The following is a 44,900-nucleotide window of genomic DNA, read 5'->3' as shown; positions in this document are numbered from 1 at the left end:
CGCCGGATAGATGAAAGCAAGCCAAACACGCATCAAAAACAGTATTGCAGAAAAGGGGGTAACCATAGATGTAGGAGCGAGGCTTGCCCGCGAAGGCGGTAGATCAGGCGCCACGTGAGACCCAGGCTAGCCGCAATCGCCCATTCGCCGTAGCATCGCGCCATTGTTTAGCCGAGGTGCCTTATGCTGATTCCCCACGACCAACTTGAAGTCGACACGCTGACCCGCCTGATCGAGGATTTCGTGACCCGCGACGGCACGGACAACGGCGATGACACACCGCTGGAAACCCGCGTGCTGCGCGTTCGTCAGGCATTGACCAAGGGCCAGGCGTTGATCGTCTTCGATCCGGAAAGCGAACAATGCCAATTGATGCTCAAGCACGACGTGCCCAAGCATCTGTTCGACTGAGACCTTTAACGGGCTTTGGCTTTGGCCTGTTTGATCTGGATGCGCTCATAGACTTCGGCGCGATGTACGTTGACCTCCTGCGGCGCTTCGACACCGAAGCGCACGCTGCTTCCGTTGACGGCGAGAACCCGCACGGAAATGTTGTCACCAATGGAAATCAACTCGCCCACAACGCGACTCAGTACAAGCATGGCCTTCATCCTTCAGGGTTACCGGCCCTTGAAGATGCCCGGCGCACAGCGGGTCTTCAATGCAACGGCAGCAAAACAGTCTTGCCCTACAACCCAAAAGGCTTTGCCCTGACGGACGTGTCTGACAACTGGTTGAATGAAGGGCTGATTCTTCAGGAAGCGGAAAAGCGCGGGCCAAACAGAATGACGCCCGCCCCCATCACACACAACGCCATGCCAATCCAGTCCGAGCCCAGCGGACGAATCCGCTCGACCACCGCCAGCCAACCGATTGACGCAATGATGTAGATGCCACCGTAGGCGGCGTAGGCGCGGCCGGCGTAGCTTGCTTCGACCCGGGTCAGCAGCACCGCGAACAGGATCAGGCTGACCAGCGCCGGGACGATCCATAAAGCGCTTTTACCCTGGCGCAACCACATCCAGAAGGCGAAGCAGCCGGCGATTTCGAACAGCGCGGCGAGGAAAAACCACAGGTAATTGAGCATGCAAATGTCTCGTGAGGATGACCGGTTGCGGCCACCCTAACGACGGTCTTGCGCACGGGCAAGTTCAGCCTGCGGATTGTTTGGCCTTGGCGCGCATTTTGTCAGCCATGACGGTCATTTCGTTGTAGAGCAATTGCGGATCTTTCTGTTTGATCGCCCAGGCCATGCGGCCCTGCTCGTGAGGCAGAATCAGGAATTGGCCGACGGCGACTTGCTGATAGATGTAATCGGCAATATCGGCAGCGGTGATCGGCGAGCTTTCCAGCAACTTGCCGACCTGGGCTTTCATGGCTGGAGTCGGGCCGCGAAAAGAGTCCAGCAAGTTGGTCTGGAAGAATGACGGGCAGACCACATGCACGCTGACTTGCTCATGGGCCAGTTCGATCAACAGACTTTCGGACAACGCCACCACACCCGCCTTGGCCACGTTGTAGTTGCTCATGGCCGGGCCTTGCATCAGTGCGGCCATCGAGGCGATGTTGATGATCTTGCCTTTGCTCTTCTCCAGCAGTGGCAGGAAGGCCTTGCAACCCTTGACCACACCCATCAGGTTGATTGCGATCTGCCAGTCCCAGTCTTCCAGCGACAATTCACTGAAGAAACCGCCAGAGGCTACGCCGGCGTTGTTAACGATGACATCGATGCCGCCGAACTTCTCTTCACAGGCTTGGGCGAATGCCGTCAGTTGGCTGTAGTCGCGCACATCACAACGCTGAATGAAACCATCACCGCCGGCTTCGCGAACCCGCTTCAGGGTTTCTTGCAGGCCGGGTTCACTGACATCCGACAAGGCCAGCTGCCAGCCTTCACGCGCCCAGCGCAGCGCGATTTCGCGACCCAGGCCTGAGCCCGCGCCAGTGATCATCATGCGATTTTGCATAGCAAACAGCCTTGTTGTTCCGGGGAAGATGCACCGAGTGTAGCGAAGGATAATGCGCGACCCACGCTCCATCAGATTGCTGAATGGCCAGCGATGAACCACGGCGCGGTCCGGTTGTTTCAACTTTGAGACGCAATAAAAGAAATAAACGTACTTGCCAAATACATTAAAAAAACCTGGAATTTTTCTTCATATCCATGAGTCGGATTTTGTAAGCAGCTAGGATTAATACAAGTCCTGCTGATGGCTCAAACGCCAGGTCAAATCCACAACCAACAAGGAAATAGACATGGGCACAATTCTTATCATTATTCTTATCCTGTTGCTGTTAGGTGGTCTGCCGGTCTTCCCATACTCCAGAAGTTGGGGTTACGGCCCGTCCGGTATCATCGGCGTGGTGTTGGTGGTGCTATTGATCCTGCTGCTGCTTGGCAAGATATAAAGGTTTTGCCGGCAAAAAAAAGAGGCCCTGCGAAGGGCCTCTTTTTTATTGCACCGAAACTTAATCCGGCTTGCCGTCAACGACACCGGCGGTGTTATCAATCAGGCTTTTGGTAGCCGTCTGGATGAACGACTCGAGCTTTTGCTTGAGCGCCGCTTCGTCAGCCGATGCCGGGATCACTTCACCTTTGGGATTGGCGCCCAGTTCATATTGATACAACTTCGGCGGCATTTCCTTGGGCAATACCAGCACACGATCCCCGGTGAGCAATGCAACCGTCTGATCGCTGCCCGACGGCTTGATCACGCCAAAACCCTTGTCGTCTTCCGGCAGGTTCAACAAGTCTCGACCCCAGCATTGATGAGCCACCTCTCCACCAATACGGCCCATGATGGTCGGCACGATGTCGATCTGGGTGCCGACGGTGTGGTCGACCTGGCCGAATTTTTCCTGGACGCCCGGTCCGATCAGCAACATTGGAACGTTGAAGCGACCCAAGTCCATTTCAGTGATCTGCTGTTCGTTGCCAAAACCGTGGTCGCCGACCACTACAAACAGGGTTTCCTTGAAATACGGCTCTTTGCGGGCCTGTTCGAAGAATTGACCCAACGCCCAGTCGGAGTAGCGCATGGCGGTCAAGTGGTCGTTGAGGCTGCCGCGATCGGTCACAGGCTTCACCGGCAATGGCGTCGGCAAAGCGTACGGCGTGTGGTTGGACAGCGTTTGCAGCAAGGCATAGAACGGTTTCTTGTCCTTGCCATCACGGGCCTTCAACTCTTCCAGGCCACGGTTGAACATGTCCTGGTCGGACACGCCCCAGGTTGCATCGGAAAACACCGGGTTGACGAAGTCATTACGCCCGATGAAGGTGGTCATGCCCTGGTTGCTGAAGAAGCCCGACTGGTTGTCCCAGGCGAAGTCGCCGTTGTAGACGTACACATCATCGTAGTCCCGGGCGCTGAGCAATTGCGGCAGGCCGGACAGTTTGTGACTGCCTTCGGGTGTCTGCATCAGGTATTCGAAACCCGGCAAGTTCGGGAAGCAGGCCATGGTGGCGAACATGCCCTGGTGGGTATGGGTGCCGTTGGAGAAGAAACGATCGAACAACAGGCCTTCTTTCGACAGTTTGTCGAAGTACGGCGTGATGTCACCCGGACGACCCAGGGCGCCCACCGAGTGACCGGCGAAGCTTTCCATCAGGATCACCACGACGTTCTTGATCGGCAGTGTCTTGTTGGTGTCGGGGCTGAAATTGCGACGCACCGCGGCGGTCTCGGTATCGATCAGCTTGTCACTTGGGGTCAACAACAAATCGCGCACAGTCTGCTGGGCCTGAGGCTGTGGCAATGTGGCCTTCCAGACATTGTCGCGATGTTCGGACAGCCGGCTTTTGGCCGCTGCAATCAACGACAGCGTGCCATTGAGGCCCAACTGATTGGCGAAGTTCGAATCGGTGGTGTAAACGTCACCCCAACGCATTGGCGGCCCTTGACGCAGGGTGCCACGCGCAGCGACCACGCAAATCAGCAGGCAGACCAGGAACACCGCGCCACGCGTATACCACGGAGCAACCTGTCGCGTACTGATGCTGCCACCGCTGAACGGCCCGCGAGGACGCGTGGCACGGTCGGCGCCCTTGAACGCAAGCGTCAGAATCAAGGTGCCCACGCCCCACGCCAGCAGGTAGCGAACCACCGGAAAACCGTACCAGAGCATGCTCATCACGGTTTTCGGGTCTTCCTTCACGTACTGGAAGACCAGACCGTTGAGGCGCTGGTGGAACTCGCGGTAAAAGTCCATCTCCATCAGGCCGAGGAACAGCGCGATGCTTGAGACAACGGTCAGCCACAGCCGGAAAAACCCGCGGGCGGCCATCGCCCTGGCGCTGAACAATGCCAGCAGCAGCGGAATGCTGAGGTAAACCACCAGACGCAAGTCGAAACGCAGGCCGTTGGCGAACGCTTCCAGAAAGGTCGAAGCCGGTGTATCGAGGATCATCGAGCTGTTGTAGACCAGCAGCGCCACGCGCAGCAGGCTCAACATGACCATCATGATCACCGCACACATTAGCGTGTAGGCCAGATGCGATTTGACGGTCGGTTGCAGCAGGCGACTAGAAGCTCGCTGCTGACTCAGGGCGTCCGGGTTTGCCATGTCGTTTCAGGACCCATTGGAAGTTGAAGTTTCAAAAAATACAGCGGCGCCTTGCCTGAGGCTGGTCGGTTAACTGGGATTGCGTTTAACTGACCGGCACCCGCTGTCTTGCCCTCTGTTGGCCACCTTCGGCCCCGGGGCTTGCGCGGTGCGCAAATGTTGCACGATCAACCGCGGATTACCATGGATTACTGGCCCACGGCCCCCGAGTGTCGCTTGCAGCGTTGTGGGACAAGAGGCGTGGCGTAAAGTTGCGCAGGCTTACGGGTTGGCCGCGGGCGAATTGTCTTGGAGGCTTTGTGAAAATTTCGTTCAACGCATATCCAGAAACAAAATAAAGCCCCCGCCAGTCCCTATGAAAAGAGTACGCAGTTACTTCTCGGCGCGTTCTTTCAGGGCTTTGAGGGTATTGAACGGCGCGTCGACCACAAACTTGTTGGCCAACCACGACGGCACGCTGCCACCGGGTTCGGTATGGGCCTGATAAGTCACTTCGACTTGATCGCCTTTAGGCACGAGCTTCCACAACCCTTTGACCTGAGCGACCCGAACAAAACCTTTTTCTTGCGCAAAGTACTGGGGCTGCCCTTCCAGCTCACGGGTCAGACTGCCATCGGCGCCTTCAACGGTGGTGATATGCAACACGGAGTCGCGAGGGGTGACCGGCCAAGGGGTATTGAACTGGGTGTAGGTCCAGCTCTGGTTACCTTCATGTTTAAGCAACTTCTGAGTCTTGCACTCGTGAATCCATGCACAGGCACCCGGCACGTCTTCCTGCAATGCACGCAGTTTGGCCATGGTGGTCTTCATGACGGTCACGCCACGGTATGCCTTGTATTGGGAACCGGCCACTTCACTCAACGATACCTTGATGCCCTGTTCTTCCTTGGCGGTTTTCCATTCTTCGGCCTGGGCCGTGGAGGCCAGTAGAACCGTCAAACCACACAGCACAGCCATACGATGCAGCGAACCCATAGTCTTTTCCTTATTGTTGAAGTTCCATTCGTCTAACACATCACGCGGCCGTCATTTGCTCCCACCAGCCCAGCAACTTGATCGCTTCGTCGCTGCTGCTTCCGCAGACTTCGACATCGGCTTCAAATGCCGAACACACCGCAGGACGCTCCGGCTTGCCGAAAATGCTGCACAGGTTATCGGCAGACAGCTGGACGCAACGTTCTCCGGCGGCTTTGCCATTGGGCATGCCGGGGATCGGCGAACTGATGGAAGGGGCAATGCAACAGGCGCCACAGCCTTCACGGCATCTCATGACGACAAGCTCCTCGCGACGGGTAAAGGGACGTGGCACAGAGTAACGGCTAAAACGGCTGTTTAAAATTACCTGAGCCCGGGTTTTTTCATTCAAACGAAGGTGACCGACCAGTCTCCGACAAAGCGTCTGGTCCACGGGTCACGATGGGGAGGAAATTACTGCTTGAACTCGAATTCCAGCGCCGCGCCTTCAACTTCCCGCCGCTCTTCATTGCGCAGTTGCAGCTGCATTTCGTTGCTGAGCAGGCGACCGTTGAGCTGGAACGGGCTGCTCTTGTCGCCAAACATTTGTGGCAACAGCGTATCGCGTGGGGGCAAGGTGACCGTGCCGACCGGTTTCAGTTCTTCGACCATGTCCTTGGGCAGGCTCAAGTCGAGATCTGCCGAAGGGAGCCTGGTTTTCACGACCTCACTGGCCGGTTTCGACTTGGCGGCAATGGGGGAACGCTTCTTTACCGCTGCTGCCTTCTTTTTGGCCGGCGCAGCTTTTTTGACCGGTGCGGCTTTTTTGACCGGTGCCGCTTTTTTCGCAGGGGTACTGGCTGTGGGTTTTTCCTGAACGGAAGCCGCCATGACGCCTTCCGGGTGACAGGTCATTAGCAGGCAGATCAACAACCAGATGGCAGGAAAAATCGGCTTCATGGACCCAACGGCGTGAACGGCAGAAGTCTGTATGCTCGCCTGTTGGAGACGACAAGACAAGCGGGCCGTTCACCACTGCCCGACCGGTCAAAAACCGCTTGCCGTCTCCTGACAAAGTTGCGTCGCCAGCAACCCCAGCGTCATCAATGCACGCTCGGCCTCGCGGTTCCAGGGGATGCCACAATTCAGGCGAATGCAGTGATTGAACTGCTCGGTATTACTGAAAATCAGCCCCGGCGCAATGCTGATGCCCTGCTGCAACGCCCGCACATGCAGTTCTTGCGTATTCACCCGCCCCGGCAGGCTGACCCACAGAATGAAGCCGCCGGTGGGCCGGGTCATCTGCGTACCTTCCGGGAAGTACTGCTGCACCGCCAATTGAAAAGCGCTGAGGTTCTTGCGGTACTCCTGACGGATGTAACGCAAATGCCGGTCGTAGCCACCGTTTTCCAGATAGGCCGCGATACCCATTTGCGTGACGCTGCAGGCCGAATGGGTGCTGAAAGTCTGCAAACGCTGGATTTCCTGCTGGTACTTGCCGGCTATCATCCAGCCGATGCGCACACCGGGCGAGAGGGTTTTGGAGAAGCTGGAGCAATAGATCACCCGATCCAGCCGGTCGTAGGCCTTGAGCGATTTGGTGCGCCCCTGCTCGAACATCAGTTCGCCGTAAATGTCGTCTTCGACGACCTGGATATCGAAATCCGAGGCCAGGCGCAGCAATTGTTTCTGCCGCTCTTCGGGCATGGTGCCGCCCAGGGGATTGCTCAGGCGCGTGGTCAGCACCAGCGCCTTGATCGACCACTGGTTGGCCGCCAGTTGCAGGGCTTCAAGACTCATGCCGGTGGCTGGATCGCTGGGAATTTCGATGACTTTGAGCCCTAGCAGGTCGGCCAGTTGCAGCAAACCGTAATAGGTTGGCGACTCGGCGGCGATCAGGTCACCCGGTCGGGTCAACACGCGCAAGGACATTTGCAGCGCATCGACGCAGCCGTGGGTGATCACCACTTCCGACGGGTCGACCACCACGCCGGCGTCGCGCATGCGGATCGCCACTTGCCGACGCAAGGGCTCGAAACCGGGGCTGAACATGTAGCTGAACGCCCGCGGACTATGGAAACGGGTGACTTTGGCCAGTTGCTGATGCAGCGCCCGCACTGGCAGATAGTCAACGCTCGGTACCGCGGCGCCCAACGGGAAGACGCCTTCGCGGCGCGATTCGACCAGGACTTGCTGAATAATGCTGCTGCGGGTGACAAGGCCTGGTCGTTCGACCCGGGCGATATCCGGGGTTGGCGCCGTGAGCGCCGGCGTCTGGTGCACGTAGTAACCGGATTGCGGCCGGGCTCGGATCAGCCCCTGATCTTCAAGGTTGGCATAGGCCTGCAACACCGTTGCATGGCTGACGTTGAGCTGCGAGCTCATCTTGCGCACCGAAGGCACGCGCTCCCCTGGCTGGTAAACACCGCGGCGGATGTCTTCGGCCAGCTGCTGAGCAATACGTTGGTAAAGCAAGAGATTGGTCATGACGCAGCACTCGATTTCACGGGCATTTTATTCTTGTGTGAAACAATACCGGAACAGTTTGGAAGTGTACTGGGACAGTTATCACAATAGTCGACCGTACAGTGCATTGTCAGCAAAAACTGTACTGTTTTTTGGCAGGCGTTAAGGATTCGGCAGGCACAAAAAAACCCGGCGCTGCTGACAGGCCGGGCTTTCCAGTAACGCAGCCCTTTAGCGGGCGGCGCCGAGCTGGCCTTTTTCGTCGGAGAACACAATTTCTACCCGACGGTTCTGCGCACGACCACGCTCTGAGGCGTTTGCATCTACCGGGTATTCATCGCCGTAGCCTTCGACCTTGATACGTTTGTCGTCGATACCCAGGTCCATCAACACATCCGCCACCGATTGCGCACGGTCGCGGGACAGCTTGAGGTTTTCCTGTTTACCGCCAGTGCTGTCGGTATAGCCCTCGATCCGCACCACTCGCTTGGGGTTGAGCTGCAAAAACTGGACGATCTTCAGCACCACACGGTTTGCCGAGCTTTTCAGCTCTGCTTCACCGGTATCGAACAGCACATCGCCCAAGGTCATCACCAGACCCCGGTCGGTTTGGGTAGTGGCCAACGCCACGATCTGCTCTTCGAGCCACTTGCCCTGTTGCTGCACGCTGAGCAACTTGGACTCACGCAGGGCCAATTGCAGGCGCTGACGCTCGAGTTCGAGCTTCGCCGCGCGTTCCTCGTTGAGCACTTGATTGGTGTGTTCCCGGGCGATTTCGCTGTAGCGCCGGCTCAGGTAGGCGTAATGCACAACGTCCGAACCGCTGCCCCAGTAGCTGGACAGACGATCGGCCCGGGCCAGCGACTCGCCGGCGCGGATCACGTCCTTGGGCGCAATGCGCAGCACATTGGAGTCTTCCTTGACCTTCTGAAAGTCAGTGCCCGCCTGCTGGATTGCGGCTTCGCTGTGTTGACCGGCGCAGCCATAAAGGCTTGCACAACCGGCCAGAATCAAGCCGCCGAGTGCTTTGGTTTTCAGGCTCATTGGGCATCTCCCAGTTGCTTGCGCAAACGAGTGATGCGGGTATTGAGCACGTTCAACTGCTCCTCACTCTTGAGGGTCAGAACCCGGGCTTCGGCCAGACGCGCGTCCAGCTCGGCCTGCTCGGCCCGCATGCGCGCATGCTTGAAGGACTGGTCGGCCATGTTGCCCTTGGCCCGCTTGAACTTGTCTTCAGCCAGTTTCAGCTCCGGCACTTCGTCGGCGGTAGCACCCACGGCCTTCGCTTGTTCAAGGGCTTGCTCGGTCAAGCGTATTTGTTCATTCGGCGCCGGATCGGCTGCACAACCCGCCAGAGCCAGAACGGCCAGGGCAGCGAAAAGAGGTCGAATACTCACTAAGAATCCCTACTGTTTTGGGGTACTGACAGGTTGTGGCTGCGGTTGTGAGCGCTGTGCCTTCCAACGCTCGATATTGCGCAGCAGCGCAGCTTCTGTCAGTCCGGACGCGGGCAATTCTGTCATCTTTTTGGCCAGCTGTCCGCGCAACCAAGGATCGTTGCAGGCAGAGTTATGGGAAACCGCAAGATACAGGCCCGGTTTATCGATGGGGACTGGGTGGGCCATCAAGTCATTGGCCATCCCCAGCGTTTGCACCATGGCCATGCCCGAATAGCGGCCGGCGAGAACAAATTCCACCTCGTTCAACAGCAATTTCTGAAAGGCCTGGGTCAGATTGGGCGTACGCAACAGGGTCAATTGCTGTTCGGCAAAAATACCGAATGCGGGGGTTATACGAGCCTTTTCCGACAACGCGCCAGAATGACCGCGAAGGTCCTGGGCTTCGTTGTAGACCAGTAACGAATCGTTGCGAGTCCAGACCAGGTAATCGTTCTCCAACAGCGGTGGATGGACGTAATCCAGATTTTCCAGCTCACTGACCAACAACGGCGCATCGGCCAGCATGTCCATTCGTCCGCTGCGCACTTCCTCCAGGGCCTGGGAGCGTTTACCTGCGTAAAGCAGCTCGACCTTGATGCCCAACTCCCCCGCCACGTGCTGCAACAGATCAGCGCTGGCGCCCATCAGATGCCTGGGGTTTTGCGGGTCTTGCCACAGGTACGGCGGCGCGTCCGGGCTGCCGGTCACTACCAGGCGCTCGCATTTGCCCGCAGCTATGGACAGCCCCGGCAACAGCGTCAGGCCCAGCAGCAGTGACCAGCCACACACGTGGCGTAAATCCATGGCGAAACACCCCTCAAAAAACAAAAAAAAAGCCCGACCAAAAGGTCGGGCTCTTTATAAGTCAAGCCGCCGGATTAGACCAGCTTCTCGAGCTCGGGGATGGCTTCGAACAAATCCGCCACCAGGCCGTAATCGGCCACCTGGAAGATCGGCGCTTCTTCGTCCTTGTTGATCGCCACGATCACTTTGGAGTCTTTCATGCCGGCCAGGTGCTGGATCGCGCCGGAGATACCGACGGCGATGTACAGCTGTGGCGCAACGATCTTGCCGGTCTGACCGACCTGCATGTCGTTGGGTACGAAACCTGCGTCGACCGCTGCGCGGGAAGCGCCGACGGCAGCGCCCAGCTTGTCGGCCAAGGCGTACAGGTGCTTGAAGTTGTCGCCGTTCTGCATGCCGCGACCGCCGGAAACGACGATCTTGGCAGCGGTCAGTTCCGGACGATCGGACTTGGCCAGTTCTTCGCCAACGAAGCTCGAAGTGCCAGCGTCGTGAGCAGCCGCAACGGCCTCAACAGCCGCCGAACCACCTTCAGCGGCAACCGGATCGAAACCGGTGGCACGCACGGTGATCACTTTGACCGCCGCGTTCGATTGAACGGTAGCAATGGCGTTACCGGCGTAGATCGGACGCTTGAAGGTGTCAGCGCTTTCGACCGAGATGATCTCGGAGATCTGGTCAACGTCCAGCTGCGCGGCAACGCGTGGCAGGATGTTTTTGCCGTTGGAAGTCGCAGCAGCCAGGATGTGGCTGTAGCCCTTGCCCAACTCGGCTACCAGCGGAGCAACGTTTTCCGGCAGTTGATGAGCGTAGGCAGCGTTGTCGGCTGTCAGCACTTTGGATACGCCAGCAATTTTTGCAGCGGCTTCAGCTACGGGACCAGCGCCCTGACCTGCAACCAGAACGTGGATATCACCACCGATCTTGGCGGCAGCAGCCACAGTGTTCAGCGTGGCCGGGGCCAGCACTTTGTTGTCGTGTTCAGCAATAACCAAGATAGTCATTTAGATTACCTTCGCTTCGTTCTTGAGTTTTTCAACCAGTTCAGCCACCGACTTGACCTTGATACCCGCGCTGCGTGCAGCCGGCGCTTCGACTTTCAGGGTCTTGTTGGTGGAGGCGGTGGAAACGCCCAAAGCGTCCGGAGTCAGCACTTCGAGAGGCTTCTTCTTGGCTTTCATGATGTTTGGCAGAGACGCGTAGCGCGGCTCGTTCAAACGCAGGTCGGTGGTGACGATGGCCGGCAGTTTCAGGGAAACCGTCTGCGCGCCGCCGTCGATTTCGCGGGTCACGGCAACGCTGTCGCCGGACACTTCGACTTTAGAGGCGAAGGTACCCTGACCGTAGCCGCTCAATGCCGCGAGCATCTGGCCAGTCTGGTTGTTGTCGCTGTCGATGGCTTGTTTGCCGAGGATCACCAGCTGAGGCTGTTCCTTGTCGACAACGGCCTTCAACAGTTTGGCAACGGCCAGGGAAGTCAGATCTTCTGCGGATTCGACGAGGATGGCGCGGTCGGCACCCAGAGCCAGCGCGGTGCGCAGTTGCTCCTGAGCGGTGGACGGGCCGATGGAGACGACGACGATTTCAGTCGCAACGCCTTTCTCTTTCAGGCGTACGGCTTCTTCCACTGCGATTTCGCAGAACGGGTTCATCGACATCTTGACGTTGGCGAGGTCGACGCCGGAATTGTCCGCCTTGACACGAACCTTGACGTTGTAATCCACAACGCGTTTGACAGCTACAAGAACCTTCATGGATTCCTCGTTACTCTCCGGTGAAAAGAAAGTCGCCTAGGCGAACCTGGCGGTTGATGCTCATCGGCGCAAGGGCACCTCTAAAAACGCTGGCAGGTGTAAAGGGTGAACCTTGCTCACGAGGCGGATAACCGTTCGTCAGTGGTGACTGACGAGTCATTCATTATCGTGGCGTGTAAACTGCGCGAAAAACCTGCGCGGCGCATCACCTTGTACTGCCATCGCCCTGTCTTTAGAGGTGCTCTTGAAACCAACAGTAAGCCTACGGCGAGCGCAAAACCGCCCGTATCTTGACCGGAACGCCTATTCCGGTCAATACGGCAAAATGACCACTCATAAGCCGCGGTGACTTTGATTTATCTGGCTTTGAGCCAATTCAAACAAACGTTTGTATTGGACGCTAGGAGTGGTGTAGATATAATGCGCCACCTAGAGAGAAAGGTGGATCATCCATTGTCCCTTCCGGCTTGCCGGAGGAAATAATGGATGCAACGCCAAACCTCCAATTAGAAAAAAAACTGTTGAGCCTTGAGTAGGAGATAGCCTGTGGAACGCGAATACATGGAATTCGACGTGGTCATCGTCGGTGCCGGCCCCGCTGGCTTGTCTGCCGCCTGCCGCTTGAAGCAGAAGGCCGCCGAAGCCGGTAAGGAAATCAGCGTCTGCGTGGTCGAAAAAGGCTCCGAAGTCGGTGCTCATATCCTGTCCGGTGCCGTGTTCGAACCACGCGCCCTGAACGAACTGTTCCCGGACTGGAAAGAACTCGGCGCGCCGCTGAATACGCCCGTCACACGCGATGACATCTTCGTTCTGAAAAACGCCGACAGCGCGCAGAAGATTCCTGACTTTTTTGTGCCCAAGACCATGCACAACGAAGGCAACTACATCATTTCCCTGGGCAATCTGTGCCGCTGGCTGGCTCAGCAGGCCGAGAACCTGGGCGTGGAAATCTACCCGGGCTTCGCTGCCCAGGAAGCCCTGTTCGACGAGAACGGCGTGGTTCGCGGGATCATCACCGGTGATCTGGGCGTTGACCGCGAAGGCAATCCGAAAGAAGGCCTGTACACCCCGGGCATGGAACTGCGTGCCAAGTACACGCTGTTCGCCGAAGGTTGCCGCGGCCACATCGGCAAGCAACTGATCAAGCGCTTCAACCTCGACAGCGAAGCCGACGCCCAGCACTACGGCATCGGCCTGAAAGAAATCTGGGAAATCGACCCGGCCAAGCATCAGCCAGGCCTGGTGGTTCACACTGCCGGTTGGCCGCTGGACATCATGGGCACCGAAAACACCGGAGGCTCGTTCCTCTATCACCTGGAAAACAACCAGGTGGTGGTCGGTCTGATCGTCGATCTTTCCTACAGCAACACCTTCCTTTCGCCGTTCGATGAGTTCCAGCGCCTCAAGCATCACCCGGTGCTCAAGCAATACCTGGAAGGTGGCAAGCGCATCAGCTACGGCGCACGCGCTATCTCCAAAGGCGGCTTGAACTCGCTGCCGAAGATGGTCTTCAAGGGCGGCGCACTGATCGGTTGCGACCTTGGCACCCTGAACTTTGCCAAGATCAAAGGCAGTCACACCGCAATGAAGTCCGGCATGCTCGCCGCTGATGCCGTGGCCGATGCGCTGTTCGCTGACCTGGACGGCACGCAAGAGCTGACCCCTTACGTCGACGCCTTCAAGAAGAGCTGGCTCTACGACGAACTGTTCGCCAGCCGCAACTTCGGCCCGGCTATTCACAAGTTCGGCGCCATCGTTGGCGGCGGTTTCAACTGGCTCGATCAGAACATCTTCGGCGGTAAACTGCCGTTGACCTTGCACGACACCAAGCCGGATTACGCTTGCCTGAAACTGGCGGCCGACTGCAAGAAAATCGATTACCCGAAACCGGACGGCAAGATCAGCTTCGACAAACTCAGCTCGGTGTTCATCTCGGGTACCAACCATGAAGAAGAACAGCCTTGCCACTTGAAGCTGACCGATCCAAGCATTCCGATCGCCAAAAACCTGCCGATGTACGATGAGCCCGCCCAGCGTTACTGCCCGGCCGGCGTGTACGAAGTGGTGACCAAGGAAGACGGCGAAAAGCGCTTCCAGATCAATGCCCAGAACTGCGTTCACTGCAAGACCTGCGACATCAAGGACCCTGCACAGAACATCACCTGGGTGGCGCCGGAAGGGGCTGGCGGCCCGACTTACCCGAACATGTAAGTTCAATTGCTGAACATCAAGGCTCCCGATACGGGGGCCTTTTTGTTGCCCGCAATCTTGTGGGAGCGGGCTTGCCCGCGATGAGGATTTATCATTCAACATTGAAGTCGACTGACCCACCGTAATCGCGGGCAAGCCCGCTCCCACAGGGATTCATGGTGTATCAAGCGACGCGCTCATCCCCCGGATTACGTTCGAAGTAGCGCTTGTACTCACGGCTGAACTGCGACGTGCTCTGATACCCCACCCGATGCGCCACCTGAGCCACACCCAAGCCTTCGCCCACCAACAACTGCTGGGCCCTGAGCAAGCGCAAACGCTTCAAATATTGCACCGGCGACAACAACGTGCAGCGCTTGAAATGCTCATGAAATGTCGACGCGCTCATGTTCGCGCAACTGGCCAGGGTCTCGACATTCAGCGGCTCGGTGTAATGCCCATGCAGATGACTCAGGGACGCCGCGATCCGGGCGAACTGCCCCTGTTGTTCCACCAGCGCCCGCAACACATCGGCTTGCGGCCCGCGCAACGCCACGAACAACAATTCACGCAAGCGCGCCGGGCCCATGATCTGGCATTCCAGCGGATCGTGCAGGCAGCGCAACAACCGCTCCACACAACCGCGCATAGCATCGTCGAGCACTGCCGAAGTCATGGACTCGGGCGTCTGCGCGGGAACGGTGCGCCCCGGCGACAGCCCCATGGCCAGCACCAACTCACCCAGCATTACCCGGTCGATGGCGATGGAAACGCCCAGCATCGGGCCATCCGGCGCCGAAAACGTCTCGCACTCGAAGGGCACCGGCAACGCCTGAATCAAGTAATGCCCGGCACCGTATTCAAGCGTACGCGGGCCCAGATACGCCAATTTGCTGCCTTGGGCGATGATGACCAGGCTCGGCTCGTAGATTTGCGGGCCGCGGGCGACATCACAATTGGCGCGCAAAACCTGCACCCCAGGCAATGCGGTGGGCGCGAAACCATCGCGAAGGGTCAGCGGCTGGATCAGCGAAACCAGCGTGGCGTTGGCATCGAGATGACGGGTCAACAACATGAGGGAGCTCTTCAAAAGAAGTCGCGAAAAAAGTCGCAAAAAAGGGATGAAAGCATCATCGCAGGTCTGCACGCCAATGCGACCAATCAACGATGCATGCCGGAGGATTAGGCATGACACCCGGAGGAATCGCCATGGCCGGTCACCCGTGCGGCGCCCAGAATGGCTCGCCTCACCTGTCACCGCTTTTGCGAGGTTCACCATGTACACCGCCATCGGATACGCCGCTCAGTCAGCCACCACTCCCCTCGCCCCAATGAAATTCGAACGCCGCAGCCCACGGGCCGACGACGTTGCGATCGACATTCTCTACTGCGGTGTCTGCCATTCCGACATCCATCAGGCACGCAACGAGTGGGGCATTGCTGTTTACCCGCTGATGCCCGGCCATGAGATCGTCGGAAAAGTCACCGCCATCGGTGCGAACGTTACCCAACACAAAGTCGGCGATCTGGTCGGAGTCGGTTGCATGGTCGACTCATGCCGTCACTGCGAAGCCTGCCAGGCGGATCTGGAGCAATACTGCCTGGAAGGTCCGACCATGACGTATGCCACCCCGGACCGGGTCGATGGCAGCAACACCATGGGCGGTTACTCCGACAGCATCGTGGTCAGCGAGCACTTTGTCGTGCGTATCCCGGAGAAACTCGACCCGGCCAGCGCCGCGCCCATTCTGTGCGCCGGCATCACCACTTATTCGCCGCTCAAGCACTACGGCGTCAAGGCCGGTGACAAGGTCGGGATTCTCGGCATGGGTGGCCTCGGCCACATGGGCATCAAGTTCGCCAAGGCGATGGGCGCTGAGGTGACGTTATTCACCCGTTCGGCGAGCAAGGCTGAAGAAGGTCGTCGTCAAGGCGCGGACCACGTGATCGTGTCCACCGATGCCGAGCAGATGAAAGCCGCCGCAGGACATTTCGACTTCCTGCTGGACACCATTCCGGTGCAGCACGACCTCAATCCCTACCTCGATACCTTGCGTTTCGACGGCGTACACATTCTGGTGGGCTTGATTGAACCGATCGAGCCACCGGTGCACGCTGCCAAACTGGTATTGGGTCGTCGCGTGTTGGCCGGATCCCTGATCGGCGGCATCGCCGAAACCCAGGAAGTGCTGGATTTCTGCGCCGAACACGGCATTACCTGCGACATCGAAATGCTCGACATCCGCCAGATCAACGAGGCTTACACCCGCATGATTGCCGGTGACGTGAAGTACCGCTTCGTGATCGACATGGCGACGCTGAAGGTTTAAACCTTCAAGCCAAGCTCCGCCGACAGCCGGGCTGTGACCCCTTTGATCAGGGGAATCAGCTCGGCCATTTTTTCCAGTGGCATGTACGGCACGGTGCTGGCGATGCTGATACCGGCGACGATGCGCTTGCTGGCATCGCGAATCGGTGCCGCCACGCAGCGGATCGACGGTTCGTTGTCTTCCAGGTCGAAGGCGTACCCGCCAGCCACGTACTCGATCATGCGCTGCTGGAACTGCTCCCAGGATTGCTCCGGGTGCTGCGGCCAGAACTGGTTTTTCCCACCCACCGGCAAGCTGATTTCGTACAGCCGTTGCCATTCTTCCTGGGTGTCATCGAGCATCAGCGCCTTACCGATCCCGGTACGCGCCAATGGCATGCGATGACCGACCCGCGAACGCATTTCCGGACCGTTGCGCCCCGGATTCTTGTGCAGGTACAGCACCTCATCGCCCTCACGAATCGCCAGGTGAATGGTGTCGCCGGTCAGCGCCGATAACTCATCCAGATACGGCCCGGCCAGTGTGACTAGCGGCAGCTCTTCACGTGCCTGGAAACCCAGCTCGATCAGTTTCGGCCCCAGCAGATAACCGACTTGCGGCACCACCCGCAAATAACGCTCATCCACCAGGCAACTGGCCAGACGATGAGTGGTGCTGCGTGTTGTGCCGATCAGCCGGGCGATTTCCTTGAGATCGCGAGCGCCACTGGCGACGGCCTGAACCACACCCAGGCCACGAAGCAGTGTCTGGGTGCCGGTCGGCGCGGCGTCCTTGGCGATTTTTGGGGCATCTTCCTGCATATCCAGCCTTTACCGTTGAGCGAGTGAACGGACGGCATTATGGTCGCCCCAAGGCCGCGACTACAACTTGATACGCTCGACCTTGCCCACCAGCAACACGTAGGAAAGCGCCCCCAACAACGCCAGAACCGAGATATAGGTTATCGCCGGGGCAAACGAATCGCCGGAAGCGAGGAAGCCGATGACGATCGGCGTGGTAATCGCTGCCAGGTTGCCGATGAAATTGAACACCCCACCGGTCAATCCAAGCAAACGCGCCGGGGCCAGGGTCGATACCAGCGACCAGGTGATCGAGGCCAGGCCATTGCCGAAGAAGGCCAGCGCGAGGAAGGCAATCACCAGTGGCGTCGATTCGACGAAATTGGCGCCGATGATCGAGGTGGAAATCAGCAAGCCACCAATGATCGGCAACTTGCGGGCGAAACCCACCGTGTAACCGCGCCGGATCAAAAAGTCCGAGAAAAAGCCCGAACACAGCACGCCGACGAAGGCCGCCAGAAACGGTAGCGACGCCAGCAAGCCCGACTTGATGAAGTCCATGCCGCGATATTTCACCAGGTAGGTCGGGAACCACGTCAGAAAAAACCACAACGTCGAATTGAGGCAGAACTGACCGAGGTAAATGCCCCACAACTTGCGTTTGCTCAGGACAATCCCGAGGTCGATCCAGCTGAATTTCGCCTTGGCCTTCGCGGCTTCAGCCTGGATATCCACCAGCCCGCCGCCCTCGCGAATCAGCTCGATCTCAGCGTCATTGGCGCCCTTGAAATCCCGGGGCTCGCGATACACCGCGTACCAGATCACCGCCCAAATGATGCCCACCGCGCCGGTGCTGATAAACACCATGTGCCAGCCATATTGATGTTGCAGCCATGCAAGTACCGGCGTCAGGAACGCCAGCCCGACGAACTGCCCTGAGGTGTAGAAACCGATGGCGGTGGCGCGTTCACGCTCGGGGAACCAGGTCGTCACCACACGGCTGTTGATCGGGTACGCCGGTGCTTCCAGCGCGCCGACGGCCATGCGCAGCACGAACAGCGCGATGAAACTGGCAGCGAAGCCAAGCATCACCGTGGCCATCGACCACAGCAGCAATGCGACGCTATACAGGATGCGCGGCGGCACCCGGTCCACCAGCCAGCCGCCGGGGATCTGCATGGCGGCGTAGGTCCAGCCGAACGCGGAAAAGATCAGCCCGACATGGATCGGATCGATGCCCAGATCACTGGTCAGCGCCGGGGCGGCAATGGACAGGTTGCTGCGGTCCAGATAGTTGATCACCACCGTGATGAACAACAGGACCATGATGAAAAAACGCTTGCGGCTCGGCGTCACCAACGACGCCTGCCCGGTGAGGGTTTGCGGTTGCATGGGGGGTGCCTCTTTTTATGTTTATTGAGGTCAATGGACGAAACGCAACAAAATCTGTAGGAGCGCGGCTTGCCCGCGAAGGCGTCAGTGGGAACGCCGATGAGAATCAAGCAGACCGAGGCGTGGCCTTCGCGGGCAAGCCTCGCTCCTACAAGGACGGTGTCAAATCACCACTCGGCAAAGCTGCCATCGGCATGGCGCCAGATCGGGTTGCGCCAGCGGTGGCCGACGGCGGCGCGTTCGATCACGTATTGCTCGTTGATCTCGATACCCAGGCCCGGGCCGTTAGGGATCTTCACGAAGCCTTTGTCGTAATCGAATACCCGTGGATCTTTCACATAATCGAGCAGGTCATTGCTCTCGTTGTAATGGATGCCCAGGCTCTGTTCCTGGATGAACGCGTTGTAGCAAACCGCGTCCAGTTGCAGGCATGCCGCCAGGGCAATCGGGCCCAACGGGCAATGCAGCGCCAGTGCCACGTCGTACGCTTCGGCCATGTTGGCGATCTTGCGGGTTTCGGTGATGCCGCCAGCGTGGGAAGCATCCGGCTGGATGATGTCGACGTAGCCTTCGCTGAGCACCCGCTTGAAATCCCAGCGCGAGAACAACCGCTCGCCGAGGGCAATCGGTGTACTGGTCAGCGGTGCCAGTTCTTTCAGCGCTTCGTAGTTTTCGCTGAGTACCGGCTCTTCGATGAACATCAGTTTGTACGGGTCGAGTTCCTTCATCAGCACTTTGGCCATGGGCTTGTGCACCCGACCATGGAAGTCCACGCCGATGCCGACATTCGGGCCGACCGCATCGCGGACGGCGGCGACGTTGGCAAGCGCGAGGTCGACCTTGTCGAAGGAATCGAGAAATTGCAGCTCTTCGGTGCCGTTCATTTTCACCGCCGTGAAACCACGGCTCACCGCTTCTTTCGCAGCGCGTGCGGTGTCCGCCGGGCGATCACCACCGATCCACGAATAAACGCGAATCTTGTCCCGCACCTGACCACCCAACAGATCGCTGACCGACACACCCAGAGCCTTGCCCTTGATGTCCCACAACGCCTGGTCGATGCCGGCCAGAGCGCTCATGTGGATCGCGCCGCCTCGGTAAAAACCGCCACGGTAAAGCACGGTCCAGATGTCTTCGATGTTGCGTGGGTCTTTGCCGATCAGGTAGTCGGACAATTCCTCAACCGCTGCAGCGACCGTGTGCGCGCGGCCTTCGACCACGGGCTCACCCCAACCGGTCACGCCCTCGTCGGTTTCGACCTTGAGGAAGCACCAGCGCGGCGGAACGATGAAGGTAGTGAGTTTGGTGATTTTCATCTATTGCCTCTCTTATTAGATGCAGCGCTCGCAGCGCCAAGAAGTCTTACTGCAATGCATTCCAGGCAGCGACATACGCCTTGGCGTTCACTGCGACCTGTTCAGGTGTCATGCCCGGTTTGAACAACCCGGAACCGAGGCCGAAACCTTTGACCCCGGCCTCGATAAACACCGGCATGTTGTCTGGCGTAATCCCGCCCACCGGCACCAGCACCGTCCCTGCCGGCAACACCGCCAGCCAGGCTTTCACAACGGCGGGGCCCATCTGTTCGGCCGGGAACATCTTCAGCACATCCGCGCCCTCGGCCAATGCAGCAAAGGCTTCGGTTGGCGTCGCCACGCCCGGTGACAGGAACAGCCCCGCCGCTTTCGCCGCGCGCAACACCTTGGCATCGCTGTGAGGCATGACGATCACTTGGCCGCCCGCCGCTTTCACTTGCTCGACCTGTTGCGGCGTCAACACCGTGCCCGCACCGATCAGGCAATCGGCGGGCAAGCTACTGCGCAGGATGCGGATACTTTCGTACGGCTCGGGGGAGTTAAGCGGCACTTCGATGACGCGAAATCCCGCCGAATACAGGACTTCGCCGACGGCTGCCGCTTCCTGCGGGCGCAGGCCACGCAGGATTGCGATCAGTCCGTTTTGTGCCAGTGCTTGCTTGAGCATGTCAGACCTCCAGTCAGGTTTAACGGGATGGGGGCGTGGTGATCAGTCCGGCGGCGAGCGCCAACTGCCACAACCCGCGTTCGGTGGCCTGCTCGGCCAGGGTCACCCGGGCAAAACCGCAGGCGTCGAGCGCACGGCTGTAGCGGGCACAGAGTTGGGCGTTACCGATGAGGATGATCGACGGCAGATGAACGCTGTTGCGCCGACACCGCTGAACGTTGGCCAGCGCCGCCAGTTCATGACCGATCAGCAAGCCCGACAGGTAGTCCGGTTGCGCCGTGGCGCTCAGTTCACCGGTCAGCCCCAGACTGCGGGCACTGAACAACGTCGACAGCGGCCCGATCTCGCCGTCCGCCGACAGGGCCACCCGCACGCCACGATCAAATGCTTCGCCATCAAAAGAGGCGCCGCGCTGCTGAGTGCGCCCCAGAATGCTGTGTTCGCTGAGAACGGCGAAGATTTCGCCGGTCATGAACGTATCGAAATGCACGATGCAGCCGTCGGCCACTTCCACCCATTTCGAATGGCTGCCCGGCAAGCCGATCAACAGATCGTTGTCCGCCCCGCCCGGCAGATTCTGCAACGCGCCGAGAACCTGGGTTTCCTCGCCGCGCATCACGTTCGGCAAGCGCGAACGCTGAATCACGCCCGGCACGATGTGCACCTCGATACCGCGAAGACTGCGAACGGTTTGTAGGGAAGTTCCGAGATTGGCGACGTTCGCCGGCGTGTCGCAGTAGGCCGCTTCACGCCAGCCCTGAGCACTGCCGACCATGCCGCAAGCAATCACCGGCAAATCGGGCTGCGCATCGAGCCAGTCACCGCACGCTTCATCGAAGGCCAATTCAAAACCGTCGGCACATGCCTGACCGGCGATGGTTCGCGGCGTCTTGGGCAGCTGCATGATGCCGGACGACAGCGCACGCTGTTCCAGCACCTGGCCACCGAAGCCGAGTTTGTAAGCACGTAATGAGGTTGTCCCCCAATCGAGCGCGATCAATTGCGCCAGCATCGCTTCACCTGTTTTGGTTTTTGGCAGTGAGTGAGCTGGACTATAAACCTGGACGCACGAAAATCTCAATATATAAATATCAATCCCACATATTGAGACAACACAAAAAAAAGATCGCAGCCTTCGGCAGTTCCTACAGATCGATGTACGACGCAATAGCGCGGTCGAACACAATCTGTGAGCTGCCGAAGGCTGCGATCTTTCAGGGAATCAATTGCCCTCGGCAAAATCCCTTAACACCGCCCCATCCATCCGATACCGCACCCACTCTTCTTGCGGCTGTGCGCCGAGGGATTTGTAGAAGTCGATCGCCGGTTTGTTCCAGTCCAGCACGCTCCATTCGAAACGGCCACAGTCATTGGCGCAGGCGATCTTTGCCAGGTGGCGCAGCAAGGTTTTACCCGCGCCGCCGCCTCGTTGTTCGGGGGTGATGTAGAGGTCTTCGAGGTACAGGCAGTTGCTGCCCAACCAGGTGGAATAACTGAAAAAGAACACTGCAAAGCCGATCGGCAGGCCATCGCGCAGGCAAATCAGGCCATGGGCGGTGGCGCCTTCGCTGAACAGGCTACGCTCGATGTCGGCGACGCTGGCGATGACTTCGTGGCGGGCACGTTCGAAGTCCGCCAGTTCAGTGATGAACGCGAGGATTTGCGGAGCATCGCTGGGGGTTGCCGGGCGGATTTCGATCGTCATGGACGTACCTTGTCAAAAGTTGAAAACGCCATACTAAGTCCGCGCGCGGCGCTCGTCACATTTGAAATGGTGGAGCGGGGTTTTGGGGCTATTGTCGATACGTTAAGAAATCACAATCGCAACATACTCTATGTAGCAGCTGCCGAGCCTGCGAGGCTGCGTTCGGCTGCGAAGCAGTCGTAAAACCAGGCATTGCGGTGCTTCAGACAAACCGCGCCAGCCGGATTCACGACTGCTTCGCAGTCGAACGCAGCCTCGCAGGCTCGGCAGCTGCTACGGATCGCATTTACGGCTTAACTTACTGGGATTGGGGCAAGCCCCAAGTCACAAAAGTGTTCCCACACTAAAGGACTTTTATGACCACTGCCGCTTTCGCACCGCTGCACACTCTGGCTTATGAATTGCTGCCCCACGCGCTGGAACCTGGCGAGGATGGCGCCCATGATCTGTCGCACTTGCAGCGGGTGTGGCACAACGTACGCACGCTTCATGCCGAAGAAGGCGGTGATCTTGAGGTGCTGCTGGCCGCTGTGCTGTTGCACGATTGCGTGGCGGTGGAGAAGAACTCGCCGCTGCGCTCACAGGCATCACGACTGGCGGCGCAGAAAGCTTCGACCGTACTGACAGCCCTGAACTGGCCTGACGCAAAAATCACGGCTGTCGTTCACGCCATAGAAGCCCACAGCTTCAGCGCCAACATCGCGCCCATCACCCTCGAAGCGAAAATCATCCAGGACGCCGATCGCCTGGACTCCCTTGGCATGCTCGGCGTGGCCCGCACCTTCTACACCGCCGGGCGCATGGGCAGTGCGTTGTATGACCCTTTGGACCCGGAGGCAAAAGAACGGGACTATGACGACAAGCGCTTTTGCCTCGATCATTTCCAGACCAAGTTGCTGCATTTGGCGGACGGTTTCCAAACGGTTACCGGTCAACGTCTGGCACAGATTCGCCACCAACGCCTGAAGGGTTTCATGAAGCTGTTCAAGGAAGAAATCGGCGTCGATCAATAAGTCCGGGTGGCACCGCTCGTCGTTCATCAGGCACCAATCCAGGTCAGCGAGGACCAATATCGGGTAAGGATTCTAATCAACGGAGACGACACCATGACCACGTCCCGACTGACCGCCCTCGCTCTTACCACGCTGCTTTGCTCTGTCGCATTCGCCGCGACCAGCACTTCCGGGGGCGACCCGAACGATCCACTCCAAAGCTCTGAATCTGCGACCACCAATGGCATGGACAGCGGCCGCTCTCCTTCTCCGACGGACACAGACCCACGGATTTATCACGACGACGCGGACGCTCAGAGCGGGATGGAGACACCCGGCCCCCAGACTCCCGACAACGCCGGAACCGGCATCGGCTCGAAAACCACCACCGGAGGCTCGGGTTCCGAAGGCCTTGGCACCCGTCCATAAGTTCGCCCATGCGAGCCACGTGCAGTACCTGTCGAACCTGACGAAGAGGTAACCATGAACGATGATGAAAACCTGGAAAAAGAAGTCCTGACCCGCCTGCTACACGCCCACCCAAGTGGCTTGGGCAAGGAGGTTCTGGACAATTACCGGGGGGAGAAAACCGTGGCCAGCGCCCTCGCCACTCTGCAAGATCGCGGCTTGATTCAGCACGGTCATGTGACCCGCAACGAAGCGGGTGAGCACTCGCTGAATTTGCCGATCAAACTCAGCGCCGCAGGGGTGGAAGCGGCGCGCAAGCTGGATGTCTAACCGATAGGCGCTGCAACAGGCGCGTCTTTCGCCTGTGCATGTTTGAAGAGCAAAAGTTCGCAGGCTTTGCCAGCGCCGACAACCAGGAGAAATCCCATGCCTCGTGGAAGCAAAGACAAATACACCGCCGAGCAAAAACGCAAGGCCGAACATATCGAAGAAAGCTACGAGCAAAAAGGTGTGTCCAAAGATGAAGCCGAAGCTCGCGCCTGGGCCACGGTGAATAAGCAGTCGGGCGGCGGTGAACGCGCCGGCGGCTCGGGGCGCAAGAAGCCGGCCAGCGCCAAGTCTGCGGATCGCAAGGAGTCAGCCCGACGCGCGGTGGCCACCCGAGAAGGCAAACCGCGCAGCAGCAAGGCTTCGCGCGATACGCAAACGGTGGACAGCCTGATGAAAGAAGCCCGGGCGAAGAAGATTCCGGGGCGCTCGAGCATGCGCAAGCAAGAGTTGATCGAGGCGTTGCGCAAGGCGGGCTAAAGGTCAGGATTGAGGGTGGATTCGAGGGCCTCATCGCGGGCAAGCCCGCGCCCACAGGGGATCGTTCACGGTCCAGTGTGGGAGCGGGCTTGCCCGCGATAGCGGCTGATCAGGCGCCGAAAGTATCGCGAATGAATGCATCCAGTTCAGCCGCCCCCGGCGAAGTCGCTGGCCCCCAACGAGTGACGGCCAAAGCAGCTGCCGCGTTGGCCCGCCGCGCCGCGTCTATCGCCGACAAACCTTGCGCCAACCCCGCAACCAACACCCCGGCATGGGCATCCCCCGCACCGTTGCTGTCGACGGCCGTGACCTTGAATCCCGGTACATGCTGACGGTCACCATGCTGGCTGATCCAGCACCCTTGCGGCCCATCGCGCACCACCGTCATTACCTCGGCGGGCAGATGCTCAGCCAACCGATGCAATGCTTCGCCAATGTCCGTCGTCCCGGTAAACCGCTGTGCCTCGACACCGTTACTGGTCCACAGATCGATGCGCGGCAACAAGGCCTTGATCAGCGGCGCGTCTGGCGATTCCACCAACGGCCCCGGATCGAACACCACCTTGATCCCATAAGGCAAATCCAGCACCCAATTCACCAGCGCCTGAGCCTTGCCGCCATGCAGCAGGCTATAGCCGCTGACATAGACAAAATCGCCCGCCTCGGCCGGCACACTCGCCAGCTCCTGGGCGGTCAATTCGCCCTCGGCACCGATGCAGGAAATAAACGTGCGCTCGGCCGAAGCTTCGGTCAGCGCAACACACAGTCCGGTGTCGCGCTCGGTGCTCTGATCGATGCCGATGCGAATGCCTTCAGCCATCATCGCCTCCCGGGCCATGTCGCCGAAACGGCCCTTGCCATGGCCTCCGAGGTAGACCACCGACAAGCCGTTTCGCCGGGCGGCGGCCATCACATTGAAGCCACCACCCGTCTCGAAACGGGCAGATTGCGCCAACACATCACCACCCGATTGAGGCAATTTATCCACGGCCATGACCAGGTCGATCATGACCTGGCCGGTATGCAAGAGCTTAGGCATGAGCCGGCTCGATCAACGCAGCGCGACGGTCCCTGGCACCGCCGAGTACCCAGTAAATGCCACCGGCCATCACCAACGTGACGATCCAGCCCAGGCCGTTGTGGCCTAGCCAGGAGTCGGACAGAAAGCCCCGGAACCAGATATCTTGTTCAGTGGTGCCAATGGTGGTGAAACTGAAGCCCGACACGATCGCCAGCGCCCATGCACCGAAGGCGCGCCACTCGACGCCGCCGCGATACCAGTAGGCGCTGCTCGGGCTGACGTCCAGCAGGTCTTTGGGGCTGTAGTAATGCCGGTGAATCAGGTCGATCACAAAGATCCCGACCCACGCCGTGATTGGCACCGCCAGCAAGGAAATGAAGGTGATGAACGGGCCGTAAAAGCTCTCGGCGATCAGCATGAAGTAGATCGAACCGGCGAAGATCGCAATGATATCGAGCACCACCGCATACACACGCTTGACCTTCAGGCCGAGGGTCAGCGTGGTCAAGCCGGCGGAGTACACGGACAGGTTATTCGACAGCAGCAGCCCGCCGAATGCGGTGATCAGGTACGGCACGGCCATCCAGGTCGGCAGCATGTCGCGGATCGCCACGATCGGGTCAGTGGCCGAGGCCAGATCATTATTGCCCACCGATAGCAGACCGCCGAGGGTAATCAGCAGTACCAACGGAATCCCCGCACCGAACGCCGCCGACGCCACCAGGCGCACGGCTTTGACACTGCGGTGCTGGTAGCGCGACATGTCGGCACCGGCGTTGGCCCAACCGATGCCGGTGCCGGCGGCCATGGTGCCAATGCCGATGATCATTGCGCTCAGGGGCGCTGGCGTGGCGTTGAATACGGCGCTCCAATCGATGGTCGCGCAAAGGAAACCGCCGACCAGGATGTTCAACCCACCGAACACGTAGGTCGCCCACCTCTGGATGACCAGCAGCGTGGCGTGACCGAGGCCGGACACCGACAACGTCAGCAGTACAAAAATCGCGATAAACACCAAGGTCAGCAGCGGCGAGCTTTTGGCTTCCACCGGCGAGCCGAACACAATTGAGCACAGCGACAGCAAGACGAAAGCGGCGGTGGTGGTGTTGACGGTTTCCCAACCCAGTCGCGACATCAGCGAGACCAGCGTGGGGCCAATATTGCCGCGCACCCCGAAGATGGCTCGTGACAGCGTCAGGCTCGGTGCGCGCCCACGGCGCCCGGCAATGGAGATGATCCCGACCACCGCGAACGAACCGGCGGCACCGAGGATGGCGACGATGATCGCCTGCCAGATGGCCAGGCCACGAAAGGCCACCAGCGTGGCGCCCAACGGTAAGCCGAGGATGGAAATGTTGGCGGCAAACCAGACCCAGAACAGTTGCAGCGGATGACCGTTGCACTCCCCTTCCGGCACCGGCTCGATGCCACGGGTTTCCAATTGCCCGGCACTTTGTCCGGTGTTCGATGAACTCATGAAAACTGCTCCTGTTGCCATTGTTGTGGTTGTGGGCAATTGGGAAGTCGACATGACTTTCCGGCGGTCCTTGCCATATCTGTGCGCTCCATTGCGGGTGAAAAATTCAAGTATGCGGCGCGCCTATCGCGGGCACGCCCGCTCCCACAGGAATGGTACAAACCTTGAGATGCACGCCGTACCTGTGGGAGCGGGCTTGCCCGCGATGACGTCAGTACAGTCAACGCAAGGCCAGAAGCCCCTGCACCAACGGCTCCAGTTGCAAATCATTGACTGCTTTAACCTGCTCGATCATCGCCACAGGCCAACTTTCAAGCCCCAGGCAGGCCCCAAGCATGGCGCCGAGAATCGCCGCGATGGTATCGGTATCTCCGCCCAGACCGGCCGCCATGCACACCGCCTCGAAGGCCGTCATCTGCCCGATCGCCACTTGCCGGGCCAGCGCAAACGACACCACCACCGATTCCTGCGAGGCCACCGACGTGCCGATCACCTCGTACAGCAAATCTGCCAGCAACGCCTTGTCGCAGTCGACGCTGATGCTCCACGCCCAACCGATGCGCGCCGCGATACGTCCGCCAGCGACCCAGTGGCCGTGGCTTTCGGCTTGCCGGGCGATCTGCTGGCCAAGGTTCAATGCCTCGCTCAGGTCCATGCCGTTGATCCCTGCGGAAACCACAGCCGCCACCGCCGCCGCACTGGCTATTCCCAGCGAGGTGTTGTGGGTCACCTGGCAGGCTTGCACCACAGCGCGGATGAAACGCTCGGGATCGGCAATATCGGCCGCAATCCCCACCGGCGCAATGCGCATGGCCGCACCATTGGTGGTGCCGTGGCGGCCTGCCTCTTCCAGCGAATAGCCGGCGAGGATCATCTCGATAGCGTGTTTGGTCGAGGGGCCGAGCAAATCCTGCGAGCCCTTGGCCCGCATCCTGGTTTCCCATTCGATCAGCCGTTGGGCCAGCTCCGCCGGTTCGATCCGGCCCTTGCCTGCGATCAACAATTGGCCGAGCAGAATCGCCTGCTCGGTATCGTCAGTGATCGAGCCTTTGGGCATGTTGGCGGCAATCGGTTGATCGGGGCCCGCGTCTTGCAGATCGGTAATCTCACCGAAGCGCGCCTTGATCTCGGCGCGGCTCAGGGATTGGGTCGGCATGCCCAACGCATCGCCCAGGGCCAGTCCATAGAATGCGCCGAGGGCACGGTCGTGCGCGGTCATTTTGAAGTTCCAATTTGCAAGTGCAGACGAAAGCGCACCGGATCGAGCAGGCTTTCGACTTGTTCCATGAAGCGGTTCTGACGGTCGTAGGTGGTACGCAGGGCCTTGAGGAACACCGTGCCCTCCGGGCGCCCAAGCAATTCGGCGTCTTCGGCATTCAAGGGTTCGGCGCCGATCCACTGATCCCCGTGGTCACCGATGTAGCCGTAGGCGGCCAACGTGATGGTCAGGGAATCATCGATCAGACCGACTCGCGGCAGCCCTTCCAGGCCTCCGGTGGCGGGCATCAATGAGCGCTCAAGGGAGACCAGCGTGCCATCGGTGCCGCGCCGTCGCCGGTCGAGCGTGATGAACTGATCGGTGCCGAAACGGGGTAGCAGGTCCGATCGGGTCACCGCCTCCAGTCGCAGCACTTCGGTATTGATCAGCGCCCCGTTGTCGGCCAGCGCTTGGGCCCAGCCGTTGCGCTGATCGAGCACCACACCATCGAACGTGACGATGGACCCCACTGCGCCTTGCGTAGCGATGTCGTGGCGTCGCTTGAGTTCGACCAGGGCTTCACGCAGCGTGCCGCGGCTGACCTTGAATTCTTGAGCCAACTGATGTTCGCCCGGCAATGGAACGCCGTCCTCCATGAGGCCGTTTTCGATGCGCCGGACGAGCTCGTCGACCACCTGTTGTTTCTTGTCAATTCGTAGCGGTCTAATCATGTACACCTCGGGTGTACCGTCATAGCTGAAACGGGTTGGGACGGGCAAGGAATATTTTGTGAAAGTGGGTGAAGAATCTTTTAAATGATCGTTCCCACGCAGAGCGTGGGAATGATCGGTAAAGGAATGTCCGTCAGCGCTGTTTCAACCGGTCAATCACCACCGCCAGCAACAGAATCGAACCGCGAATCACGTACTGATAAAACGTATCGATATTCTTCAGGTTCATCGCGTTCTCGATGATTGCCAGAATCAGCACCCCGGCAATCACATGCCGAATCATCCCGATCCCGCCGCTCAGCGACACCCCGCCAAGCACACAGGCCGAAATCACCGTCAGCTCGAAACCCTGGCCAATCATCGGCTGACCGGACGTCATGCGCGACGCCAGGATCACCCCGGCCAACGCACCGATCAGACCGTGTACGGCGAAAATAAGAATCTTGGTCCGATCGACATTGACCCCGGCCAACAACGCCGCTTCCTGATTGCCGCCGATGGCCATGGTGTTGCGCCCATAGGTGGTGTAATTGAGCAACCAGCCGAAAAACAGAAAGCAGACGATGGTGATCAGAATCGGCACCGGCACACCGAACAACTGACCGTTACCGAAGACGAAGAACTGTTCCTGGGAAACGCCCACCGCTTTGCCGTTGGCAAAAATGTAAGCCAGGCCACGCACGATCTGCATCGTGGCCAGCGTGGTAATCAACGCATTGACCCGCAGCTTGGCGATCACGATCCCGTTGATCAGCCCGACAATCAGCCCCATCACCAGCGCTGCACTGACCCCGAGGAACACGCTGTCGGTGTCGCGCATCACCACTGCCGCAACCACGCCGGCGCAGGCAATCACCGAGCCCACCGACAAGTCGAAATGCCCGGACGCCAGGCAATACAACATGGTGCACGCGGCAATCCCGGTCGTGGAAATCGCCAGGCCCAGACCGCGCATGTTCAGCGGCGACAGGAAGTTGTCGATCAGCAAGGTGCAAAGCACGAAGATCCCGACGGCCGCCAGCAGCATCACCCAGTCATCGAGAAAGCGCCGCAGGTCCAGCGGTTTGCGCGGGGTTGGCAAAGCGTTGTTTTGGATAGTCATAGTCACCTCTCAGTTCGCCACGTCGGCAGCGCGTTGGCGTGGCAGCGCCAGTTGCAGCAGGTTGGATTCATTGGCATGTTCGCGGGTCAGTTCGCCGCGCATCGCGCCTTCGCAAAGCACTAGGATGCGGTCGGAAATGCCCATGACTTCCATCAGGTCGCTGGACACCACAATCACCGCGATGCCGCTGGCCGCCAGGTTATGGATGATCTGGTAGATCTCGGCTTTGGCCCCGATGTCGATGCCCCGGGTGGGCTCGTCGAGCAGCAGGACTTTCATCGGCATCGACAGCCAGCGACCGAGAATCGCCTTCTGCTGATTGCCGCCAGACAGGTACATGATTTTCTGCGCCGCGCTGGGCGTCTTCACCTTCAGCGCCTTGATCTGCTGGTCGGCATTGTCCTTTTCCCACAGGCCGCGCAACAGGCAGCCGAAGGTGGAATGGGCGCTGCGAGCGCTGATGTTGATGTTCTCGGCGACGCTTGCCAGCGGCAGGATGCCCTCCTTCTTGCGGTCCTCGGGGCACAGCAGAATCCCCGCCGCGATGGCATCGCGCGGCGAACGCAGTTTCAGTTCACGACCGCGCAACTCCAGGCGCCCGGCGGTGTTGCGCGTGAGCCCGCTGAGCATCCGGAACAGCTCGGTGCGCCCGGCCCCGACCAGGCCGAACAGCCCGAGAATCTCCCCCTTGTGCACCTCGAAACTCACCGGTTCACGCAAGCCCGGCCCCAGTAACTTGTCGACCTTGAGTGCCACCGCGCCACGCGGACGGCTGCGGTAATCGTAGATATCCTGAATGTCGCGACCGACCATGCACGTCACTAACTGATCATGGGTCAGCGCGCTCATGTCCTCGAAAGTGCGCACGAAGCGACCGTCCTTGAACACCGTCACCGCGTTGCAGATGCGGAATACTTCTTCCATGCGATGGGACACGTAAAGCACTACTTTGCCTTCGTCGCGCAGGCGCCCGATGATCGCCATCAAGCGATCGATTTCCCGTGCCGACAGGCTGCTGGTGGGTTCGTCGAACGCAATCACATGCGCGCCACGGGACAACGCCTTGGCGATTTCCACCAGTTGCCGCTGACCGAGCGACAAGCGCCCCACTTTCTCTTGCGGATCGATTTCATCGGCCAGGCCTTTGAGGCAGGCCAATGCCTGTTGCCGCAAAGCGCCGCGATTGATCAGGCCGAAACTCGCCGGCAAATGGCCGAGAAACAGGTTCTCGGCGACGGTCATTTCCGGCACCAGGTGCAGCTCCTGATGGATCACCGCGACCCCGCTGCCAATGCTGTCGGCGGTGGACTTGAAGACCCTCGTTTGCTCGCCGATCCGCAGATCGCCGCTGCTCGGCGTATAAGCACCGCCAAGGATTTTCAGCAGCGTGGATTTGCCGGCGCCGTTCTCGCCCATCAAGGCGTGAACTTGCCCCGGATGGGCGACGAAACTGATGCCGTCCAGCGCCTTGACCCCGGGAAAGGTTTTACCGATTCCATTGAAGCGCAGGCTGCCGCCAGTGCCTTGTTCATTTGTTTGTACGTGCGCGTGCATAACACCACCTCATCACACCGGTCAGGCAGCCCCGTCGCCAGGGCCGCCGATGAAATCAACCACGCCTCAGTTCCACAGGCCGATTTTTTCCAGTTCCTGCTTGAAGTTGTCGCGCGTGATCAGCGTGACGTCGTCCATTGCGGTGTATTTGGGCGGTTCTTTGCCGGTGGTGACCCACTCGTACATCATGCTCGCGGTGTTGTAGCCCTCGAGGTGCGGGCTCGGCAGCATTGAGCCGAAGAAGCCGCTGTCGGGTTTTTTCAGTTCGCCGATGGCATCGGTGCCGTTGATGCCGATGCCGATCACGTTGGCCGCGGCAAAACCGGCACTCTCCGTGGCGCGCACGCCGCCCAGCACGGTGTTGTCGTTCATGCCGCCGATGATCAGGTTTTTCGCCGCGCCCGGTAGCTTCACCAAGGCCGAGTTGGTGGCGTCCATGCTGCCCGGTACGTCGAGGGTTTTCAGTGCGGAGAAGAGGATGTGGTCTTTGGGCATGCCGGCGTCTTCCAGTGCTTTGACGGAGCCGTCAGTGCGCTTCTTGCCGGTGTCGAGTTCGTTGTAGGTGTTGATTACCGCGTAAGTGTCTTTCCAGTCCCAACCGCGTTTTTTCGCTTCAGCGGCCATGGCGGCGCCCTGCTTCTGGCCGACTTCGAAAGCCGCCATGCCCAGGTACGGAACGTCTTCCATGAACTTGCCGCCGGCATCGACGAAACGGTCATCGACGGCAATCACTTTCAAACCGTTGAGCTTGGCCTTGGCCATGATTGCCGGGCCGAGGGACACGTCCGGCGGGCAGATCACGAAGCCCTTGGCGCCGTTGGCCGCCAGACTGTCGATGGCCGAGAGGGTTTTCTCGCCATCAGGCACGGCGATCTTGATGACGGTGAAGCCCTTGTCCTTACCGGCCTTTTCGGCGAAAGCCCATTCGGTCTGGAACCAGGGTTCTTCCGCTTGTTTGACCAGAAAACCGATCTTCACTTCATCGGCCGCCAGCAATGTGCTGCTCAGGCTGACCGCGGTAACCGCCAAAGCGGCACAGCACAGGGAACGGATCCCACGACGACGTTTCATAAGCTGACTCCTTGTTATTTTTTTTGAGCGTTATTTGAAAGCCAATACAGCGGTCGAAGCACGCAACCAATAGTCATATCGTATGATGATTGGATTTCAGACGTAGTTTCGCGCTTGAAATCCTGAGCATTCAGTCGTGGTACATGACCGAACGCCCACCATCGATGGTGATGCATGAAGCGTTAATGAACGGCGCTTCATCGCTGGCCAGGAACACAGCGGTCATCGCCACTTCAATCGGCTGGCCGATGCGCCGCGGTGGATGCAGGTCAAAAGCCCGTTGACGTTCGGCATGGGGGTCGGCAAAACCGTTCCAGTAATCGACGTTCAGCTGGGTTTCGATATAGCCCGGCGCGATGGCGTTGACCCGAATGCCTTTGGGTGCGTATTCGATGCCCAAGGCGCGGGTCAGCCCGAGCAAGCCATGCTTGGCCACCGGGTACGGGAAGCAGCCGGGAATGATGTGAGTGGAATGGGTGGAGGCGATGTTGATGATGCTGCCGATGCCCTGCTCGATCATCTGCGGCAACACAGCTTTGCAGCCATACCAGGCGCCGTCCAGATCGATGGCGAAGCAGCGACGCCAATCTTCTTCGGTCATTTGCAGCGGGTCGCGGAACACGTTGACCCCGGCGCAATTGACCAACACGTCGATTCGACCGTGAAGCTCAATGGCCAGTCCGGCCATGGCCTGCAGGTCTTGCTGGCGCGACACGTCGGCCTTGATCGCCACGACATCCGCGCCTTGTTCACGCCAGTGCGCCGCGACTTTTTCGACTTTTTCGCCCTGGATATCGCTGATGATCAGCTTGGCCTGTTGAGAGGCGAAGGTCGCGACAATCGCTTCGCCGATGCCCTGAGCGGCACCGGTCAGCAGCACCACCTTGTTTTTCAGCCGCTCGCCCTTGGGCGGTTCGGGCACCGGTGGCAAGGAAAGAGGTTCAGCCATGGATCAACACTCCTGTTGGAAGGCACGACGAAAACCGGAGATCTGTCGATGTCCGGTCAAAAAGCTGTTGGGAACAGGCAGGCAGGCGCGAAAATGCCCGGGCGCCGAGGCGGCCTGAAGCACTGACTCCAGAAAGGAGTGCGGTGGAATATCGCTGCATCACTTCACCTGTTTTGTTTTTTTAAGTGTGAGTGCGTGTAACTGATGGGGCCGACTATAAACCCGACCGCCAAATAATCTCAATATATAATTTTACATCCCATATTCTGGGATTTATCCAGAAAATCGCTGACAGGCTTTTCCGGGTACATCCACTCGAATCGATAACAGCGCGCCATCCAGCGGATGATTGAGCGGGCTTGCGGCGCTGGTGATGTACAGGGTTTTGAAGTCTTCGCCACCGAACACGCAACTGGTGGGACGGCTGACCGGCAGTTCGATCACGCGATCCACATGACCGTCGGGGTTCAACCTGAGCAGACAACTGCCATCCCATCGAGCGTTCCATATATAGCCCTCGGCATCCATCGCCGAGCCGTCGGGACCGCCACGTTCATGGGAACCAAACCAGACATGGGCGGTATCCAGGTTGCCGTCGGCGTGGATGAAATGCCGGTAAAGCGTGCTGTCGAGGCTGTCGGCGAAATACAGGGTTGTGCCGTCGTCGCTCCACAGCAACGTGTTGGGGATGCCTAGTCCTCGTAGCAGCGGCGTGACCCGAGCATCGTGGTCGATGCGAAACAGGCCGCCGGACCGGCGCACGATGGGTAAGTCTTCGCCCTGCTCCCCGATGTTGTTTTGCATCGTGCCCAGCCAGAGCCGGCCCTGAGCATCGCAGCGGGCTTCGTTGGGGCGATTGCCGGGTTGTGGATCGGCGACGCAAAACAAGGTCAGCCGGGGTTCCAGGCCGGGAGAATCCAGATCCAGCCGATAAACCCCACTGCTCAATGTCACCAAGGCATCACCGCTTTCGCAGGGGATGAATGCGGACACGTGTTCCGGCATCTGCCAGATGTCCACATTGGCACCGATCAGCCTGAGCGCTTGTTTGCCAGCGATATCCACCCAATACAGGGCCTGGGTCGGAGCATCCCAGAACGGGCCTTCGCCGAGTTGCGCACGGTGTCCGGTAACCGCAGTCCACGTCATGAAACCTCCTGCATTGTTCTTGTTTTATGTGTGCGAGCCTGTGTGGCGAGGGGGCTTGCCCCCTTGCCACAAAGCCCGCTCCCACAAGGGTTCTTTATCGTTAGCCAGCCTTCTTGTCGGCCATGACTTGGGGGTAGAAGCGTTTGATCGCCAGGTCAGCGTTATCGATCAGGGTCATGCAGGCCCATACTCCCCGCGCGGCATCCCGGGCGGCGATGGCGTCGGCCATGTCTTTGTGGATTGGCAAGGTTCGGCGCAGCTCGTCCGGGTCGGCGGCCGACACTTCGAAAGACACGGCCAGCAACGCGCCGAGGGCCGGGACCATTTGTTCGATGAATTGATTGTGGCTGGCGGCGAGAATGCACTCGTGGAAGAACTGATCGGCGCGGTTGTAATCGACGCCGCTGTCCACTGCCCGCTCCAGCGCGTTATACGCCTGAAGCACCGCCTGGACTTGCTCGACGGTGGCACGCTCGCAGGCCCAGCGCACCGCCATCGGTTCGATGGTGCGGCGCAGGTCGAGCAAGTCGTCGACGAAGTTTTCCGGCAAGCCGCTGCGTGACAGCCAGCCGACGACTTGCGGATCGAAGAGATTCCAGCGCCGCACCGGCAATACGCGTGTGCCGACCTTCGGCCCGACTTCGAGCATGCCTTTGGCCACCAACGTCTTGATGGCTTCGCGAATGACCGTACGACTGACACCGAGCTGCTCGCCCAGGTCGGCCTCGACCTTGATGGTTTGGCCGGGTTTGACCTGGCCGGCAGCAATCCAGCACCCCAGCCAGTCGACCGTCGACGCATGAAAACTGCTGGACATGGGTACCTCGTCGACCGGTGATAAAAAATAAACGACACAAAGCCGTTCGCAATGGATGCCCACGCTAATCATCATATGATTGGGTGTCAATTGGATTTTTCAAAGGCATCGCCATACCGACATGGCTGTTCGTCCGAATCCTGCTCGAAGCGCTTTGATCCCCTCCACTTTGTAAACTACGGTTAGCCGCTACAGATCGGCCAGTCTGCGGTCTGTTCCCCTTCAAAATCCGCTATCGACAGGTATGAACATGGACATGGACATGGATGCGTCTACCAAATACCCCATTGTGTTGGTCCACGGCCTTTTCGGCTTCGACAGAATCGCCGGTTACCCCTATTTTTTCGAAATTGAGGAAGCGCTGGAACGCGCCGGCGCTCAAGTGTTTGCGGTCAATATTCCAGCCGTCAACGGCAATGAGGAGCGTGGTGAAAAACTGCTCGAGCACGTCAACCGCATTTTGCTGGAAACGGGCGCTGCCAAGGTCAATCTGATCGGCCATAGCCAAGGCCCCCTGGCTGCACGCTACGTAGCTGCGCTGCACCCGGAAAAGGTCGCATCGGTCACATCGGTCAGTTGCCCCAATCATGGCTCCGAGATTGCCGACCAATTGCATAAGGCACTGACGCCCGGCGAGTTGCCCGAAGCGTTCGTACTGGCCCTGCTGGGCGCGGTTGGCACCTTCATTTCGCTGATCAGTGGCCACCCGGAAAACCCGATTGACGCTGAAGCGGCATTCGAATCGTTGACCAGCGCGGGGTTGGCTGCCTTCAATCGCAAATACCCGCAAGGGATGCCAAAGGTTTGGGGCGGCGAAGGCAAGGAAGTTGAAAACGGCGTGTATTACTACTCCTGGAGCGGGATCGTGCAGAACTTTCAAAGCCTGCAACCACTCGACCCGAGTCATTTGAATACTGTCGTGCTGTCGAAGTTGTTTTATAAAGAAAAGCGCGAAAACGATGGGTTGGTCGGCCGCTACAGCTCGCATCTGGGCAAAGTGATTCGCTCGGATTACCCGATGGACCACTTTGATGCCGTCAATCAGATGGCTGGGATCACCAGCTGGAACGTGAGCCCGGTCAGGCTCTACCTGGAACATGCTGAGCGACTTAGAAGCAAAGGTTTGTAAGCCCCAAAAAAAACGGCCCGTTGCAATAACGGGCCGTTTCGTTTCTAAAGCTCAATCGACTAGGGCTCATGCCCGATCGGGAAGAATTCGCCGCCGCTCCACACGCCCAACCAGCGCTGCCCGTCGATTTCACGACTCACCGCCAGCTCCACCAATTGGTAGAACACATTGCGATGAATCAACGCTTCAAGGTTGGTGCGCACATGCACGTACGGCGCGGGTTCCTGAGTCACCGGATCGATCACCACGCGTATAGGGTGCTCGGCGCCTGCATCGGCCGTTTCATCGACGTTGGTGGTAAAGCGCAAGACCTGGGCCTCCCCTTCGCCTTCGACCTCCACGGCAATCGCCACGAACGGCGCGTCGTCGACCTTGATGCCAACCTTTTCGACCGGGGTAATCAGAAAATAATCATTGCCATCGCGGCGAATGATGGTGGAGAACAGCTTGACCATCGGTTTGCGCCCGATCGGCGTGCCCAGGTAATACCAGGTGCCGTCGCGGGCGATGCGCATGTCGATGTCACCGCAGAAGTCGGGGTTCCACAAGTGGACCGGCGGCAAGCCTTTGGTTTTGGGGATTTGCCCCAACAGATCGTTGGCTTTTTGCGGGCCACTCATGGCGTTCTCCTGTCAATTACTGGTCGCTGAGCCCCAGCAGGCTACGAGCATATTGCTCCAGCGGCGGGCCCAGCAAGTCTTCGGGCTTGTTGTCGTGGAACGTCAGTAAACCGCCACGACTCCTGATACGTGCAGTATCAATCAAATACTGGGTGCTGGTCTCGATCAACATGAGTTGAATCACGCCGTTGTCGATTCCGAGGCGATCCACGTGTTCCTGGTCGAGCCATTCGTCCGAGTTGCCGATGCGGTCGTCGGCCTTGGCGAAACGCGTGTAAAGCAGGTAATGGGCACCGGCGGCACGGGCTTCGCCCATGGCAGCATCGAGCCCTTCCGGGGCGCGGGCGCGGCGGACCATCGGGAAATATTCGATAAAGCCGTTGAAGGCTTCTTCGGCCACCACGTTAGGACGCGGGTAGGCGCTGCCCGGTGGCGCGAAGGCACCTTGGGCGATGTAGATGAACGAATCCGGCTGAATGCGGATGTTATTCACGCGACGGCTGTCGCTGTGGTCCAGCAGGCCCGCGTCGCTCATGTGGTAGCGAGTCCCTTCGGCCATATCGCTGACATTCATGCAGCCACCAAGCGCCAAAACGGCCAGCAGCAAAACCAGGCTACGCATCCTACCCTCCAAAGGCCGGTGACGGAAAACCGGCGAATGGCCATGGGATGCAGCTTCCGCGCCAGTCCCTGGAACTCATATCATTTCAAGCGTGAACTGTGGCGAGGGGGCTTGCCCCCGTTCGGCTGCGTAGCAGCCGTAAAACCGATACATGCGGTGCTTCTGACACAATGGGGAGAATGGTTTTAGGGCCGCTTCGCGACCCAACGGGGGCAAGCCCCCTCGCCACAACAGCTCTCTCGCCACAGGGCTCGATCAGCCGCCGATGATTTTCATGATGGTCGCGCCGCCGGAGAACGCCACTTCCTGCTTGTCGCCCAAGGCTTTGACCAGCAGTCGCTGCAAGGCGGGCAGCGCCTGATGACGAGGTTTGTCCAGTAAATCACCGACATAGTGACGATTGCTCGACGACAGGCAACCATGCAGCCACCCTGTGGACGACAGGCGTAGACGCGAGCAGGTGCGGCAAAACGGAACGCTTTCGTTGGCTATCACGCCGAAGTGGCCCACCCCCGGAATCTGGTAACGCACCGCCGTGGCATCGACCGGCGCATCGGCCTGAAGGTACTCGTAGCGTTCGCCGATCAGGCTCAGCAACTGCTGAAGGCTGACGAACTGTTGCAGGAAGGCATTGGAGTCGCTGGCCAAGTGGCCCATGCGCATCAACTCGATAAAGCGCAACTCGTAGCCGCGCTCCAGGCAGTAATCGAGCAGCGGCATCACCTGATCAAGGTTCTGCCCGCGCAGCGGCACCATGTTGACCTTGATCTTCATGCCGGCCGCTGCGGCCTGGTCCATGCCGTCAAGAACGGTCGCCAGATCACCGCCGCGCGCAATGCTGCGAAAAGCGCTGGCATCCAGGGTATCGAGGGAAACGTTGATGCGCCGAAGACCGGCATCCACCAGCAGTGGCAGCTTCTTCGCCAGCAGTTGACCGTTGGTGGTCAGGCTGATATCCGCCAGGCCCATTTGGCCGACGGCAGTCATGAAGGCTTCGAGCTTGGGACTGACCAATGGCTCGCCACCGGTAATGCGCAAACGCTCGATGCCCGCCGCCTCGATCAGATAGGCCACGCCGCGTGCCATGGCCTCGGCCGACAATTCATCCTGCGCAGCCACCAGCCGCTTGCCATTGGGCACGCAGTAGGTACAAGCGTAATTACAGGCTGAGGTCAGACTGATCCGCAAATTGCGAAAACGCCTGCCTTGACGGTCAACGATCATGGATCACTCCGGCGCAAGAAGATTCGAACGCGCAAAACTTGACTCACAAATCAAGTTTTAGCAAGCCCTAAGCCTGAGTATATTCCTGCGGTACTGCGCCATGTAGCTAAAATCATGGCGCAAGAAGGCAACTGACGGGTTCAGTTGCTCGGAGTGTCGCTATCGCGCTTGCGCTTGTTGCCCATGCGCACGCCAATGTCCATCAGGAACTGGAAGAAACCTTCCTGATCTTCCAGCACATTGCTCCAGAATGGCGAGTGATACAGCGCCACCGCGCCATGCACCAGCGCCCAGGCCGCACAGTAATGGAAGTAAGGCGGCACGTCTTCGAGCTTGCCTTCGCTGATCCGGCCCTTGATCAGCAGGGTCAGGCGTTCGAAGTTCGAGGCGCGGATCTTGTGCAGCTCTTCGACCATCTCCGGCACTTGGTTGCCCTTGACCACCTTTTCTTCCAGGCGATCGAACAACCGATAGCGTTGCGGGTCGCGCATGCGAAATTCGAAGTAGGCCCGGGACAGGGCTTCCTTGTCCTTGTCGACATCGGCCGAATGCAACAACTCGTTCAAATCGCGCTCGTAATCGAGCATCAGGCGCAGATAGATCTCCGCCTTGGATTTGAAGTGCTTGTAGATCGTGCCTTTGCCGATACCGACGGCATCAGCAATCATCTCGACGGTGACACTGTCTTCACCTTGTTCGAGGAACAGCTTGAGCGCGGTATCGAGAATTTCTTGCTCGCGGCGACGAAACTCACGGACCTTACGAGGTTCTTTATGCATAAGAAAAGGTCTGTAGGGGTCAAAATTCGAAGCCGCGTATTATGCCTAACTTGCGCAAAAATGCACGGATCATCCAACCATATATGTGTTTCTTGATGAATTCGCACCACCTTGAGGGTTAATGAGAACTCAACCGAAGCGCGCGTATTCCAAATTTGTTTAAAAACCCGACCAGCTAAACTGGACTCGGCGCAATACTGATCAATACTTCAACTGTCGGCGAGGCATCTCCCCCAAGTGTCGCGTCGATGAAGGTGCCAACGGATTGCGTGCCTTTGTTTTACTCCTAATGGTCTTAACCCGGATTCCCCCCCCAGAACCCGGGTTTTTTTTGCCTGAAATTCAGCGGCAAGAACCCGTCGGAGCGGTCTGAGGCCGCGATCTTTTCTAACGTTACACCGATGCCCTGACATGTGCCAACGGGAACAAACGCTTGAAATTCCCGGTGGTTTGCTCGGCAAATCGTTCGTAGGACTCACCTCGCAACATGGCCAGAAATTCCGCTACCTCACGCACGTATTGCGGCAGGTTCGGTTTGCCGCGATAAGGGATCGGCGCCAGGTACGGTGAGTCGGTCTCCACCAGCAAGCGGTCAGCCGGCACCTTGCTGGCAACATCCCGCAGGGCATCGGCATTGCGAAAAGTGACAATACCGGACAAGGAAATGTAATACCCCATGTCCAGCGCCGCCTTGGCCATTTCCCAGTCTTCGGTGAAGCAATGCAGCACACCCGCTTGAGGCAGTGCCGCTTCACGCAGCAGTTCAAGGGTATCGGCGCGGGCGCCACGGGTATGAATAATCACCGGTTTGCCAGTCTGCCCCGCCGCTTGCAGGTGCAGACGGAACGATGCCTGCTGCAACGCTGCCGCCTCCGGTTCGTAGTGATAATCCAGACCGGTTTCACCAATCGCCACCACCCGCGGATGATTGAGCTCGCGCAACAGCCAGTCCAGCGCGGGCGCAGCACCCGGCTGCACATCGAGCGGATGCACGCCCACCGAACAGTCGACGTCGTCGTAACGTTCGGCCAGGGCTTTGACGTCGGCGGCGTTATCGGCGCTGACACCGATACACAGGAAGTGCCCGACCCCGCGCGCACGGGCCGCATCGAGCGCGGCATCCAGGGAACCGTCATGAGCGGCAAGGTCGAGGCGATCAAGGTGACAATGGGAATCTACGAGCATAAAAGGGCTGCAACTTACATCGTATGGGTGGGACGGTCGGACTTCAGGGCTCCGGCCAGATGGGTTTCGATGCGACTGCGCGCGGTGTCGTCGCCTTCATTGAATTGCACGCCAACACCGGCGGCGCGATTGCCCTGGGCGCCTTTGGGGGTAATCCAGGTGACTTTGCCAGCGACCGGAATCTTTTCCGGTTCATCCATCAGGTGCAGCAACATGAACACCTCATCGCCCAACTTGTAGCTTTTGTTGGTCGGGATAAACAGGCCACCGTTCTTGATGAAGGGCATGTAGGCTGCGTAGAGCACGGCCCTGTCCTTGATGGTCAAGGACAAGATGCCATTGCGCGGCCCCGGACTGACGGGCTCGTTCATGTTGACCTCCGCTGTCTGATGATCAGAGTCTAGTGTCAGACGGTCACTTTGGGGTAGGCAAAGATACCCATTGCACCAGTAGCGCCTCCAGCAACAAGGCCGGATTGAGGTTGGCTTTGCTCATCACCTTCTGGCGCTGGGCGAGGATCCAGTCCTGGATATTCAGGACTTTGTCCTGAGCGGATTTCTGCGCCAGGTATTGAATCACTTTGCGCATGTCCGCCAGCCCCAGCCCTGCTTCATCCTGAGTCAATTGATAACGCAGGATCAGGCTCGACCAGTCGCAGAACCAATCGAACAGCAGCAACATGGGAATGGTTTTCCATTCTTCTGCCAGTTGCGTCGGCGATTGCTGTTGCTTGAGCAACTTCTTCACGCCCTCGACCACCAGCGCCCGTTGTTCGCGCACACCCTGTGCCTGCAACTTGACGGCGGCCAATGGCGAACCGGCGGCGAGGGTAAGCAGTTCAATACGCTCTTGTTCCGAACAGTCCGGCAAAGCGCTGGCCAGCCAGCCCAGGCTCATGGTTTCGCTTGGCAATGGGCAGGCTTGCTGCACGCAACGGCTCTTGATGGTCGGCAGCAGACGACTGGTCTGATGGCTGACCAGCAGCAATACGGTATCGCCGGACGGCTCTTCAAGGCTTTTCAGCAAGGCGTTGGCGGCGTTGATGTTCATCGATTCGACTGGCTCGATCAGCACCACTTTGCGCCCGCCCATTTGCGCGGTCTGAACCACGAAGCTGACCAGATCACGCACCTGGTCAACCTTGATCGCCTTGTCTGCCTCCTCAGGCTCCAGAATGTAGTTGTCGGGATGACTCCCGGCATTCAGCAGCAGACAGGATTTACATTCACCGCAGGCGCCTTGGGCGGTCGGGCGCTGGCACAACAAACTGGCCATCAGACGTTCGGCCAGCGCACGCTTGCCGATCCCGGCCGGGCCATGCAGCAAATAGGCGTGAGCATGCTGGGCACGGCCGGCCAATTGCTGCCAGAGACTGTCCTGCCACGGATAGGCTTCAGCCACGGGTCAACTCCAGCAGACGCGGCAACAAGGCATCCAGGAACTGCTGAACCTGCGCCAGCGGCTGAGCGGCATCCACCAGGACATAACGCGCAGGATCCGCTTTGGCACGCTCAAGGAAGGCCGTGCGCACCGCATCAAAAAACGTTCGGCCTTCGAGTTCGAAACGATCCAGCCGACCGCGGGCGCTGGCGCGGGCCAGGCCCACATCTACCGGCAGGTCGAAAATCAGCGTCAGGTCCGGACGCAAATCGCCCTGGACGAATTTTTCGAGGGTTGCAATGCGCTCCAGCGATAAACCGCGACCACCGCCCTGATAGGCATACGTCGAATCGGTAAAGCGATCGCACAGCACCACGGCGCCACGGGCCAGCGCCGGGCGGATCACCTCGGCCAGATGCTGGGCCCGCGCGGCAAACACCAACAGCAGCTCGGTGTCAGGGTTCATGACCTCATCGACCGGCGCCAAGAGCACGTCACGGATCCGCTCAGCCAAGGGCGTGCCGCCGGGTTCCCGGGTCAACACCACCTCGATCCCGGCAGCGCGCAAGCGCTCGGCCAGGTATTCGCGGTTGGTGCTCTTGCCGGCACCTTCCGGGCCTTCCAGGGTAATAAACAAGCCAGTCACAGGCAGTCCTTAGTCAGAGTCATTGCGGGCTTTGCGGCGCGGGCACATCCGCTTCGGGTGCTGGCGCGGGTTCTTGTTCCGGCTCTGGTGCAGAGTCTGGCACGGAATCCTGCATGGAATCCTGCGGCACCACTGGCGGCAGCTCTTCAGGGGCGATGTTGGGCGAAGCCGCCGGGATTGGCGCCTGGAGATCTTCGGCCGGCAACGCAACAGTCGGCGCAGGGCTGGAACGGTAATCGGCACGTCGATTGATCTGGAACTCGCGCACCGCATTGTTGTGAGCGTCCAGATCATCGGAGAATACGTGGCTGCCATCACCGCGAGCGACAAAGTACAGGCTGTTGCCGTTCGCTGGATTCAGCGCCGCATGGATCGCTTCACGGCCCACCATCGCAATCGGCGTCGGCGGCAGGCCAGCAATTATGTACGTGTTATAGGGTGTCGGCTCCTTGAGATGAGCGCGGGTCAGCTTGCCGTTGTAACGGTCACCCAGACCATAAATCACGGTCGGATCGGTCTGCAACAGCATGCCCATTTCCATGCGCCGCACGAACACGCCGGCGATCTGCCGACGCTCCTGCGGCACACCGGTTTCCTTTTCCACCAGCGAAGCCATGATCAGCGCCTGATAGGGCTCGGTGTAAGGAACATCGGCAGAACGCTGACTCCACTCCTTGGCAAGGACCTCGTCGAGGCGGTCGTAAGCTTTCTTGAGCAGGTCGGCGTCGCTCATGCCGCGCACGAAACGATAGGTGTCGGGGAAGAATCGTCCTTCGGGGAAAACCCCGCTGTGGCCGAGTTTGTCCATCACCTGGCTGTCGCTCAGACCGGTCAGGGTCTGTTCGAGTTTTTCATCCTTGGCCAGCGCTGCGCGAACCTGATGGAAATTCCAGCCTTCGACCAGCGTCAGGCTGTATTGCACCATTTCCCCGCGCTTCCACAGGTCGATCAGCCCATTGACTGTCATACCGGGGACCATGCGGTATTCGCCGCTGTGCAACGGTTGCCCTGCCAGATTAAAGCGCCAGTACACGCGCAGCCAGAAAGCGTCTTTGATGACGCCATCAGCTTCGAGTCGAAGGAAGGTGCGATTTGGCGTAGTGCCTTTGGGCACTTCCAGCAGCTTTTCCTGAGTGATGTTCAGCGGCTGCTTCAGCGCCGAATCGATTTTCCAGGCGCAAGCGCCGGCCAACAGCCCCGCCAGAACCAATCCGGTTTCCAGCAGCAGCAAGAATTTACGTCTCACGAATCAAGCATCCAGTAGCGCACGGGCAATGGTTTGGAGTTTACGGGTGAGCGGCCCAACCGGCCAGCTCAGTGCGGCGTAGGCGCGCACCGGCCAAACGCCATACACGCTGTTGCAGACAAAGACCTCATCAGCCCATTGCAGCTGCTCTAGAGTGATATCGGTGATTTGCGTGGGAATTCCCAATGACTTGGCTTGAAACAATAATTCAGCACGCATCACGCCCGCCACACCGCAACGTTTGAGATTGGCGGTCACTAGCACACCATCGCGCACCAGGAACAAATTGCTGAACACACCTTCGATCACCCGCCCGACCTGGTCAAGCATCAAGCCTTCAGCATGCTCGGTGTCCTGCCATTCGGAGCGGGCAATGACCTGTTCCAGACGATTCAAATGTTTGAGGCCAGCGAGCAGTGGCTGCTTGGAAAGCC

General features: G+C 59.1%; 49 protein-coding genes (1 of these 49 only partly in view). 9 read left to right on the top strand and 40 right to left on the bottom strand.

Going from position 1 to position 44,900, the window contains the following annotated elements; all coding sequences use genetic code 11:
* The first annotated feature begins 183 nt into the window (after positions 1-183).
* Positions 184-411, top strand: coding sequence for a YheU family protein (locus FHW68_RS20155; RefSeq protein WP_003199186.1), 228 nt, complete (start codon positions 184-186; stop codon positions 409-411).
* Positions 412-416: 5 nt separating this feature from the next.
* Here FHW68_RS20155 and csrA read toward each other — a convergent pair whose 3' ends face one another.
* The 3 genes from csrA to FHW68_RS20140 all read right to left on the bottom strand — a co-directional run bounded on the left by csrA (position 417) and on the right by FHW68_RS20140 (position 1,967).
* Positions 417-602, bottom strand: a complete 186-nt coding sequence (gene csrA, locus FHW68_RS20150; protein ID WP_095634945.1) for a carbon storage regulator CsrA — start codon at positions 600-602, stop codon at positions 417-419.
* Between the two features lie 152 nt (positions 603-754).
* Complete coding sequence (locus FHW68_RS20145) at positions 755-1,087, bottom strand: YnfA family protein (protein ID WP_095634944.1); 333 nt, start codon at positions 1,085-1,087, stop codon at positions 755-757.
* Positions 1,088-1,151: 64 nt separating this feature from the next.
* A complete protein-coding gene (locus tag FHW68_RS20140; RefSeq protein WP_095634943.1) occupies positions 1,152-1,967 on the bottom strand; it encodes an SDR family oxidoreductase in 816 nt (271 codons plus the stop codon).
* 283 nt (positions 1,968-2,250) lie between these two features.
* On the opposite strand from FHW68_RS20140, the gene FHW68_RS20135 reads away from it, so the two are divergent.
* Positions 2,251-2,409: a DUF3309 family protein gene (locus FHW68_RS20135; protein WP_177319020.1), complete on the top strand. Its 159-nt coding sequence runs from the start codon at positions 2,251-2,253 to the stop codon at positions 2,407-2,409.
* A gap of 60 nt (positions 2,410-2,469) precedes the next feature.
* On the opposite strand, the gene FHW68_RS20130 is transcribed toward FHW68_RS20135, so the two are convergent.
* From FHW68_RS20130 to FHW68_RS20085, 10 genes are all read right to left on the bottom strand, one after another.
* Complete coding sequence (locus tag FHW68_RS20130; protein ID WP_183682622.1) at positions 2,470-4,563, bottom strand: LTA synthase family protein; 2,094 nt, start codon at positions 4,561-4,563, stop codon at positions 2,470-2,472.
* Between the two features lie 372 nt (positions 4,564-4,935).
* Positions 4,936-5,538 carry an START domain-containing protein gene (locus FHW68_RS20125; RefSeq protein WP_095634941.1) on the bottom strand — a complete coding sequence of 201 codons (603 nt, stop codon included), beginning with the start codon at positions 5,536-5,538 and terminating at the stop codon, positions 4,936-4,938.
* Between the two features lie 40 nt (positions 5,539-5,578).
* Positions 5,579-5,833 (bottom strand): YkgJ family cysteine cluster protein, encoded by a 255-nt coding sequence (locus FHW68_RS20120; RefSeq protein ID WP_019582607.1) that lies wholly within the window; start codon positions 5,831-5,833, stop codon positions 5,579-5,581.
* Between the two features lie 158 nt (positions 5,834-5,991).
* The gene (locus tag FHW68_RS20115) at positions 5,992-6,477 is read right to left on the bottom strand and encodes a translation initiation factor 2 (RefSeq protein WP_095634940.1); all 486 of its coding nucleotides are present in this window, start codon (positions 6,475-6,477) and stop codon (positions 5,992-5,994) included.
* A gap of 87 nt (positions 6,478-6,564) precedes the next feature.
* Complete coding sequence (locus FHW68_RS20110; protein WP_007903895.1) at positions 6,565-8,004, bottom strand: PLP-dependent aminotransferase family protein; 1,440 nt, start codon at positions 8,002-8,004, stop codon at positions 6,565-6,567.
* 210 nt (positions 8,005-8,214) lie between these two features.
* Positions 8,215-9,027, bottom strand: a complete 813-nt coding sequence (locus FHW68_RS20105; RefSeq protein WP_095634939.1) for an OmpA family protein — start codon at positions 9,025-9,027, stop codon at positions 8,215-8,217.
* The gene (locus tag FHW68_RS20100) at positions 9,024-9,380 is read right to left on the bottom strand and encodes a DUF4398 domain-containing protein (RefSeq protein WP_095634938.1); all 357 of its coding nucleotides are present in this window, start codon (positions 9,378-9,380) and stop codon (positions 9,024-9,026) included. Before FHW68_RS20100 ends, FHW68_RS20105 begins: the two co-directional genes overlap by 4 nt.
* A 9-nt stretch (positions 9,381-9,389) precedes the next feature.
* A complete protein-coding gene (locus tag FHW68_RS20095; RefSeq protein ID WP_183682619.1) occupies positions 9,390-10,226 on the bottom strand; it encodes an ABC transporter substrate-binding protein in 837 nt (278 codons plus the stop codon).
* Between the two features lie 74 nt (positions 10,227-10,300).
* Positions 10,301-11,230: an electron transfer flavoprotein subunit alpha/FixB family protein gene (locus FHW68_RS20090; RefSeq protein ID WP_095634936.1), complete on the bottom strand. Its 930-nt coding sequence runs from the start codon at positions 11,228-11,230 to the stop codon at positions 10,301-10,303.
* Positions 11,231-11,980 (bottom strand): electron transfer flavoprotein subunit beta/FixA family protein, encoded by a 750-nt coding sequence (locus FHW68_RS20085; RefSeq protein ID WP_003226982.1) that lies wholly within the window; start codon positions 11,978-11,980, stop codon positions 11,231-11,233. It lies immediately after the preceding gene.
* A gap of 546 nt (positions 11,981-12,526) precedes the next feature.
* Here FHW68_RS20085 and FHW68_RS20080 point away from each other — a divergent pair.
* Positions 12,527-14,191, top strand: a complete 1,665-nt coding sequence (locus FHW68_RS20080) for an electron transfer flavoprotein-ubiquinone oxidoreductase (RefSeq protein ID WP_095634935.1) — start codon at positions 12,527-12,529, stop codon at positions 14,189-14,191.
* Positions 14,192-14,354: 163 nt separating this feature from the next.
* On the opposite strand, the gene FHW68_RS20075 is transcribed toward FHW68_RS20080, so the two are convergent.
* A complete protein-coding gene (locus FHW68_RS20075; protein WP_095634934.1) occupies positions 14,355-15,245 on the bottom strand; it encodes an AraC family transcriptional regulator in 891 nt (296 codons plus the stop codon).
* Between the two features lie 202 nt (positions 15,246-15,447).
* Between FHW68_RS20075 and FHW68_RS20070 the strand changes: the two genes are divergently transcribed.
* Positions 15,448-16,500 carry an NAD(P)-dependent alcohol dehydrogenase gene (locus tag FHW68_RS20070; protein ID WP_183682616.1) on the top strand — a complete coding sequence of 351 codons (1,053 nt, stop codon included), beginning with the start codon at positions 15,448-15,450 and terminating at the stop codon, positions 16,498-16,500.
* Here the strand turns inward: FHW68_RS20070 and FHW68_RS20065 are convergent.
* From FHW68_RS20065 to FHW68_RS20040, 6 genes are all read right to left on the bottom strand, one after another.
* Positions 16,497-17,300, bottom strand: coding sequence for an IclR family transcriptional regulator (locus FHW68_RS20065; RefSeq protein ID WP_008012044.1), 804 nt, complete (start codon positions 17,298-17,300; stop codon positions 16,497-16,499). The genes FHW68_RS20070 and FHW68_RS20065 overlap by 4 nt on opposite strands.
* A gap of 60 nt (positions 17,301-17,360) precedes the next feature.
* Positions 17,361-18,671: an MFS transporter gene (locus FHW68_RS20060; protein WP_183682612.1), complete on the bottom strand. Its 1,311-nt coding sequence runs from the start codon at positions 18,669-18,671 to the stop codon at positions 17,361-17,363.
* 167 nt (positions 18,672-18,838) lie between these two features.
* A complete protein-coding gene (dgoD, locus tag FHW68_RS20055) occupies positions 18,839-19,987 on the bottom strand; it encodes a galactonate dehydratase (protein WP_095634931.1) in 1,149 nt (382 codons plus the stop codon).
* Positions 19,988-20,033: 46 nt separating this feature from the next.
* On the bottom strand, positions 20,034-20,654 hold the full coding sequence (locus FHW68_RS20050; RefSeq protein WP_095634930.1) for a 2-dehydro-3-deoxy-6-phosphogalactonate aldolase: 621 nt from the start codon (positions 20,652-20,654) through the stop codon (positions 20,034-20,036).
* A gap of 19 nt (positions 20,655-20,673) precedes the next feature.
* Positions 20,674-21,666, bottom strand: coding sequence for a 2-dehydro-3-deoxygalactonokinase (locus tag FHW68_RS20045; protein ID WP_183682609.1), 993 nt, complete (start codon positions 21,664-21,666; stop codon positions 20,674-20,676).
* Positions 21,667-21,876: 210 nt separating this feature from the next.
* Entirely contained in the window at positions 21,877-22,359 is a 483-nt protein-coding gene (locus tag FHW68_RS20040) for a GNAT family N-acetyltransferase (RefSeq protein WP_095634928.1), read from the bottom strand.
* A 356-nt stretch (positions 22,360-22,715) separates the two neighbouring features.
* Between FHW68_RS20040 and FHW68_RS20035 the strand changes: the two genes are divergently transcribed.
* The 4 genes from FHW68_RS20035 to FHW68_RS20025 all read left to right on the top strand — a co-directional run bounded on the left by FHW68_RS20035 (position 22,716) and on the right by FHW68_RS20025 (position 24,566).
* Positions 22,716-23,372, top strand: coding sequence for an HD domain-containing protein (locus tag FHW68_RS20035; protein ID WP_095634927.1), 657 nt, complete (start codon positions 22,716-22,718; stop codon positions 23,370-23,372).
* Between the two features lie 93 nt (positions 23,373-23,465).
* The gene (locus FHW68_RS27335) at positions 23,466-23,780 is read left to right on the top strand and encodes a hypothetical protein (protein WP_260296721.1); all 315 of its coding nucleotides are present in this window, start codon (positions 23,466-23,468) and stop codon (positions 23,778-23,780) included.
* A gap of 54 nt (positions 23,781-23,834) precedes the next feature.
* A complete protein-coding gene (locus tag FHW68_RS20030) occupies positions 23,835-24,089 on the top strand; it encodes a hypothetical protein (protein ID WP_095634926.1) in 255 nt (84 codons plus the stop codon).
* A gap of 96 nt (positions 24,090-24,185) precedes the next feature.
* A complete protein-coding gene (locus FHW68_RS20025; RefSeq protein WP_183682605.1) occupies positions 24,186-24,566 on the top strand; it encodes a Rho termination factor N-terminal domain-containing protein in 381 nt (126 codons plus the stop codon).
* A gap of 109 nt (positions 24,567-24,675) precedes the next feature.
* Here FHW68_RS20025 and FHW68_RS20020 read toward each other — a convergent pair whose 3' ends face one another.
* The 10 genes from FHW68_RS20020 to FHW68_RS19975 form a co-directional block, all read right to left on the bottom strand.
* The gene (locus FHW68_RS20020; RefSeq protein WP_183682602.1) at positions 24,676-25,605 is read right to left on the bottom strand and encodes a PfkB family carbohydrate kinase; all 930 of its coding nucleotides are present in this window, start codon (positions 25,603-25,605) and stop codon (positions 24,676-24,678) included.
* A complete protein-coding gene (locus FHW68_RS20015; protein ID WP_183682599.1) occupies positions 25,598-27,064 on the bottom strand; it encodes a cytosine permease in 1,467 nt (488 codons plus the stop codon). The genes FHW68_RS20020 and FHW68_RS20015 overlap by 8 nt, the downstream gene beginning before the upstream one ends.
* Positions 27,065-27,284: 220 nt before the next feature.
* Positions 27,285-28,283: an ADP-ribosylglycohydrolase family protein gene (locus FHW68_RS20010; RefSeq protein ID WP_183682595.1), complete on the bottom strand. Its 999-nt coding sequence runs from the start codon at positions 28,281-28,283 to the stop codon at positions 27,285-27,287.
* A complete protein-coding gene (locus FHW68_RS20005; protein ID WP_095634921.1) occupies positions 28,280-28,993 on the bottom strand; it encodes a GntR family transcriptional regulator in 714 nt (237 codons plus the stop codon). Before FHW68_RS20005 ends, FHW68_RS20010 begins: the two co-directional genes overlap by 4 nt.
* Before the next feature lie 133 nt (positions 28,994-29,126).
* Positions 29,127-30,095: an L-arabinose ABC transporter permease AraH gene (araH, locus tag FHW68_RS20000; RefSeq protein ID WP_095634920.1), complete on the bottom strand. Its 969-nt coding sequence runs from the start codon at positions 30,093-30,095 to the stop codon at positions 29,127-29,129.
* Positions 30,096-30,104: 9 nt separating this feature from the next.
* Positions 30,105-31,649 (bottom strand): L-arabinose ABC transporter ATP-binding protein AraG, encoded by a 1,545-nt coding sequence (gene araG, locus FHW68_RS19995; RefSeq protein ID WP_095634919.1) that lies wholly within the window; start codon positions 31,647-31,649, stop codon positions 30,105-30,107.
* A 66-nt stretch (positions 31,650-31,715) separates the two neighbouring features.
* The gene (locus FHW68_RS19990; protein WP_095634918.1) at positions 31,716-32,720 is read right to left on the bottom strand and encodes a substrate-binding domain-containing protein; all 1,005 of its coding nucleotides are present in this window, start codon (positions 32,718-32,720) and stop codon (positions 31,716-31,718) included.
* Between the two features lie 130 nt (positions 32,721-32,850).
* Positions 32,851-33,669: an SDR family oxidoreductase gene (locus FHW68_RS19985; protein ID WP_183682592.1), complete on the bottom strand. Its 819-nt coding sequence runs from the start codon at positions 33,667-33,669 to the stop codon at positions 32,851-32,853.
* A 273-nt stretch (positions 33,670-33,942) separates the two neighbouring features.
* Entirely contained in the window at positions 33,943-34,818 is an 876-nt protein-coding gene (locus FHW68_RS19980; protein ID WP_183682589.1) for an SMP-30/gluconolactonase/LRE family protein, read from the bottom strand.
* A 100-nt stretch (positions 34,819-34,918) separates the two neighbouring features.
* Positions 34,919-35,635, bottom strand: coding sequence for a FadR/GntR family transcriptional regulator (locus FHW68_RS19975; protein ID WP_095634915.1), 717 nt, complete (start codon positions 35,633-35,635; stop codon positions 34,919-34,921).
* A 256-nt stretch (positions 35,636-35,891) separates the two neighbouring features.
* On the opposite strand from FHW68_RS19975, the gene FHW68_RS19970 reads away from it, so the two are divergent.
* Positions 35,892-36,764, top strand: coding sequence for a triacylglycerol lipase (locus FHW68_RS19970; RefSeq protein ID WP_095634914.1), 873 nt, complete (start codon positions 35,892-35,894; stop codon positions 36,762-36,764).
* A 59-nt stretch (positions 36,765-36,823) separates the two neighbouring features.
* Here FHW68_RS19970 and FHW68_RS19965 read toward each other — a convergent pair whose 3' ends face one another.
* The 10 genes from FHW68_RS19965 to pabC all read right to left on the bottom strand — a co-directional run.
* The gene (locus FHW68_RS19965) at positions 36,824-37,384 is read right to left on the bottom strand and encodes a DUF1285 domain-containing protein (RefSeq protein ID WP_183682586.1); all 561 of its coding nucleotides are present in this window, start codon (positions 37,382-37,384) and stop codon (positions 36,824-36,826) included.
* Between the two features lie 16 nt (positions 37,385-37,400).
* Positions 37,401-38,006: a DUF4823 domain-containing protein gene (locus tag FHW68_RS19960; RefSeq protein ID WP_183682583.1), complete on the bottom strand. Its 606-nt coding sequence runs from the start codon at positions 38,004-38,006 to the stop codon at positions 37,401-37,403.
* Between the two features lie 255 nt (positions 38,007-38,261).
* The gene (locus FHW68_RS19955) at positions 38,262-39,230 is read right to left on the bottom strand and encodes a GTP 3',8-cyclase MoaA (protein ID WP_183682580.1); all 969 of its coding nucleotides are present in this window, start codon (positions 39,228-39,230) and stop codon (positions 38,262-38,264) included.
* A gap of 140 nt (positions 39,231-39,370) precedes the next feature.
* Positions 39,371-40,009 (bottom strand): TetR/AcrR family transcriptional regulator, encoded by a 639-nt coding sequence (locus FHW68_RS19950; protein WP_095634910.1) that lies wholly within the window; start codon positions 40,007-40,009, stop codon positions 39,371-39,373.
* A gap of 393 nt (positions 40,010-40,402) precedes the next feature.
* Positions 40,403-41,194 (bottom strand): TatD family hydrolase, encoded by a 792-nt coding sequence (locus FHW68_RS19945; RefSeq protein WP_095634909.1) that lies wholly within the window; start codon positions 41,192-41,194, stop codon positions 40,403-40,405.
* 14 nt (positions 41,195-41,208) lie between these two features.
* Positions 41,209-41,565, bottom strand: a complete 357-nt coding sequence (locus tag FHW68_RS19940) for a PilZ domain-containing protein (protein WP_007903986.1) — start codon at positions 41,563-41,565, stop codon at positions 41,209-41,211.
* A 43-nt stretch (positions 41,566-41,608) separates the two neighbouring features.
* Entirely contained in the window at positions 41,609-42,595 is a 987-nt protein-coding gene (locus FHW68_RS19935; protein WP_095634908.1) for a DNA polymerase III subunit delta', read from the bottom strand.
* A complete protein-coding gene (gene tmk / locus FHW68_RS19930) occupies positions 42,588-43,220 on the bottom strand; it encodes a dTMP kinase (RefSeq protein ID WP_183682576.1) in 633 nt (210 codons plus the stop codon). Before tmk ends, FHW68_RS19935 begins: the two co-directional genes overlap by 8 nt.
* A gap of 19 nt (positions 43,221-43,239) precedes the next feature.
* Positions 43,240-44,466 (bottom strand): endolytic transglycosylase MltG, encoded by a 1,227-nt coding sequence (mltG, locus tag FHW68_RS19925; RefSeq protein ID WP_095634906.1) that lies wholly within the window; start codon positions 44,464-44,466, stop codon positions 43,240-43,242.
* 3 nt (positions 44,467-44,469) lie between these two features.
* A protein-coding gene (pabC, locus tag FHW68_RS19920; protein ID WP_183682572.1) for an aminodeoxychorismate lyase crosses the window boundary here: on the bottom strand, positions 44,470-44,900 show its 3' portion. 385 nt of this gene lie beyond the right edge of the window; only the last 431 of its 816 coding nucleotides appear in the window; the start codon falls outside the window, past its right edge — the gene reads right to left on this strand; the stop codon is at positions 44,470-44,472.

Source organism: Pseudomonas sp. Tn43 (genome assembly GCF_014192635.1).
In the GTDB taxonomy this organism is placed as follows: Bacteria; Pseudomonadota; Gammaproteobacteria; order Pseudomonadales; family Pseudomonadaceae; genus Aquipseudomonas.
This window is presented reverse-complemented; position numbering and strand designations above follow the sequence as displayed.

Coding starts and splice junctions, on each gene's coding strand:
- FHW68_RS27335 (WP_260296721.1), top strand. CDS start 23,466: ATGACCACGTCCCGACTGACCGCCCTCGCTCTTACCACGCTGCTTTGC.
- FHW68_RS19945 (WP_095634909.1), bottom strand. CDS start 41,194: ATGCTCGTAGATTCCCATTGTCACCTTGATCGCCTCGACCTTGCCGCT.
- FHW68_RS20060 (WP_183682612.1), bottom strand. CDS start 18,671: ATGCAACCGCAAACCCTCACCGGGCAGGCGTCGTTGGTGACGCCGAGC.
- FHW68_RS20020 (WP_183682602.1), bottom strand. CDS start 25,605: ATGCCTAAGCTCTTGCATACCGGCCAGGTCATGATCGACCTGGTCATG.
- FHW68_RS20035 (WP_095634927.1), top strand. CDS start 22,716: ATGACCACTGCCGCTTTCGCACCGCTGCACACTCTGGCTTATGAATTG.
- FHW68_RS19975 (WP_095634915.1), bottom strand. CDS start 35,635: ATGTCCAGCAGTTTTCATGCGTCGACGGTCGACTGGCTGGGGTGCTGG.
- FHW68_RS20030 (WP_095634926.1), top strand. CDS start 23,835: ATGAACGATGATGAAAACCTGGAAAAAGAAGTCCTGACCCGCCTGCTA.
- FHW68_RS19940 (WP_007903986.1), bottom strand. CDS start 41,565: ATGAACGAGCCCGTCAGTCCGGGGCCGCGCAATGGCATCTTGTCCTTG.
- FHW68_RS19985 (WP_183682592.1), bottom strand. CDS start 33,669: ATGGCTGAACCTCTTTCCTTGCCACCGGTGCCCGAACCGCCCAAGGGC.
- FHW68_RS20090 (WP_095634936.1), bottom strand. CDS start 11,230: ATGACTATCTTGGTTATTGCTGAACACGACAACAAAGTGCTGGCCCCG.
- FHW68_RS20010 (WP_183682595.1), bottom strand. CDS start 28,283: ATGACCGCGCACGACCGTGCCCTCGGCGCATTCTATGGACTGGCCCTG.
- FHW68_RS20040 (WP_095634928.1), bottom strand. CDS start 22,359: ATGACGATCGAAATCCGCCCGGCAACCCCCAGCGATGCTCCGCAAATC.
- FHW68_RS20045 (WP_183682609.1), bottom strand. CDS start 21,666: ATGCTGGCGCAATTGATCGCGCTCGATTGGGGGACAACCTCATTACGT.
- FHW68_RS20095 (WP_183682619.1), bottom strand. CDS start 10,226: ATGGATTTACGCCACGTGTGTGGCTGGTCACTGCTGCTGGGCCTGACG.
- FHW68_RS19955 (WP_183682580.1), bottom strand. CDS start 39,230: ATGATCGTTGACCGTCAAGGCAGGCGTTTTCGCAATTTGCGGATCAGT.
- FHW68_RS20085 (WP_003226982.1), bottom strand. CDS start 11,980: ATGAAGGTTCTTGTAGCTGTCAAACGCGTTGTGGATTACAACGTCAAG.
- araH (WP_095634920.1), bottom strand. CDS start 30,095: ATGACTATCCAAAACAACGCTTTGCCAACCCCGCGCAAACCGCTGGAC.
- dgoD (WP_095634931.1), bottom strand. CDS start 19,987: ATGAAAATCACCAAACTCACTACCTTCATCGTTCCGCCGCGCTGGTGC.
- FHW68_RS20130 (WP_183682622.1), bottom strand. CDS start 4,563: ATGGCAAACCCGGACGCCCTGAGTCAGCAGCGAGCTTCTAGTCGCCTG.
- FHW68_RS19950 (WP_095634910.1), bottom strand. CDS start 40,009: ATGCATAAAGAACCTCGTAAGGTCCGTGAGTTTCGTCGCCGCGAGCAA.
- FHW68_RS20050 (WP_095634930.1), bottom strand. CDS start 20,654: ATGCTCAAGCAAGCACTGGCACAAAACGGACTGATCGCAATCCTGCGT.
- FHW68_RS19990 (WP_095634918.1), bottom strand. CDS start 32,720: ATGAAACGTCGTCGTGGGATCCGTTCCCTGTGCTGTGCCGCTTTGGCG.
- FHW68_RS20065 (WP_008012044.1), bottom strand. CDS start 17,300: ATGCAGGAAGATGCCCCAAAAATCGCCAAGGACGCCGCGCCGACCGGC.
- FHW68_RS19960 (WP_183682583.1), bottom strand. CDS start 38,006: ATGCGTAGCCTGGTTTTGCTGCTGGCCGTTTTGGCGCTTGGTGGCTGC.
- FHW68_RS20115 (WP_095634940.1), bottom strand. CDS start 6,477: ATGAAGCCGATTTTTCCTGCCATCTGGTTGTTGATCTGCCTGCTAATG.
- FHW68_RS20105 (WP_095634939.1), bottom strand. CDS start 9,027: ATGAGCCTGAAAACCAAAGCACTCGGCGGCTTGATTCTGGCCGGTTGT.
- araG (WP_095634919.1), bottom strand. CDS start 31,649: ATGCACGCGCACGTACAAACAAATGAACAAGGCACTGGCGGCAGCCTG.
- FHW68_RS20125 (WP_095634941.1), bottom strand. CDS start 5,538: ATGGGTTCGCTGCATCGTATGGCTGTGCTGTGTGGTTTGACGGTTCTA.
- FHW68_RS20025 (WP_183682605.1), top strand. CDS start 24,186: ATGCCTCGTGGAAGCAAAGACAAATACACCGCCGAGCAAAAACGCAAG.
- FHW68_RS20015 (WP_183682599.1), bottom strand. CDS start 27,064: ATGAGTTCATCGAACACCGGACAAAGTGCCGGGCAATTGGAAACCCGT.
- FHW68_RS19965 (WP_183682586.1), bottom strand. CDS start 37,384: ATGAGTGGCCCGCAAAAAGCCAACGATCTGTTGGGGCAAATCCCCAAA.
- FHW68_RS20140 (WP_095634943.1), bottom strand. CDS start 1,967: ATGCAAAATCGCATGATGATCACTGGCGCGGGCTCAGGCCTGGGTCGC.
- FHW68_RS20145 (WP_095634944.1), bottom strand. CDS start 1,087: ATGCTCAATTACCTGTGGTTTTTCCTCGCCGCGCTGTTCGAAATCGCC.
- FHW68_RS20110 (WP_007903895.1), bottom strand. CDS start 8,004: ATGACCAATCTCTTGCTTTACCAACGTATTGCTCAGCAGCTGGCCGAA.
- FHW68_RS19970 (WP_095634914.1), top strand. CDS start 35,892: ATGGACATGGATGCGTCTACCAAATACCCCATTGTGTTGGTCCACGGC.
- FHW68_RS20075 (WP_095634934.1), bottom strand. CDS start 15,245: ATGTTGTTGACCCGTCATCTCGATGCCAACGCCACGCTGGTTTCGCTG.
- FHW68_RS19980 (WP_183682589.1), bottom strand. CDS start 34,818: ATGACGTGGACTGCGGTTACCGGACACCGTGCGCAACTCGGCGAAGGC.
- FHW68_RS20005 (WP_095634921.1), bottom strand. CDS start 28,993: ATGATTAGACCGCTACGAATTGACAAGAAACAACAGGTGGTCGACGAG.
- FHW68_RS20155 (WP_003199186.1), top strand. CDS start 184: ATGCTGATTCCCCACGACCAACTTGAAGTCGACACGCTGACCCGCCTG.
- csrA (WP_095634945.1), bottom strand. CDS start 602: ATGCTTGTACTGAGTCGCGTTGTGGGCGAGTTGATTTCCATTGGTGAC.
- FHW68_RS20120 (WP_019582607.1), bottom strand. CDS start 5,833: ATGAGATGCCGTGAAGGCTGTGGCGCCTGTTGCATTGCCCCTTCCATC.
- FHW68_RS20070 (WP_183682616.1), top strand. CDS start 15,448: ATGTACACCGCCATCGGATACGCCGCTCAGTCAGCCACCACTCCCCTC.